Consider the following 51728-nt stretch of genomic DNA (forward strand, 5'->3'; position numbering starts at 1 on the left):
GTTGCCAGGCAAATCATTGTATGGATGCGATGAGTTGATATTGAGACCGTGAGGTCTCTTTTTTTATTTTAAAATATATATCTATATATAACTAATTAAAAGATGACTAAATGAATATACACTACGGATGGTTAGCATAGTGACTTTCATAAAAAACTCTACGTTCAATGACTACCAATCCAAAATGAGTCAGAACTCATTTCCTCTATTTAAACTGTAAGTGCTTTAATAAGAGCATTAACATGCTTTTCTAATTTTTCTTCTGGGATACCTCCAAAGCCAATTAAGAAGGTAGGATGTTGTAGTTTTTTGTTGTTGTAAGGATAAGGTGTTAATTTAAGATTGCATTTTTTCGTTCTTTTTATGCATTCATTTATTGTCAAATTATTTTTAACTACAAGTGTGAAGTGCATTCCTGTTAGTGCGCCTTCAATTTTCAATTGTTCTTTATATGGTGTTAGTTTTTCTAAAATAAAAGTTAATTTATTTTTATATATTCTTCTCATTTTATTAAGATGACGTTCAAAGCTACCAGTTGCCATAAATTGTGCTACCATGTGTTGTAAATGTACAGGCACAGTATTGCTTTCAACATACTGCATCTCTCGGAATAATTTTAGCAGTTTATTTGGTAAGACAATGTAGGCCATACGACAACTTGGATAAAGCGATTTCGAAAATGTACTAATATATATTACTTTTTGTTTTTTATCTAAATTCTGTAATGCTGGAATAGGTTTTCCGAAATATCTAAATTCTGAATCATAATCATCTTCAATAATATATCGTTCCTTCTTTTGTTGTGCCCATTTTATAAGTTGTGTGCGCTTCTTTAAACTCATCACATATCCTGTTGGAAATTGATGAGATGGTGTGATATATAAAATATCATTATTTTTTTGAAAGACTTCATCGATATTAATTCCATCTTTTTCTACTCTAGCTTGTGTATAACTTATTCTATGCTTATCCAGTACATGTTTAATAGGTGGATAACTAGGTTGTTCTATAATAAATGATGAATCTTTTAATAAGTCAGTGACCATATTTAATAATTGTTCAGTTGAAGAGCCAATTATAATTTGATCTGGATGACAAGATACTCCTCTACTATTAAATAAATAATGAGAAATTTGCTGTCTTAAGTTGAATTCTCCTTGAACGCTTCCTTTACTCAAAAGGGCAAGTTGATCTTCTTCAAATACTTCTTTAGCATACTTTTTAAATAAATGACTAGGAAAATGTTTAGCATCAATTTCAGCTAAATTGAATTGATACTGATACGTATTTTCCTGTGTAGCTTTATCAGTTTCTAATATATCACTTATTTCAGGATAACTATTTGTTACTGGTAATGATTGAATTTCTGAAACATAATAACCTGAACGTGGTTTTGAATATATAAATCCTTCATCTAAAAGTAACTGATAGGCATGCTCAATTGTAGTATGACTAAGTGATAAATGTTCGCTCAACTGTCTTTTAGATGGAAATTTATCGTTTGATTCGTATACACCTTCAATAATTTGTTTTTTTAACTTTTCATATAAAGAAATATATAATGATTGTTTCTTCGTCATAAATCTGACCCCTAATTTTTTATTAAAATTGTACCTTTTTAAATATCAGTTTATATTTTAAAATGGATTTAATCAATTGAAAAGGGGTTTTATAAATGTCTAAAATTGTAGGATCTGAAAGAGTTAAACGTGGTATGGCTGAAATGCAAAAAGGCGGCGTCATTATGGATGTTGTTAATGCTGAACAAGCTAGAATCGCAGAGGAAGCTGGAGCAGTAGCAGTTATGGCCTTAGAACGCGTACCATCTGATATTAGAGCAGCTGGTGGTGTAGCACGTAGTGCCAATCCTAAAATTGTTGAAGAAGTAATGAATGCTGTTTCAATTCCAGTAATGGCTAAAGCACGTATCGGTCATATTACAGAAGCACGTGTATTAGAGGCTATGGGCGTAGACTATATTGATGAATCTGAAGTTCTTACTCCTGCAGATGAAGAATTTCATTTAAGAAAAGATCAATTTACTGTACCATTTGTTTGTGGTTGCCGTAATTTAGGCGAAGCAGCACGACGTATTGGCGAAGGTGCAGCGATGTTACGTACTAAAGGAGAACCTGGAACAGGTAATATTGTAGAAGCTGTACGTCACATGAGAAAAGTTAATTCAGAGGTTAGTCGTCTAACTGTAATGAATGACGATGAAATTATGACTTATGCTAAAGAATTAGGTGCACCATATAATGTATTAAAACAAATTAAAGAAGAAGGTCGTTTACCAGTAGTAAACTTTGCAGCGGGTGGTGTAGCAACACCTCAAGATGCTGCCTTAATGATGGAATTAGGGGCTGATGGGGTATTTGTGGGTTCAGGTATTTTTAAATCTGAAGATCCAGAAAAATTTGCAAAAGCTATTGTTCAAGCTACAACTCATTATCAAGATTATGAATTAATTGGAAAATTAGCAGCTGAATTAGGAACTGCAATGAAAGGTTTAGATATAAATAAAATCTCATTAGAAGAACGTATGCAAGAGCGTGGTTGGTAATTTATGAAGATTGGTGTATTAGCGTTACAAGGTGCAGTACGTGAACACATTCGTCACATTGAATTAAGTGGTCACGAAGGTATAGCAGTTAAGAAAGTTGAACAATTAGATGAAATTGATGGTCTTATTCTCCCTGGCGGTGAATCTACAACTTTAAGAAGACTTATGGATTTATATGGCTTTAAAGAAAAATTACAACAATCTGATTTACCAATGTTTGGAACTTGCGCAGGTCTTATTGTGCTTGCAAAAGATGTAGAAGGTGAGACAGGATATCTAAAAAAATTAGATATTACTGTTGCGCGTAATTCCTTTGGTAGACAAGTAGATAGTTTTGAAGCTGAGTTAGATGTTAAAGGTATTGCAAAAGATATAGAAGGTGTCTTTATAAGAGCACCACATATTGTTAATGTAGAAAATAATGTAGAAATATTAAGTTCTATTAGTGATAAAATAGTAGCTGTTAAGCAAGGGAAATACCTAGGGGTGTCTTTCCATCCAGAATTAACAGATGACTATCGTATAACTCAGTATTTTATTGAACATATAGTTAAATAAAAAAAGCTTGAGATCAAAATCTCAAGCTTTTTCTTATTAAATGAAGAATCCAGCGATAGCAGCTGAAATAAATGATACAAGTGTTGCACCGAATAATAACTTAATACCAAAACGTGCTACGACATCACCTTTTTCAGAGTTAAGTGATTTAATCGCACCAGAAATGATCCCAATAGAACTAAAGTTAGCAAATGAAACTAGAAATACAGACGTAATACCTTTTGCATGCTCAGAAATACCCTTCAAGCTTCCAAGTGATTGCATAGCAACAAATTCATTAGATAATAGTTTTGTTGCCATCACAGAACCTGATTTAACGGCATCCTGCCAAGGAACACCTGCTAAGAAAGCAAATGGTGCAAATACAAAACCAATTAACGTTTGGAAATCCCATTTGATTGCTCCGCCAGAAATTAAACTAAAAATACCACTTACAAGGCCATTTAATAAAGCAATGATTGCAATATAGCCAATTAACATTGCACCAACGATAACTGCTACTTTGAAACCATCTAAAATATATTCACCTAACATTTCAAAAAACGCTTGTTTTTTAGTTTCTGATTCATCCACTAGCAATTTGTCATCTTCTTCATTAACTTTATAAGGGTTAATAATAGAAGCAATAATGAAGCCACCAAATAAGTTTAATACAACCGCTGTAACAACATATTTAGGTTCAATCAATGTAAAATATGCACCGATAATTGATGCAGATACAGTAGACATTGCAGAAGCAGTTAAAGTATATAAACGTTGTTTAGGTATATATGGTAATTGTTGTTTTAATGAAATAAATACTTCAGATTGTCCAAGAATCGCAGCTGCTACTGCATTATATGATTCTAAACGCCCCATACCATTAATTTTAGAAATTAAGAACCCTAACACATTAATAATCCATGGAAGAATTCTAGTATATTGTAAAATACCAATTAATGCCGAAATAAATACGATTGGTAATAAAACACTAAAGAAGAATGGTGGATTGTTTGGATCTACAAATTTAAATCCTCCAAAAACAAAATTAACTCCTTCAGCAGCTTTTTGTAACAAATAGTTAAATCCATTTGAAATACCACCGATAATTGTAATACCAGCAGTCGTTTTCAAAAGAATAAATGCGAGTATAAGTTGAATAATTAATAATAATCCAACATAGTGCCAACGAACATTCTTTTTATCTGAACTAAATAAAAATGCTAGCGCTAAAAAGACAATAATCCCAATGATCCCAATAAGAATATGCATAATTCTACTCCTTTAAAATTCTCTTTATCTTATATAATACAATAAAATAATAGAAGTAACATTAATATTTTTAAATAAAAAAAACAAATTGGTTGAAAAAGGTCAAAGTTGGTCATATAATATAGTCAAAGAAGGTCAAAAGGGGTGGTAAATCATGAACAACATGTCTGACATCATAGAACAATACATTAAACAACTATTTGAAGAAAGTAATGAAGATATGGTAGAAATTCAAAGAGCTAATATTGCTCAACGTTTCGATTGTGTGCCTTCTCAACTCAACTATGTTATTAAAACAAGATTTACAAATGAACATGGTTATGAAATAGAAAGTAAACGTGGTGGAGGAGGATATATCCGAATCACGAAAATTGAAAATAAAGATGCAACGGGTTATATTAATCATCTATTGCAATTAATTGGTCCTTCGATATCTCAACAACAAGCATATTATATAATTGATGGTTTGTTAGATAAAGGATTAATTAGTGATAGAGAAGCAAGAATGATTCAAGTGATTATTGATCGTGAAACATTATCAATGGATGTTGTTTCTAGAGATATTATTAGAGCAAATATTCTCAAACGATTATTACCTATCATTAATTACTATTAATAAATAATAAAGAAAAGCGAGGTGTCTATGTGTGCTTTGCGAAAATTGTCATTTAAATGAAGCAGAGGTTAAACTCACAGTAAAAAGTAAAGATGGTACCTCTGAAAAGTGGGTGTGTTCAGAATGTGCGCAAGGAGAGCATCCTTGGAATCAACAAGAACATCCTGCGTCACATTCAGAGTTTCAAGATGATATTGAAGAAGCCTTTGTAGTCAAACAAATCTTACAACATTTAGCAACTAAACACGGATTAAATTTTCATGAAGTAGCATTTCAAGAAGAAAAACGATGTCCTACATGTAACATGACATTGAAAGATATAGCTCATGTAGGTAAATTTGGATGTGCAAATTGCTATGCAGTATTTAAAGAGGATATTGTTGATATTGTAAGACGAGTACAAGGTGGACAATTTGAACATGTAGGCAAGATGCCTCGTTCTTCACATCATAAACTGGCAATAAAAAAACAAATTGAAGAAAAAACGAATTACTTAAATATATTAATTGAAAAGCAAAAATTTGAAGAAGCAGCTGTCATTAGAGATGAAATTAAAGCCTTGAAACATGAAAGCGAGATGGAGCATGATGAATGATATGGGTGCACATATTAGTGAATGGATGAAAGAAACAGATGAATCTCCTATTGTAATGTCTTCGCGTATTCGTTTAGCACGTAATTTAGAAAATCATGTTCATCCTTTAATGTTTCCATCTGAACAAGCAGGTTTTAGAATAATCAATGAAGTGCAAGATGCACTACCTAATTTATCTTTAATGCGTTTAGATACCATGGACCAACAAAGTAAGATGAAGTTAGTGGCTAAACATCTAATTAGTAAAGAATTGATTAAACAACCAGCTTCAGCGGTGTTATTAAATGAAGATGAATCTTTGAGTATTATGATTAATGAAGAAGATCATGTACGAATTCAAGCAATGGGTAATGATTTATCTCTGATAGATTTATATCAAAAGGCTTCAGACATTGATGATATTCTTGATGAACAATTAGAAATTAGTTTCGATGAAGATTTAGGTTATTTAACGACTTGTCCTACAAATATTGGGACTGGAATGCGAGCAAGTGTGATGCTTCATTTACCTGGATTATCTATAATGAAACGTATGAATCGTATTGCACAAACAATTAATCGTTTTGGATTTACGATTCGAGGTATATATGGAGAAGGTTCACAAGTTTATGGTCATATTTATCAAATTTCTAATCAACTTACATTAGGTAAGACGGAAGAAGATATTATTGATCAGTTGACAGAAGTAGTTCAACAAATTATTAATGAAGAAATGCAAATTCGTGAACGTTTAACACAATATAGTGAATTAGAAACGCTTGACCGTATTTATCGTTCGTTAGGAATATTACAAAATAGCCGTATGATATCAATGGAAGAAGCGTCATATAGATTAAGTGAAATTAAGTTAGGCATAGATTTAGGATATTTAAATTTAAGTAACTTTAAGTTTAATGAATTAATGGTAAGTATCCAATCTGCGTTTTTATATAATGATGAAGATGAAAACGTATCTGTAAATGAAAAACGGGCAAATATATTAAGAAAACATACAAATTAGGAGGTTGTAAACGATATGTTATTTGGTAGATTAACTGAACGCGCACAACGTGTATTAGCACATGCACAAGAAGAAGCAATTCGTTTAAATCATTCGAACATTGGTACTGAGCACTTACTACTTGGATTAATGAAAGAACCAGAAGGTATTGCTGCTAAAGTACTTGAAAGTTTTAATATTACTGAAGATAAAGTTATTGAAGAAGTTGAAAATTTAATCGGTCATGGTCAAGAACATTCAGGTACGTTGCACTATACACCAAGAGCTAAAAAAGTCATTGAACTATCAATGGATGAGGCAAGAAAATTGCATCATAACTTTGTAGGTACAGAACATATTTTATTAGGATTAATTCGTGAAAATGAAGGAGTAGCAGCACGTGTATTTGCTAACTTAGATTTGAATATTACTAAAGCACGTGCACAAGTAGTGAAAGCATTAGGTAGTCCTGAAATGAATACTAAAAATGCAACTGCAAATAAATCAAACAACACTCCTACATTGGATGGACTAGCACGAGACTTAACAGTTATTGCTAAAGACGGTACTTTAGATCCAGTTGTGGGTAGAGATAAAGAAATTACACGTGTTATTGAAGTATTAAGTCGTAGAACTAAAAATAACCCTGTACTTATTGGTGAACCAGGTGTAGGTAAAACAGCCATTGCTGAAGGTCTTGCACAAGCTATTGTAAATAATGAAGTACCAGAAACGTTAAAAAATAAACGTGTAATGTCACTAGATATGGGAACAGTCGTGGCAGGTACTAAATATCGTGGTGAATTCGAAGAACGTTTGAAAAAAGTCATGGATGAAATCCATCATGCAGGTAATGTCATTTTATTCATTGATGAATTGCATACACTAGTTGGTGCTGGTGGTGCAGAAGGTGCAATTGATGCATCTAATATTTTAAAACCAGCGTTAGCGCGTGGTGAGTTACAATGCATTGGTGCAACAACATTAGATGAATATCGTAAAAACATTGAAAAAGATGCTGCATTAGAACGTCGTTTCCAACCTATTCAAGTTGATGAACCATCTGTAGAGGATACTGTTGCTATTCTAAAAGGTTTACGTGATCGCTACGAAGCGCATCATCGTATTAATATTTCTGATGAAGCACTGGAAGCGGCTGCTAAATTAAGTAACCGTTATGTATCTGATCGTTTCCTACCAGATAAAGCAATTGATTTGATTGACGAAGCAAGTTCGAAAGTAAGACTAAAAAGTCACACAACTCCAAGTAATTTAAAAGAGATTGAACAAGAAATTGAAAAAGTTAAAAATGAAAAAGATGCTGCCGTCCATGCACAAGAATTTGAAAATGCAGCTAACTTAAGAGATAAACAATCAAAACTTGAAAAACAATATGAAGATGCTAAAAATGAATGGAAGACATCTCAAGGCGGACAATCAACATCATTATCTAAAGAAGATATTGCTGAAGTTATTGCAGGATGGACAGGGATTCCATTAACTAGAATTAATGAAACAGAGTCAGATCGTTTGCTTAATTTAGAAGAAACATTACATGATCGAGTAATTGGACAAAACGATGCTGTAACTTCTATTAGTAAAGCAGTTCGTCGTGCACGTGCAGGTCTAAAAGATCCTAAACGTCCAATCGGTAGTTTCATTTTCTTAGGACCAACTGGTGTAGGTAAAACTGAACTTGCCCGTGCATTAGCTGAATCAATGTTTGGTGAAGAAGACGCAATGATACGTGTTGATATGAGTGAATTTATGGAGAAACATGCTGTGAGTCGTTTAGTTGGAGCGCCTCCAGGTTATGTAGGCCATGATGATGGTGGTCAATTAACTGAAAAAGTTAGACGTAAGCCATATTCTGTTATCCTATTTGATGAAATTGAAAAAGCACATCCAGACGTATTTAATATCTTATTACAAGTACTTGATGATGGACATCTAACTGATACAAAAGGACGTCAAGTTGATTTCCGTAATACTGTCATTATTATGACATCAAATGTAGGAGCACAAGAACTACAAGATCAACGTTTCGCTGGATTCGGTGGCGCATCTGAAGGACAAGATTATGAAACAATTCGTAAAACTATGATGAAAGAACTTAAAAATTCATTCCGTCCTGAGTTCTTAAACCGTGTAGATGATATTATTGTTTTCCATAAATTAACAAAAGATGAACTTAAAGAAATTGTGACTATGATGGTAAATAAATTAACAAAACGTTTATCAGAACAAGATATTAATATTGTAGTTACTGATAAAGCTAAAGAAAAAATTGCTGAAGAAGGATATGATCCAGAATACGGCGCTCGTCCATTAATTAGAGCAATTCAAAAAACGGTCGAAGATAATTTAAGTGAATTGATACTTGATGGTAATCAAATTGAAGGAAAAGAAGTCACAATTGATCATGATGGCAATGAATTCAAATATGATATCCATGATAAACAAGAAAATAATATAGAAGATACAAAAGAACCAGCAACAGAAGAATAAAATGAGTTTAAATTCAGAGTCTAGGAGTCATTAAATCCTAGGCTCTTCTTTTCATTTATATATATTTAAATTTGTCATTATAACTGGATACATATAAAATAGATATGTTCAAAAAAATCGGAGGTGCAGTTTTGGCCAAAAAAAAAGTAATTTTCGAATGTATGGCTTGTGGATATCAGTCTCCTAAATGGATGGGAAAATGTCCAAATTGTGGTGCTTGGAATCAAATGGAGGAAATTATTGAAAAGACTTCCAATCCAAAACATGGTGTAAAGACAAAAGAGACACAAGCAAAAGTACAGAAATTAAATAGTATTAAGCATGAGACAACACCAAGAGTTCAAACGGACTCTAAAGAATTTAATCGTGTACTTGGTGGCGGAATTGTTAGTGGATCGCTCGTACTAATTGGCGGCGACCCAGGTATTGGGAAATCTACATTATTATTACAGATTTGTGCATCGTTATCACAGAAACTTAATGTACTTTATATCACGGGTGAAGAATCACTAAATCAAACGAAATTGCGTGCAGATCGTCTAGAGGAAGACTCTAGTAATTTAAATGTACTAGCTGAAACAGATTTAGAAGTTATTCATCAAACCGTGGAACAAGAGCGCCCAGATATACTTGTTGTCGATTCAATTCAAACGATTTATCATCCTGAGATTAGTTCAGCACCTGGCTCAGTATCACAAGTTCGAGAAAGTACACAAAGTTTAATGAATATTGCAAAACAAATGAATATCGCAACTTTTATAGTAGGTCACGTAACAAAAGAAGGACAAATTGCTGGTCCAAGACTATTAGAACATATGGTAGATACAGTTTTATACTTCGAAGGTGATGAACACCATGCTTATCGAATTCTAAGAGCAGTTAAAAATCGTTTTGGTTCAACGAATGAAATGGGTATTTTTGAAATGAAACAAAGTGGTTTGAAAGGTGTACAAAATCCTTCAGAAATGTTTTTAGAAGAACGCTCTACAAATGTTCCAGGATCAACAATTGTGGCTACTATGGAAGGCACACGACCACTATTGATTGAGGTGCAATCTCTAGTAACACCTACTACATTTAATAATCCAAGACGAATGGCCACAGGCATCGACCACAATCGACTTAGCTTACTTATGGCTGTTTTAGAGAAAAAAGAAAATTATCTTTTACAACAACAAGATGCTTACATTAAAGTAGCGGGTGGAGTGAGACTGACTGAACCGGCTGTAGATTTAAGTATTATTGTAGCGACTGCTTCAAGTTTTAAAGATAAAGCCGTAGATGGTTTGGATTGTTATATTGGTGAAGTGGGATTAACTGGTGAAGTAAGACGAGTATCGCGTATTGAGCAACGTGTACAAGAAGCGGCAAAACTAGGATTTAAGAGAGTGATTATTCCCAAAACGAATATAGGTGGATGGACATTCCCAGAAGGTGTTCAGGTCGTTGGCGTGACAACGGTACATGATGCCTTAAAATATGCGTTTAGTAATCGCTCATCATAGGCATTTAAAGGGGTGATAACGTATGAAGGTATTAAAAGGAATTGTTATTATAATCTACATCATTCTTGGTGCATCATTTGGAATCATGTTAATTCCAGAAATTTTAAATGATTTAGGTATGAACACCCCACCCATTTATACTAATCATTATATTGATGGTTTAGTAGGGATGATTGTATTCTTTCTAATATTTGGTCTATTTATTAATAAAGTAACACGATTACTTAAAGAAGCTGAAATGTGGATTATGAAACGTAGTGCAGTCGAAATTTTGTTTGCTACACTAGGATTAGTCGTTGGTTTATTTATTTCAGTAATGGCTTCATTTATTTTAGAAATGATAGGAAATTCTATATTAAATCACCTTGTGCCTATTATTATTACACTATTATTATGTTATTTAGGATTCCAGTTTGGTTTGAAAAAGCGTGATGAAATGCTTATGTTTTTGCCAGAAAATATAGCACGTTCAATGTCTAAAAATAATATCAGTGCTATACCTAAACTGTTAGATACAAGTGCAATTATTGATGGAAGAATTTTAGATATTATTAAATGCGGGTTTATAGATGGAGAAATACTTATTCCTCAAGGAGTTATAAATGAATTGCAAGTAGTTGCAGATGCTAATGATAGTATCAAACGTGAAAAAGGACAACGTGGATTAGATATTTTAAATCAACTTTATGATTTAGACTATCCAACTCGTGTGATTCATCCTCAAAAATCTCATAGTGATATTGACAAACTGTTAGTTGAATTAGCTCAAGTCTATCATGCCCATGTCATTACAACCGATTTCAATTTGAATAAGGTATGTCATGTTCAAGGGATTACTGCATTAAATGTTAATGATTTATCAGAAGCAATTAAACCCAATGTTCATCAAGGTGACCGACTTAATATTTTATTAACTAAAATGGGTAAAGAACCTGGCCAAGGGGTAGGATATCTAGATGATGGAACAATGGTTGTTGTAGATCATGCCAAATCTCTTATAGGGAAACAGGTTGAATTAGAAGTCATTAGTTTATTACAAACATCATCTGGTCGTATTATATTTGCTAAGACTATAGAGGAGTCCTTAAGTTAATAGGAAAAAGAGTTTCATGTGAAACGTAGTCATTGATGAATTATTGTATAATATTTTTCGTTATGAGATATTGCTGAGTAACGTAACAACAGTAGCAATAGACTTATCAAACCAGCCAATTAATGCTACAATAATAAGGAAATGCGAAGTTGATCTAAGTATAGATTAGAAGTTAAAGTTATTCAAAAACGACTCTTTAAAGATTGTTTGGGATAACTTTTTTCTAATGAAAGAAATCATTCGCTATAAAGAATGAATAACAAAATTAGGAGTGAAACGAATGAGTGAACGCGTAAGAGTAAGATATGCGCCAAGTCCAACTGGATATTTACACATCGGAAATGCAAGAACTGCATTATTTAATTATTTATTTGCTAAACATTATGATGGAGATTTTGTAGTACGTATTGAAGATACAGATAGTAAAAGAAATCTTGAAGATGGAGAATCTTCACAATTTGATAACTTAAAATGGTTAGGATTAGATTGGGATGAATCTATCGATAAAGACAAAGGTCATGGTCCTTATCGTCAATCTGAACGTGCAGACATCTATAATCCACTTATTCAACAATTATTAGATGAAGATAAAGCATACAAATGCTACATGACTGAAGAAGAATTAGAAGAAGAACGTGAAGCTCAAATTGCTCGTGGAGAAATGCCACGATATGGCGGTAAACATGCACATCTCACCGAAGAACAACGTCAACAATTTGAAGCTGAAGGACGCAAACCCGCTATTCGTTTCCGTGTTCCAAAAGATAAAACATATACATTTGATGATATGGTTAAAGGAGAAATTTCTTTTGACTCTAATAATATTGGAGATTGGGTTATCGTGAAAAAAGATGACGTCCCTACGTATAATTTCGCGGTAGCAGTAGATGATCACTACATGGAAATTTCTGATGTTATTCGTGGAGATGATCATGTATCAAATACACCTAAGCAATTAATGATTTATGAAGCATTTGGTTGGGAACCACCACGTTTTGCGCATATGTCATTAATTGTAAATGAACAACGTAAAAAATTAAGTAAACGAGATGGCCAAATTTTACAATTTATCGAGCAATATCGTGATTTAGGTTATTTACCTGAAGCGTTATTCAATTTTATTGCTTTACTCGGTTGGTCTCCTGAAGGTGAAGATGAGATCTTTTCTAAAGAAGAATTTATTAAGATTTTTGATGAACAACGTCTTTCTAAATCTCCAGCAATGTTTGATAGACAAAAATTAGCTTGGGTTAATAACCAATATATGAAAACAAAAGATACAGAAACAGTATTTGAGCTTGCTTTACCACACTTAATCAAAGCAAATTTAATTCCTAAAAATCCAAGTGAAGAAGATAAAGAATGGGGACGCAAATTAATTGGTCTTTATCAAAAAGAAATGAGTTATGCAGGAGAAATTGTTCCGTTATCAGAAATGTTCTTCCATGATATGCCTGAATTAGGTGAAGAAGAACAAGAGGTATTAAATGGCGAACAAGTTCCTGAATTAATGTCTCATTTATATGGTAAATTAGAAGCGCTTGAACCATTTGAAGCTGCTGAAATTAAAAAAACGATTAAAGAAGTACAAAAAGAAACTGGTATTAAAGGTAAACAATTATTTATGCCTATTCGTGTAGCAGTGACTGGTCAAATGCATGGTCCTGAATTACCGAATACAATTGAAGTATTAGGAAAAGAAAAAGTACTATCTCGTTTAAAAAAATATGTTTAAAACAATGTTAATATAATAAGTCAGACACACATGTTTAAACTTGAAATTTTATAAAAAACTTCTTATGATAAGATTAAACATATGTTAGTTAAAGGATTAGTAAATATACGATAATGTTGTTAGAGAGTATGCGGTTGCTGTGAGCATATCATTATCTATATCGAATGCACCTTTGAATGTTCAATTAAATATAGAAATGAGTATGATAAGGTAGACTAGTATATTCATCAACTTACTTTATCTAAAATGAAGAGTGGAACCGTGCAATAGCGCCTCTAGCAGTTAATGTTAGGGACGCTTTTTTTAAATATTTGAATGATACATGGACTGTAAGATATTCATAATATATAGAAAATGGGGAGGCGAGCGTCTTGATAAAAAGAATGAAAGATGATGTAAAAATGGTATTTGAACAAGACCCTGCAGCACGTACAACATTTGAAGTAATCACAACTTATGCAGGCTTGCATGCGGTATGGAGTCACTTAATTGCACATAAATTATATAATAAAAAACACTACGTTTTGGCGAGAATGATTTCACAAGTATCTCGCTTTTTTACAGGAATTGAAATTCATCCTGGAGCGAAAATTGGAAAACGTCTATTTATTGATCATGGTATGGGTGTAGTTATTGGTGAAACATGTACGATTGGAGATAACGTAACGATTTATCAAGGCGTGACACTTGGAGGTACAGGTAAACAAAAAGGAAAGCGTCATCCAGATATTGGAGATAATGTTTTAATTGCAGCAGGATCAAAGGTTTTAGGAAATATCCAAATTGATTCTAATGTTAATATTGGTGCGAATTCAGTAGTCTTACAATCTGTGCCAAGTTATACAACAGTTGTAGGTATTCCAGGTCATATTGTTAAACAAGAAGGAAAACGAATTGGGAAAACATTTGATCATCGTAATTTGCCTGATCCTTTATTTGAACAAATTAAGCAACTAGAACGACAATTGGAAAAAGCTAAGAATGGAGAGATTAAAGATGATTACATTATATAATACTTTAACACGTCAAAAAGAGGCGTTTAAGCCCATTGAACCTGGTAAGGTGAAAATGTATGTATGTGGACCTACAGTGTATAATTACATTCATATCGGTAATGCCCGTCCAGCAATTAATTATGACGTCGTACGTCGATATTTTGAATATAAAGGCTATACGGTTGATTACGTATCTAATTTTACTGATGTAGATGATAAACTCATTAATCGTTCTAAAGAATTAAATGAAAGTGTGCCAGAAATTGCTGATCGATATATCAAGGCATTCTATGAAGATGTAGGGGCACTTAATGTTAAAAGAGCGACATCTAATCCACGAGTAATGAATCATATGGATGAAATCATTGACTTCATTAAACAACTTGTAGATGACGGTTATGCATATGAAAGTAATGGAGATGTGTATTTTAGAACCCGTCAATTTGATGGATATGGTAAATTAAGTCATCAGTCTATTGATGATTTAAAAGTTGGCGCTCGTATAGAAGCAGGTGAACAAAAAGAGGATGCATTGGATTTTACGCTATGGAAAAAAGCAAAACCTGGAGAAATTAGTTGGGAGAGCCCATTTGGACAAGGACGTCCAGGATGGCATATTGAATGCTCTGTAATGGCTTATCATGAATTGGGAAAAACAATTGACATCCATGCAGGAGGATCAGACTTACAATTTCCACATCATGAAAATGAAATAGCGCAATCTGAAGCACACAATCACGCGCCTTTTGCTAATTATTGGATGCATAATGGTTTTATTAATATAGATAATGAAAAAATGAGTAAATCATTAGGTAACTTTATTTTAGTACACGATATTATTAAAGAAATTGATCCAGATGTATTACGTTTCTTCATGATTAGTGTTCACTATAGAAGTCCAATCAACTATAACCTTGAATTAGTGAATGCTGCTAAAAGTGGATTAGAGCGTATACGCAATAGTTATCAATTAATTAAAGAAAGAGAAGCAATCGCAACTGATTTAGAAACACAGACAGACTATATTGATCAAATTAATGATATTTTAAAACAATTTGAAGCTGTAATGGATGATGATTTTAATACAGCAAACGCTGTAACTGCATGGTATGATTTATCAAAATTAGCTAATAAATATGTGTTAGAAAATACAACATCAACTCAAGTGATTCAGCGCTTTAAAGAAGTATATCAAATTTTTAGTGATGTATTAGGTGTGCCATTAGAAGGAAAAGAAAATGATGTATTACTTGATGAAGACATAGAAAAACTTATCGAAGAACGTAATGAAGCACGTAAAAATAAAGATTTTGCTCGAGCTGACGAAATTAGAGATACGCTAAAAGAGCAAAATATTATTCTTGAAGATACGCCTCAAGGTGTAAGATTTAGAAGAGGTTAATATGGATGCAAAGCTATTGAACCCATTAACGTTAGCTTATATGGGAGATGCTGTATTAGACCAGCATGTACGCGAATATATTGTGCTTAAATTACAGAGTAAACCAAATCGCTTACACCAAGTATCGAAACAATATGTGTCTGCAAAAAGCCAAGCACAAACGCTCGAGGTATTAATCACAAAAGAATGGTTTACTGAAGAAGAACGAGATATTGTTAGAAGAGGGCGTAACGCTAAAAGTTATACGAAAGCTAAAAATACAGATATACAAACGTATCGTAAAAGTTCAGGTTTAGAAGCTATTATAGGATTTCTTTATTTAGACCATCGAAATGAACGATTAGATGCGTTACTTGATATGATTGTACAAATTGTTGATGAAAGGTTGTGAACATAGTGGAAGATATCGTTATTGTCGGTAGACACGCTGTTAAAGAAGCAATTGTGTCTGGTCATACAATAAATAAAATTTGGATACAAGAAGGAATAAGAAAGCAGCAAATTAATGATATTTTAAAAAATGCTAAAGCACAGAAATTGATTATACAAACTGTTCCAAAATCCAAATTAGATAATTTAGCAAATGCACCGCATCAAGGTGTAGCTGCACTGATTGCACCATACGAATATGCAGATTTTGATCAGTTTATTCAATCTCAAAAAGAAAAAGAAGGCCTTTCTACAATAATTATTTTAGATGGGTTAGAAGATCCACATAATCTTGGTTCGATCATTAGAACGGCAGATGCAAGCGGAGTAGATGGAGTTGTTATCCCTAAAAGACGTTCTGTTGCGCTCACACAAACTGTTGCAAAAGCGTCAACAGGTGCGATTCAGCATGTCCCAGTGATGCGTGTTACAAATTTATCAAAAATAATTGATGAGTTGAAAGATAATGGATATTGGGTAGCAGGCGCTGAAGCGGATAATGCTACAGATTATCGCAATATGGCTGCTGATATGCCACTGGCTATCGTAATTGGTAGTGAAGGGCAAGGTATGAGTAGATTGGTTAAAGATAAATGTGATTTCTATATTAAAATTCCTATGGTAGGCCATGTTAATAGCTTAAATGCTTCTGTAGCTGCTAGTTTAATGATGTATGAAGTATATCGTAAACGACATCAAATTGGAGACACCCAATGAAAGATAGATATCTAATTATTGATGGGTACAATATGATTGGTCAATCAAGGGAATTGAGTAAAGTAGCAAGAGAAAGTTTAGAGGAAGCACGTGAACAACTCTTAGATGTGATTGCCAATTACAATGCAGTTGTCGCTGATGAGATTGTATGTGTATTTGATGCATATGAACAATCTGGTATAGAAAGAGAATACATTTATCATGGTGTTAAAACAGTTTTTACGAAAGAAAAAGAAACTGCAGATAGCTATATTGAGCGTTATGTATACAATTTATACAATAAACATACGACACATATTACAGTAGTGACCAGCGATATGAGCGAGCAACATGCTATTTTTGGAGCAGGTGCATATCGTGTTTCATCTAGAGAAATGTGGCGAGATTTAAAAGAGAATGCAATGACGGTTAGTAAATCAGTAGATGATTTTAATGAACGTAAACCAAGAACTCGAATTTCGTTATCAAAAGATGTACTTGCAGAATTTGAAAAAATACGACGAGGATATGGTAAAAAACATAAATAATACAGTCTTGCCATTTAAAAGATGCATCTTATACAATGTGCCTAACTTATAAAGAAAGGTTTTGTATATGACTTATCATTTTCGACAACTAGAAGATATATTTAAAGCTTTTCAATATAGCCAAAATACATTGGAGAAAGAACAGTTATTCGCAAATATAATGAATGTGATACGTCCTAAACTTATGATGAAGTTTAGAAGTCTAGGTATAGATCATCAAGAACTAGAAGATTTAATTCAAGATACCTCGTTAAAGATATATTTAGCTTTACACACATTTAATTTTAATACGAATGTTCCATTCGAACATTATTTAAATCGTCTCGTTTATTCTGTAAAAAAAGATTTTTGGAGAAAACGTTATGCGTTTAATCAACGTCAACAATTGTTAATCAATGAATGTGTAGTAGAATATCGTTTGAATCAAATGATAAAAAGGACGGAAGCACTATATTTAACTAGATTAAGTAAAGAAGACTTGATAGATAGTTTTAAGAAGTTAAGTATGTTTGAAAGAGAAGTTGCAAATTTACTTCTACTGGATTATTCCCCATCAGAAATAGCAAAAAGACTAAATGTAAAAGATAAAGTAGTTTACAATAGTATTCAACGTTGTAAAATAAAAATGAAACAATATTTATTGAAATACAAACGTTAAGTATTTTAGTACGAGTTTGACAGTTTATTATAAGTTTATGTATAGTAGACTGGTATTAATATGAGTAAAGGTGAATTGATGTGAGAAAAGTACCTTTAGTTTGTGAAATGTGTGGTAGCAGAAATTATAATGTACCTAAAAAAGAAACATCAGCTAAGAGATTACAACTGAAGAAATATTGTTCCAGATGTAATGAACACACGATGCATAAAGAATCAAAGTAATGAGTTTATAAGTATATACTTTGAAAAGCATGGAGGTAAGGTTATGGCTAAAGATAAAGACGCAAGTAAGAATAAAGAAAGTTTCTTCCAAGGCGTTAAAAGCGAAATGGAAAAAACAAGTTGGCCTACGAAAGAAGAACTTTTTAAATATACTGTCATTGTAGTAGCTACAGTAATTTTCTTTATGGTCTTTTTCTGGGTATTAGACGTAGGTATTGGTAATTTAATTCAATTATTTAGATAAAAGTAAGGAGTGACAACATGTCTGAAGAAGTTGGGGCTAAGCGTTGGTACGCAGTGCATACGTATTCTGGATATGAAAATAAAGTTAAAAAGAATTTAGAAAAAAGAGTAGAATCAATGAATATGACAGAGCAAATTTTTAGAGTTGTCATACCTGAAGAGGAAGAAACACAAGTTAAAGATGGGAAAGCAAAAAAACAGGTTAAAAAGACATTTCCTGGATATGTTTTAGTAGAGCTTATTATGACAGATGAATCATGGTATGTTGTACGTAATACTCCAGGTGTCACAGGATTTGTTGGTTCAGCAGGTGCAGGTTCAAAACCTAATCCATTACTTCCTGAAGAAATGAGATTCATCTTAAAACAAATGGGACTTAAAGAAAAAACAATTGATGTAGAATTAGATGTAGGTGAACAAGTCCGCATCAAATCAGGACCATTTGCAAATCAAGTTGGTGAAGTTCAAGAAATCGAAGCAGATAAATTTAAATTAACTGTATTAGTCGATATGTTTGGTAGAGAAACACCAGTTGAAGTAGAATTCGATCAAATAGAAAAATTATAATCATTTTAAATTATAAAGTATGATTTGCTTAAAAAGATGAAATTTTACTATTGATTTTTAATTAAGTTTAATGTTAAAATAATGTGGTCGCGTTTTTAGAACGCTCATTTCGTCACGAAATGTTTATGAGTGGGAGGGCAAAACTGAGCCCTGTGACCACATCACGATATCAAGGAGGTGCACATCGTGGCTAAAAAAGTAGAAAAAGTAGTTAAATTACAAATTCCTGCAGGTAAAGCGAACCCAGCACCACCAGTTGGTCCAGCATTAGGTCAAGCAGGTGTGAACATCATGGGATTCTGTAAAGAATTCAATGCACGTACACAAGAACAAGCAGGTTTAATCATTCCGGTAGAAATCAGTGTATATGAAGATCGTTCATTTACATTCATTACTAAAACTCCACCGGCTCCAGTACTACTTAAAAAAGCAGCTGGCGTTGAAAAAGGTTCTGGTGAACCAAACAAAACTAAAGTTGCTACAGTAACTAAAGATCAAGTACGTGAAATTGCTCAAACAAAAATGCAAGACTTAAACGCTGCAGACGAAGAAGCAGCTATGCGTATTATCGAAGGTACTGCACGTAGTATGGGTATCACTGTACAATAATTATTAAATGAAAATGAGTTTGAATTTGAAATAAACTGATAGACGATAGCAGGTAACAGAAACGACAACATATATTGTCTATGATTAGTCTTTAGTAAATTAATATTTATTAATGACATCATCTGTTATCTGCTCTTAACTTGTGTAAATCACACAAGTAAGCGTGGGAGGAAATTCCGCTAAAACCACTAAAGGAGGAACAATAAATGGCTAAAAAAGGTAAAAAGTATCAAGAAGCAGCTAATAAAGTTGACCGTACTAAATACTATAGTGTTGAAGAAGCAATTAAATTAGCTAAAGAAACTAGTATCGCTAACTTTGATGCATCAGTTGAAGTAGCATTCCGTTTAGGTATTGATACACGTAAAAATGACCAACAAATCCGTGGTGCAGTAGTGCTACCAAACGGTACTGGTAAATCACAACGTGTATTAGTTTTTGCTAAAGGCGATAAAATTACAGAAGCAGAAGAAGCAGGCGCAGATTACGTGGGTGAATCTGAATATGCTCAAAAAATTCAACAAGGTTGGTTCGACTTTGACGTAGTAGTAGCTACACCTGACATGATGGGTGAAGTTGGTAAATTAGGTCGTGTATTAGGACCTAAAGGTTTAATGCCAAACCCTAAAACTGGTACAGTAACTATGGACGTTAAAAAAGCTGTAGAAGAAATTAAAGCTGGTAAAGTTGAATATCGTGCTGAAAAAGCAGGTATCGTACATGCTACGATTGGTAAAGTATCTTTCGACGAAGAAAAATTAGTTGAAAACTTTAATGCTTTACAAGATGTTTTAGCTAAAGCTAAACCAGCATCTGCTAAAGGTACTTACTTCAAATCTGTTGCTGTAACTACAACAATGGGTCCTGGAGTTAAAGTAGATACTTCATCTTTTAAACTTTAATTTCAAATATATGAATAGATTGTAGACTGGTAGATAATCATTGCTTATTTTGAAAAAGATAAGATCATTTTCTTCCAGTCTTTTTTAAAAAAACAATTGACATATTACAATAAACAAGTTATATTATTTATTGTGATTATTTTACCTAAGACAGTAGGAGTTAATCTTTAACTTAAAACAATATCCTACCGAGGCTAAAATTGACTTGAACGTGATGATTATTATAATGATCTTTCAAGCACTTTTTGCCGTGGGTAGAAAGTGCTTTTTTTATTAAAAAAGCACCAAAAATAAAAATGGAGGTGTCTGAATGTCTGCTATTATTGAAGCTAAAAAACAACAAGTTGACGTTATCGCTGAACAACTTAAAAATTCAGTTTCAACTGTTATCGTGGACTACCGTGGTTTAACTGTTGCGGAAGTAACTGATTTACGTGCTCAATTACGTGAAGCTGGTGTTGAGTATAAAGTATACAAAAACACATTAGTTCGTCGTGCAGCTGAAAAAGCAGGTATCGAAGGCTTAGATGAATTCTTAACTGGTCCTACAGCTATCGCTACAACTACTGATGATGTAGTTGCTCCAGCGAAAGTGATCTCAGGATTTGCTAAAGAACATGAAGCTTTAGAAATTAAAACAGGCGTTATGGAAGGTAACGTTATCTCAGCAGAAGAAGTTAAAACTGTTGGTTCATTACCTTCACACGATGGTCTTGTATCTATGCTTTTATCAGTATTACAAGCTCCAGTACGCAACTTCGCTTATGCGGTTAAAGCTGTTGGAGAACAAAAAGAAGAAAGCGCTGAATAATTGCGCATAAAATTTTAAAATAAATGGAGGAATAATAAAATGGCTAATCAAGAACAAATCATTGAAGCAATTAAAGAAATGTCAGTATTAGAATTAAACGATTTAGTAAAAGCAATTGAAGAAGAATTTGGTGTAACAGCAGCAGCTCCTGTAGCAGCAGCTGGTGCAGCTGGTGGCGGAGACGCTGGCGCAGAAAAAACTGAATTTGACGTTGAATTAACTTCAGCTGGATCTTCAAAAATCAAAGTTGTTAAAGCAGTTAAAGAAGCAACTGGCTTAGGCTTAAAAGACGCTAAAGAATTAGTAGACAACGCTCCTAAAGTAATCAAAGAAGCTGTTGCTAAAGAAGATGCTGAAAAACTTAAAGAACAATTAGAAGAAGTTGGAGCTACTGTAGAATTAAAATAATTCTAGTATCTTAACTTAATATATAAGTAAATCATTTTAACTTAGTCACTTTAGAGTGAAAGTGTTAATGATTACTTGCATTCTTTGAGAAATTAAAACCCCGTTATTGTTGATAACGGGGTTTTAATTCATTTTCTAATCAAATAGATGAACGAATAAAGAGGTGAAATCATGAGTCACTATTATGATGAAAATCCTGAAGTACAAAGTGATGAAAAAACAATTCAATACTTTTATCATAAATCTCAGTTAAAACTAACGACAGATGCGGGCGTTTTTTCAAAAGGAAAAGTAGACTTTGGGTCTGATTTATTAGTACAAACGTTTTTAAATGAACATCCACCAGGTCCAAGTAAACGTATCATTGATGTTGGCTGTGGTTATGGTCCAATTGGTTTAATGATTGCTAAAGTGTCACCACACCATCAAATGACTATGGTGGATGTGAATCATCGAGCTTTACATTTAGCTGAAAAGAACAAAAAGCAAAATCAAATTGATAATGTTATCATTACAGAAAGTGATGGTCTGTCACAAGTTGAGAATGAGTACTTTGACTTTGTATTAACAAATCCACCAATTAGAGCTGGGAAAAATGTTGTTCATCGAATCTTTGAAGAAGCATATCAAAAGCTAAAAAATCAAGGTGAACTCTATGTTGTCATTCAGAAAAAGCAAGGTATGCCTTCTGCTAAAAAGAAAATGGAAGAAATATTTAATAATGTAGAAACTGTGAACAAAAGTAAAGGGTACTATATACTGAAGAGCCAAAAAGGTTGATTTCAAAATGGTATTCTGATATAGTTATAAAATGTAAAAATTTATGTTCAACAAGTGTGTACTTTTACGCAAAATGAGCACGATAAACAAGAATAAGAAAAGAATCGAAAATGGTGTCATCAATTGTGTTGCCGTTTTCTTTTTGTCTTGTTATGTGAAATTTTGTGTATAAGTTCAACACAATATTTGAGGGGTGAATCTGTTTGGCAGGTCAAGTTGTCCAATATGGAAGACATCGTAAACGTAGAAATTATGCGAGAATTTCAGAAGTATTAGAATTACCTAACTTAATAGAAATTCAAACTAAATCTTATGACTGGTTCTTAAAAGAAGGTTTATTAGAAATGTTCCGTGATATTTCACCAATTGAAGATTTCACTGGAAACCTATCTTTAGAATTTGTGGATTATAGATTAGGTGAACCAAAATATGATTTAGAAGAATCAAAAAACCGTGACGCTACTTATGCTGCACCTCTTCGTGTTAAAGTACGTCTCATTATCAAAGAAACTGGTGAAGTTAAAGAACAAGAAGTTTTCATGGGTGACTTCCCATTGATGACAGATACTGGTACGTTTGTAATTAATGGTGCAGAACGTGTTATCGTTTCACAATTAGTACGTTCACCATCAGTGTATTTTAATGAAAAAATAGATAAAAATGGACGTGAAAATTACGACGCAACGATTATTCCAAACCGTGGTGCGTGGTTAGAATATGAAACAGATGCTAAAGACATCGTTTACGTTCGAATTGATAGAACACGTAAATTACCTTTAACAGTATTATTACGTGCTTTAGGATTCTCTAGTGATCAAGAAATTATCGATTTACTAGGAGACAGTGAATACTTACGTAATACGCTTGAAAAAGATAGTACTGAAAATACTGAACAAGCTTTATTAGAAATCTATGAACGTTTACGTCCTGGTGAACCACCAACAGTTGAAAACGCAAAAAGCTTATTATATTCACGTTTCTTCGACCCTAAACGCTATGATTTAGCAAGTGTTGGTCGCTATAAAACAAATAAAAAGTTACACTTAAAACATCGTTTATTTAACCAAAAATTAGCGGAACCAATCGTTGACAGCGAAACAGGTGAAATTGTTGCTGAAGAAGGAACAGTTTTAGATCGTCGTAAATTAGACGAAATTATGAATGTTTTAGAGTCAAATGCAAACAGTGAAGTGTTCGAATTAGAAGGTAGCGTTATTGATGAACCTGTAGAAATTCAATCAATTAAAGTGTATGTTCCAAATGATGAAGAAGAACGCACTACAACAGTGATTGGTAATGCATTACCTGATTCAGAAGTGAAATGTATTACACCAGCAGATATTATTGCCTCAATGAGTTATTTCTTTAACTTATTGAATGGTATTGGTTATACAGATGATATTGACCATTTAGGTAATCGTCGTTTACGTTCAGTAGGTGAACTGTTACAAAACCAATTCCGAATTGGTTTATCTAGAATGGAACGTGTCGTTCGCGAAAGAATGTCTATTCAAGATACTGATTCAATTACACCACAACAATTAATTAATATTAGACCTGTAATTGCTTCAATTAAAGAATTCTTTGGTAGTTCTCAATTGTCTCAATTCATGGACCAAGCTAACCCATTAGCAGAGTTAACACATAAACGTCGTCTTTCTGCTTTAGGACCTGGTGGTTTAACACGTGAACGTGCACAAATGGAAGTTCGTGACGTACACTATTCTCACTATGGTCGTATGTGTCCAATTGAAACACCAGAGGGACCAAACATTGGTTTAATTAACTCATTATCTAGTTATGCACGTGTAAATGAATTTGGTTTTATCGAAACACCATATCGTAAAGTAGATATTGATACCAATTCAATTACTGATCAAATTGATTATTTAACTGCTGATGAAGAAGATAGCTATGTAGTTGCACAAGCCAATTCTCGTTTAGATGAAAATGGTCGTTTCCTAGATGATGAAGTGGTATGTCGTTTCCGTGGTAACAACACTGTTATGGCAAAAGAAAAAATGGACTACATGGATGTATCTCCTAAACAAGTAGTATCAGCAGCGACAGCTTGTATTCCATTCCTTGAAAACGATGACTCTAACCGTGCGTTAATGGGTGCGAACATGCAACGTCAAGCAGTACCATTGATGAATCCTGAAGCTCCATTTGTGGGTACAGGTATGGAACATGTGGCAGCTCGTGACTCTGGTGCAGCAATTACTGCAAAACATAGAGGTCGTGTTGAACACGTTGAATCTAATGAAATCTTAGTTCGTCGTTTAGTTGAGGAAAATGGAACTGAACATGAAGGCGAATTAGATCGTTACCCATTAGCTAAATTTAAACGTTCAAACTCTGGTACTTGTTATAACCAACGTCCAATCGTTTCTGTAGGTGACGTTGTAGAATACAATGAAATTTTAGCTGATGGTCCTTCAATGGAATTAGGAGAAATGGCATTAGGTCGTAACGTCGTTGTAGGTTTCATGACTTGGGACGGATATAACTATGAGGATGCCGTTATCATGAGTGAACGATTAGTTAAAGACGATGTATATACTTCAATTCATATTGAAGAATACGAATCTGAAGCACGTGATACTAAATTAGGGCCTGAAGAAATTACACGTGATATTCCTAACGTTTCTGAAAATGCACTTAAAAACTTAGACGATCGTGGTATTATATACGTCGGTGCAGAAGTTAAAGATGGAGATATCTTAGTTGGTAAAGTAACGCCAAAAGGTGTCACAGAATTAACTGCAGAAGAACGATTATTACACGCCATCTTTGGTGAAAAAGCAAGAGAAGTTCGTGATACTTCATTACGTGTCCCACATGGTGCAGGTGGTATCGTTCTAGACGTTAAAGTATTTAATCGTGAAGAAGGCGATGATACGTTATCACCAGGTGTGAACCAACTTGTTCGTGTATATATCGTTCAAAAACGTAAAATCCATGTTGGGGACAAAATGTGTGGTCGTCATGGTAACAAAGGGGTTATCTCTAAGATTGTTCCTGAAGAAGATATGCCTTACTTACCAGACGGACGTCCAATCGATATCATGTTAAACCCACTAGGTGTACCATCACGTATGAACATTGGACAAGTTTTAGAGTTACATTTAGGTATGGCTGCTAAAAACTTAGGTATTCATGTTGCTTCTCCAGTATTCGATGGTGCAAACGACGATGATGTATGGTCTACAATCGAAGAGGCTGGTATGGCACGTGATGGTAAAACAGTATTATATGATGGACGTACTGGTGAACCATTTGATAATCGTATTTCTGTTGGAGTAATGTATATGCTTAAACTTGCTCACATGGTTGACGATAAATTGCATGCACGTTCAACTGGACCTTACTCACTTGTTACACAACAACCACTTGGTGGTAAAGCACAATTCGGTGGACAACGTTTCGGTGAGATGGAGGTATGGGCACTTGAAGCTTATGGTGCAGCATACACATTACAAGAAATCTTAACTTATAAATCTGACGATACTGTAGGTCGTGTTAAAACATACGAATCTATCGTTAAAGGTGAAAACATTTCAAGACCAAGTGTTCCTGAATCATTCCGAGTATTGATGAAAGAATTACAAAGTTTAGGTTTAGATGTAAAAGTTATGGATGAACATGATAATGAAATCGAAATGGCCGATGTTGATGATGAAGATGCAACTGAGCGCAAAGTAGATTTACAACAAAAAGATGTTCCAGAAACTCAAAAAGAAACTAACGAATAATAAAATTATAGATTTAAGATGAATCAACATGAGTTGCGTAATTTTAATCTCATCAAGATTTAGATTGCGCACTGATGTGCATCTTATGTATGTGATGTCAGTTTCAGTAAATGTAAATCAATCAAATAGCACAGCTAATCTAAATTGAAGGAGGTAGGCTCCTTGATTGATGTAAATAATTTCCATTATATGAAAATCGGTTTAGCCTCACCTGAAAAAATCCGTTCTTGGTCATATGGTGAAGTGAAAAAACCAGAAACAATAAACTATCGTACTTTGAAACCTGAGAAAGATGGTCTTTTCTGTGAAAGAATTTTTGGACCTACAAAAGACTGGGAGTGTAGTTGTGGTAAGTACAAACGTGTACGCTACAAAGGCATGGTTTGTGACCGTTGTGGTGTAGAAGTCACAAAATCTAAAGTTCGTCGTGAAAGAATGGGGCATATTGAATTAGCAGCACCTGTTTCTCACATTTGGTACTTTAAAGGTATTCCAAGTCGCATGGGTCTTTTATTAGATATGTCTCCAAGATCATTAGAAGAAGTTATTTATTTTGCTTCTTATGTGGTTGTAGATCCAGGTCCAACTGGATTAGAGAAAAAATCATTATTATCTGAAGCTGAATTCAGAGAATATTATGATAAATACCCAGGTCAATTTGTAGCAAAAATGGGTGCAGAAGGTATTAAAGACCTATTAGAAGAAATTGACTTAGATGAAGAATTAAAAGCATTACGTGATGAATTAGAATCAGCAACTGGACAAAGATTAACACGTGCAATTAAACGTTTAGAAGTTGTGGAATCATTTAGAAATTCTGGAAATAATCCTTCATGGATGATTTTAGATGTACTACCAATTATTCCACCAGAAATTCGTCCTATGGTTCAATTAGATGGTGGACGTTTTGCAACAAGTGACTTAAATGATTTATATCGTCGTGTTATCAACCGTAATAATCGTTTGAAACGTTTATTAGATCTTGGTGCTCCTGGTATCATCGTGCAAAACGAAAAACGTATGTTACAAGAAGCAGTAGATGCATTAATCGATAATGGTCGTCGTGGTCGTCCAGTAACTGGTCCAGGTAATAGACCATTGAAATCTTTATCACATATGTTAAAAGGTAAACAAGGTCGTTTCCGTCAAAACTTACTTGGTAAACGTGTTGACTACTCAGGCCGTTCAGTTATCGCGGTAGGACCAAACTTAAAAATGTATCAATGTGGTCTTCCAAAAGAAATGGCACTTGAATTATTTAAACCTTTCGTAATGAAAGAATTAGTGCAACGTGAAATTGCAACAAACATTAAAAATGCGAAAAGTAAAATTGAACGCATGGATGATGAAGTATGGGATGTATTAGAAGATGTCATTAAAGAACACCCAGTATTACTTAACCGTGCCCCAACGCTTCACAGATTAGGTATTCAAGCTTTCGAGCCTACTTTAGTAGAAGGACGTGCAATCCGTTTACATCCACTTGTAACAACAGCTTATAACGCTGACTTTGATGGTGACCAAATGGCGGTACACGTACCATTATCTAAAGAAGCACAAGCTGAAGCACGTATGTTAATGTTAGCAGCACAAAATATCTTGAACCCTAAAGATGGTAAACCAGTTGTTACACCATCACAAGATATGGTATTAGGTAACTATTACTTAACTTTAGAACGTAAAGATGCTGTAAATACTGGTATAATCTTTAATGATACAAATGAAGTACTTAAAGCATATGCAAATGGTTATGTGCATCTACACACTCGTATAGGTTTACATGCACGTTCACTTAATAATCCTACATTTACAGAAGAACAAAATAATAAAATTTTAGCTACTTCTGTAGGTAAAGTGATCTTTAATGAAATCATTCCAGATTCATTTGCATATATTAATGAACCTACTCAAGAAAACTTAGAAGATAAAACACCTGATAAATATTTTGTTGATCCAACACAATTAGGTGAAGGTGGTCTTAAAGCTTACTTCGAAGAGCAAGAACTTACTGCACCTTTCAACAAAAAATTCTTAGGTAATATTATTGCTGAAGTATTTAACAGATTTAGCATCACAGATACATCAATGATGCTTGACCGTATGAAAGATTTAGGATTCAAATTCTCATCTAAAGCTGGTATCACAGTTGGTGTATCTGATATCGTAGTACTTCCAGATAAACAACAAATTTTAGATGAACATGAAAAATTAGTAGAACGTGTATCTAAACAATTTAATCGTGGTTTAATCACTGAAGATGAACGTTACAACGCAGTTGTTGAAATTTGGACAGATGCTAAAGATCAAATTCAAGGCGAATTAATGCAATCACTTGAAAAAACAAACCCAATCTTTATGATGAGTGACTCAGGTGCCCGTGGTAACGCATCTAACTTCACACAATTAGCCGGTATGCGTGGGTTAATGGCTGCGCCATCAGGTAAAATTATTGAGTTACCAATTACTTCATCATTCCGTGAAGGTTTAACAGTATTAGAATACTTCATCTCAACGCATGGTGCGCGTAAAGGTCTTGCCGATACAGCACTTAAAACAGCTGATTCAGGTTATCTTACTCGTCGTCTTGTTGACGTTGCACAAGATGTTATCGTTCGTGAAGAAGATTGTGGTACGGACCGTGGTTTATTAGTTTCTGATATTAAAGAAGGTACAGAAATGATTGAACCATTTGTCGAACGTATTGAAGGACGTTATTCTAAAGAAACAATTCGTCATCCTGAAACGAATGAAATCATTATTCGTCCTGATGAATTAATCACACCTGAAATTGCTAAGAAAATTACAGATGCAGGTATTGAAAAAATGTATATCCGTTCAGCATTTACATGTAATACTCGTCATGGTGTATGTGAAAAATGTTACGGTAAAAACCTTGCTACAGGTGAAAAAGTTGAAGTAGGTGAAGCAGTTGGTACTATTGCCGCTCAATCAATTGGTGAGCCTGGTACTCAACTTACAATGCGTACTTTCCATACAGGTGGGGTAGCAGGAAGCGATATCACTCAAGGTCTTCCTCGTATCCAAGAGATCTTTGAAGCACGTAACCCTAAAGGTCAAGCGGTAATTACTGAAATCGAAGGTGTCGTTGAAGATATTAAATTAGCAAAAGATCGCCAACAAGAAATTGTGATTAAAGGCGCTAATGAAACAAGATCTTATCTTGCTTCAGGTACTTCAAGAATTAAAGTAGAAGTTGGCCAATCAGTAGAACGTGGAGAAGTATTAACTGAAGGTTCTATTGAACCTAAGAACTTCTTAGCTGTTGCTGGTTTAAACGCGACTGAAAGCTACTTACTTAAAGAAGTGCAAAAAGTTTATCGTATGCAAGGTGTAGAAATTGACGATAAACACGTTGAAGTAATGGTTAGACAAATGTTACGTAAAGTAAGAATTATTGAAGCTGGTGATACTAAACTTCTACCAGGTTCATTAGTAGATATTCATAACTTTACTGATGCTAATAGAGAAGCGTTTAAAGAACGTAAACGCCCAGCTACTGCAAAACCAGTATTACTTGGTATTACTAAAGCATCTCTTGAAACAGAAAGCTTCTTATCTGCGGCTTCTTTCCAAGAAACTACTCGTGTACTTACTGATGCTGCTATTAAAGGTAAACGCGATGACTTACTTGGACTTAAAGAGAATGTTATTATTGGTAAACTTATCCCAGCTGGTACAGGTATGAGACGTTATAGTGACGTTAAATACGATAAAGTGGGTACTCCAGTTGCTGAAACTGACGAAGCAGAAGTGACTGAGTAATTAATGTGAAAGTAACTTGGAACTTTAATTTGTTCCAAGTTCTTTTCTTTTAATATTTACAGAAAATGATAAAAAATGTTGACTAATTATTATATAAAGTGTTATTATTGTAAAGGTTGATGCAAGCAGAACTTTGGAGGATATTTAATGTCTAATGAAAAAGTTGCACGCTTTAACAAACAACATTTTGTAGTTGGTCTTAAACAAACGTTAAAAGCGTTGAAAAAAGATCAAGTTACATCATTGATTATTGCTAAAGATGTTGAGATATATTTATTAGCTCAAGTATTTAGCCAAATCAATCATAAAAGCATACCGATTACTTATTTCGAAAGCAAATCGGCTTTAGGAAAAGCAGTAGGTATTAATGTTAATGCGACAATTGTTGCGTTATTGAATGAGAATTAGTAAGTTTTTACACTTACTAAATTTTATTTAACCTAAAAATGAACCACCTGGATGTGTGGAATTAAAAAATGAAGAGAGGAGGACATTCAATGCCAACTATTAACCAATTAGTACGTAAACCTAGACAAAGTAAATCTAAAAAATCAGATTCACCAGCGTTAAACAGAGGTTTCAATAGTAAAAAGAAACAATTTACTCACTTAAACTCACCTCAAAAACGTGGTGTTTGTACTCGTGTAGGTACAATGACACCTAAAAAACCTAACTCAGCGTTACGTAAATACGCGCGTGTGCGTTTATCAAACAACATTGAAATCAACGCATACATTCCTGGTATCGGCCATAACTTACAAGAACACAGTGTTGTACTTGTACGTGGTGGACGTGTAAAAGACCTACCTGGTGTGCGTTACCATATTGTACGTGGTGCGCTTGATACTTCAGGTGTAGATGGACGTAGACAAGGACGTTCATTATACGGAACTAAAAAACCTAAAAATTAAGTTTAAGATTGTGTAAATTTTACTATCAATTTTTAAGAATATATTATAATAGGAAGGGAGGACTTTATAATGCCTCGTAAAGGATCAGTACCTAAAAGAGACGTATTACCAGATCCAATTCATAACTCTAAGTTAGTTACAAAATTAATTAACAAAATTATGTTAGACGGTAAACGCGGAACAGCACAAAGAATTCTTTATTCTGCATTTGACCTTGTAGAACAACGCAGTGGTCGTGATGCTTTAGAAGTATTCGAAGAAGCTATTAACAACATTATGCCAGTATTAGAAGTAAAAGCGCGTCGTGTAGGTGGTTCAAACTACCAAGTACCTGTTGAGGTGCGCCCAGAACGTCGTACGACTTTAGGATTACGTTGGTTAGTAAACTACGCTCGTCTTCGTGGTGAAAAAACTATGGAAGATCGTTTAGCTAACGAAATCTTAGATGCTGCTAATAATACAGGTGGTGCAGTCAAAAAACGTGAGGACACTCACAAAATGGCTGAAGCGAACAAAGCATTCGCTCACTATCGTTGGTAAGATTAAAGCTTTAACCCTGAGTGTGTTCCGTCATATTGGTTTACCAAGTAAAATGGTTCATGCTTAGGGCATCGCCATATTCTATAGTACTTATTCAGTAATAACTGGAAGGAGAAAAACAATGGCTAGAGACTTTTCTTTGAAAAACACTCGTAATATCGGTATCATGGCTCACATCGATGCTGGTAAAACTACAACGACTGAACGTATTCTTTATTATACAGGTCGTATCCACAAAATTGGTGAAACACATGAAGGTGCTTCACAAATGGACTGGATGGAACAAGAACAAGATCGTGGTATTACAATCACATCAGCTGCAACAACAGCTTCTTGGCAAGGCCACCGCGTTAACATTATCGATACACCAGGGCACGTAGACTTCACTGTAGAAGTTGAACGTTCATTACGTGTACTTGATGGTGCGGTTACTGTACTTGATGCTCAATCAGGTGTAGAACCTCAAACTGAAACTGTTTGGCGTCAAGCTACTACTTATGGTGTTCCTCGTATTGTATTCGTTAACAAAATGGATAAACTTGGTGCAAACTTTGAGTATTCAGTAAGTACATTACATGATCGCTTACAAGCAAATGCAGCACCTATCCAATTACCAATTGGTGCCGAAGATGAATTTGAAGCAATCATCGACTTAGTTGAAATGAAATGTTTCAAATATACAAATGACTTAGGTACAGAAATTGAAGAAATTGAAATTCCTGAAGATCACAAAGAAAGAGCAGAAGAAGCTCGTTCTAATTTAATCGAAGCAGTTGCAGAAACTAGCGACGAATTAATGGAAAAATATCTTGGTGACGAAGAAATTTCAGTAGCTGAATTAAAAAATGCTATCCGTCAAGCCACTACTGACGTAGAATTCTACCCAGTACTTTGTGGTACAGCATTCAAAAACAAAGGTGTTCAATTAATGCTTAATGCAGTAATTGATTACTTACCATCACCATTAGATGTTAAACCTATCGTAGGTCATCGTGCTGAAAATCCTGATGAAGAAGTCATTGCAAAAGCTGACGATAATGGCGAATTCGCAGCATTAGCTTTCAAAGTTATGACTGACCCTTATGTTGGTAAGTTAACTTTCTTCCGTGTATATTCAGGTACGTTAACATCTGGTTCATACGTTAAAAACTCAACAAAAAACAAACGTGAACGTGTAGGTCGTTTATTACAAATGCATGCGAACTCTCGTCAAGAAATTGATACTGTTTACTCAGGAGATATCGCTGCAGCTGTAGGTCTTAAAGAAACAGGTACTGGTGACACTTTATGTGGTGAGAAAAATGACATTATCTTGGAATCAATGGAATTCCCAGAACCAGTTATTCACTTATCAGTAGAACCTAAGTCTAAAGCTGACCAAGATAAAATGACTCAAGCTTTAGTTAAATTACAAGAAGAAGACCCTACTTTCCATGCACATACTGACGAAGAAACTGGACAAGTTATTATCGGCGGTATGGGTGAGTTACACTTAGATATCTTAGTAGACCGTATGAAAAAAGAATTCAACGTTGAATGTAACGTAGGTGCACCAATGGTTTCATATCGTGAAACATTTAAACAATCTGCTCAAGTTCAAGGTAAATTCTCTCGTCAATCAGGTGGTCGTGGACAATATGGTGATGTTCATATTGAATTCACTCCAAATGAAACTGGCGCAGGGTTCGAATTCGAAAACGCTATCGTTGGTGGTGTAGTTCCTCGTGAATACATTCCATCAGTTGAAGCTGGTCTTAAAGATGCTATGGAAAACGGTGTATTAGCTGGTTATCCATTAATTGATGTTAAAGCTAAATTATTTGATGGTTCATACCATGATGTCGATTCATCAGAAATGGCCTTCAAAATTGCTGCATCATTAGCACTTAAAGAAGCTGCTAAAAAATGTGATCCAGTTATCTTAGAACCAATGATGAAAGTTACAATCGAAATGCCTGAAGAATACATGGGCGATATCATGGGTGACGTAACAGCTCGTCGTGGACGTGTTGATGGTATGGAACCACGTGGTAATGCACAAGTTGTTAACGCTTATGTACCACTTTCAGAAATGTTTGGTTATGCAACTTCATTACGTTCTAACACTCAAGGTCGCGGTACTTACACTATGTACTTTGACCATTATGCAGAAGTTCCAAAATCAATTGCTGAAGAAATCATCAAAAAAAATAAAGGTGAATAATATAACTTGTTTTAACTAGTAAATCTAGGTAAAATACAGCTTGAGCTTATTAATTAAGCATTCATCTTTATGAATTGATTTTTTATCCAAAATGCATTATAAAAGAACTATGAATTCTTTTTAGAACAATCATTATGTCTCATGATAGTGAGTAACTATCATGAGAGATAATATTGAAATAACTTAACTAGAATAGGAGAGATTTAATAATGGCAAAAGAAAAATTTGATCGCTCAAAAGAACATGCCAATATTGGTACTATCGGTCACGTTGACCATGGTAAAACTACTTTAACAGCTGCTATCGCAACTGTATTAGCTAAAAATGGTGACACTGTAGCACAATCATATGACATGATTGACAACGCTCCAGAAGAAAAAGAACGTGGTATTACAATCAATACTGCACACATCGAATATCAAACTGACAAACGTCACTATGCTCACGTTGACTGCCCAGGACACGCTGACTATGTTAAAAACATGATCACTGGTGCTGCTCAAATGGACGGCGCTATCTTAGTAGTATCTGCTGCTGATGGTCCAATGCCACAAACTCGTGAACACATTCTTTTATCACGTAACGTTGGTGTACCAGCATTAGTAGTATTCTTAAACAAAGTTGACATGGTTGACGATGAAGAATTATTAGAATTAGTTGAAATGGAAGTACGTGACTTATTATCTGAATACGACTTCCCAGGTGACGACGTACCTGTAATCGCTGGTTCAGCTTTAAAAGCTTTAGAAGGCGATGCTCAATACGAAGAAAAAATCTTAGAATTAATGCAAGCAGTTGATGATTATATTCCAACTCCAGAACGTGACTCTGATAAACCATTCATGATGCCAGTTGAGGACGTATTCTCAATCACTGGTCGTGGTACTGTTGCTACAGGCCGTGTTGAACGTGGTCAAATCAAAGTTGGTGAAGAAGTTGAAATTATTGGTATCAAAGAAACTTCTAAAACAACTGTTACTGGTGTAGAAATGTTCCGTAAATTATTAGACTACGCTGAAGCTGGTGACAACATCGGTGCTTTATTACGTGGTGTTGCTCGTGAAGATGTACAACGTGGTCAAGTATTAGCTGCTCCAGGTTCAATTACACCTCACACAAAATTCAAAGCAGACGTATACGTTTTATCAAAAGATGAAGGTGGACGTCATACTCCATTCTTCTCTAACTATCGTCCACAATTCTATTTCCGTACTACTGACGTAACTGGTGTTGTTAACTTACCAGAAGGTACTGAAATGGTAATGCCTGGTGACAACGTTGAAATGACAGTAGAATTAATCGCTCCTATCGCGATTGAAGACGGTACTCGTTTCTCAATCCGTGAAGGTGGACGTACTGTAGGATCAGGCGTTGTAACTGAAATCTTCGAATAATTTATTATTTGATATGGAAGACTCCCTTAGTGGGGGTCTTTTTTTATTTGAAAATAAGACGTAAGTTCACTTTGCTTTCATTTAGTAAGAAATATTAATAAATCAGCTCATAGATAAATACTATCTATGAGCTGGTTCAATCGTTTATTTTCTAAGATTTACGATACATATTTAACAATGAATTAAAAAACGCTTTCAAGTTCTAAGATTTTAAGAAATTCACTTGCAGCATATTTAAATGCTGCTTCATCAATATCAAAATGAGGATTGTGATGTGGGGCAGTAATACCTTTATCAGCATTGCCACATCCAGTTAAGAAAAATGCACCAGGTCGGACTTTTAGATAGTGTGAAAAGTCTTCACCAATCATCATCAGTTCTGATTTATTAAAACGTAAATGTAAATCATTTGCCGCTTGTTTAACTATTTCATAAGCTGCTTCATGATTATGAACTGGTAAATACCCTCTAATATACTCCATGTCATAAGTGATATCATTCGCTAATGCAAGACCTTGTAATAACTTATCCATTTTCTCTTGAACATGAGCTTGTAGTTTTGTATCAAAGGTACGTACGGTCCCTTTACAAAATGCTGAATCTGGAATAACACTATCAGAAGAACCTGCTTGTACCATACCAAAGGTTAATACTGCTTCTTTTACAGGATCAATGGTACGAGAAATGATTTTTTGAGCACTTAGTATAAACTCAGCCATAATTACAATTGGATCAATTGTTTCATGAGGTTTAGCGCCATGACCTCCTTTACCTTTAATGGTAATCGAGAATTCATCTGGAGAAGCCATGATTGCACCTGGTCTTGAATAAATTGTACCAGTAGGATAACCACTCCAAAGATGAGTACCATAAATTTTATCAACATCGTTTAAACAGCCATCATCAATCATTTCTTGAGAGCCACCTGGCATAATCTCTTCACCATATTGAAAAATAAATACAACATTTCCTTTTAATAAGTGACGATGTTCGTGAACAATTTCAGCAACACCTAATAAAATAGCAGTATGACCATCGTGTCCACATGCATGCATAAAACCATCGTTTTTAGATTTATATGGAACTTCGTTTAATTCTTGGACTGGTAATGCATCGAAGTCTGCACGAAATGCAATAGTTGGGCCATTTTCTTTTCCTTTAAAAGTTGCTTTGATACCATTTCGTCCTACAGGTGACACAATCTCACAGTCTAAATGACTTAACTGATTGAGAATGTAGTTATGTGTCCACGTTTCTTCAAATGAAGGCTCTGGATATTGATGCATATAACGACGCATTTGAATCATTCTATTTTCTTTTTCACTGGCTAATTGAAACCAATCAAACACATTGACCACTTCTTCCTAATTATTATGAACTTTAGTATAACAAATTCTACTTAAACTCAGTAGTCACTCATTATAATTTTAATAAAAGATACACTACCAGGTATTAAATGAATGAATTATCTTATAATATAAAATGATGATGAATCAATAATAAAAGAGAAATGATGAGACACATGGTTTTGTGATAGATAAAGGTGCAGGAATAGTAAAACATTTAGACTTACAAGACAAAATTGATTTTTAAATCGGTACATTATCTAAAGCTATCGATGTCGTAGGTGATTATGTCGCACGCACTAAAAAATGTTAGATCAAGCACTTAAAGTATTAAAAAGTTGGAAAAGGTTAAATAGTATTAAATAAACATTTAATTAATTTGAGTCATCTATTAGTTTAAATGTATAAATGGATTGTTTTTCATTTTTAGTGGTACACTAATTGTAAAAAAAGAGGTGTATACATGCTTGAATTAAGAAAACTAGAGTATAAAGATAAAGAAAGTTTAATTCGATATTTACAATATTGGTATGACAACAATGAGAAAATTGTTCCATCTAATGTCGATGTCGCACATTATCAATCTTTTCAACAAATGGTCGAACAATTGAATCATCCACCCGTAAATATGAATACCGTTCCTTCTACAACATTATTTTATTTTAAAAATGATTATATTGTTGGTGCAGTAAATATTCGTCATGAACTTAATGATAAATTAAAAAACATTGGAGGACATGTAGGTTATGGCGTCGCCAAACCATACAGAGGAAATGGTTATGCTTCAAGCATGTTAGAAGAAGCACTAAATAGACTAAATAAAATGGGGATACATAAAGTATTGATGACATGTAATCCTTATAATTATGCTTCACAAAAAGTAATAAAAAAACATGGAGGATATGAAATTAATTCGTACATTAAAAAAAACGGCCAGCCAGTAAGTCGATTTGAAATTCCAAATGATGGAAGGTGAAACTGTGAAAGATTTAAAAGTCGTATATGCGCTCATACAAAATCAAGAAAGAAAAGTATTACTTGTTAATAATACAGATGGCGGGGGGTGGTCATTACCAGGAGGAAAGGTAGAAAAGGAAGAAACGCTAATTGAAGCTTTGAAACGTGAAGTAATGGAAGAAACAGGTCTTAATGCTAAGATTGGAGATATCGTAAGTATTAATGAAGGTAAATCAACTCAAATGAATGTACACACATTATTTATTATGTTTAAAGCTACAATTAAAAATGAAGTCATAGATATACAAATGAAAGATGAAATTTCAGAAACAAAATGGATGACCATCGAAGAAGCAGATCAAAATCTTACATACTATAATCACAGTTTAAAAGTATTTTTAAATAATAAAGCTACCTATTATAATGAAGGTGTTATAGATTGAAACAAAGGTATTATAGCAATCATTTATAGGAAGATATAAAAAAATCACTTTTCTCATAAGAAAAGTGATGGGTGTCAAAAGTTTATGAATAGTTTCATATTGTTATGAAATCGCAAGGCACTTTATTATATAAACTGTACCTTTTATTTATAATATAAAGACATCATCAATTTTATATCATCACAATAATAAGTTAATAAAATCTATAAAAAATATTAATATTCAGTGGATTAGAATATATAATGATTAAATTGAATGATTGTTACTTCTAATCTATCATTTAACAATATTCAAATAGTGGAGGTCTATGAAATGATCGTTTTAAATGAACAAGATCAACAAAACTTATTAGATATGAAAGAAGTGATTGAAGAAGTCGGTCATGCGTTACAGGTGTTTTCAGAAGGAAAAACTGAAACGCCATTACGTTATGTGTTACCTTTTAATAAAGAAAATAGATATTTAGTGATGCCAGCTTTATCAGATGAATTAAATATTGTCGGTATTAAAACAGTCACTTTCGCACCTAATAATCCTAAACTAGATAAAAAAACAATTACTGGATCAGTCTTGCTGAGCGATTATGATACAGGAGAAACCCTTGCTGTACTTGATGGTAGTTATTTAACTAAGATTCGTACAGGCGCCATTTCTGGTGTAGCTACAAAATATTTAGCGCGTGAAAATGCAAAAACATTGTGTGTGATTGGCGCTGGAGATCAAGCTGAGGGGCTCATTGCAGCAATATTAGCAGTGAGAGATATTGAAATGCTTCATATCTCGAGTCGTACAAGAGCTAAAGCTGAAACATTGGCTGAATTTGTGAAACAAACGTATCACGTGTCAACAAAAGTCTTCGATGAAGCAGATCAAGCCATGGAAAACGCAGATATTGTTGTGACAGCTACAAATTCAAATAAACCGGTGTATTCTCATTCATTACATCCCGGTGTTCATTTAAATGCAGTAGGTTCATTTAAACCTGAAATGCAAGAACTCCCTTCAGAAACGATGTTGATTGCTAATAAAATAGTTGTTGAATCTACAGAAGCAGCAATGGAAGAAACAGGTGATTTAAAAGTACCATTAGAAGAAGGCATCATTACTGAGCGATCATTACATGGTGAACTAGGAGATATCGTAAGTGGAAAAATATCTGGACGTGATGATGAAGAAGAAGTGACAGTATTTAAATCAGTAGGTTTAGCTATTGTAGATATAGTAGTGGCACAATACTTTTATAAAAAAGCTCAACAAACTAATTAACCCTATACTGTATAAAACATAGATACCGTATCAGTGATAACGTAGATATAGCTGATACGGTATTTTTATTTAAATATTATGCTGATTTTTTACGTTGACGAAGATATATCAATCCAGCACCTGTTGTTACTAATAAAATCGCAATACCGTGCTCTAAATTAGCCTCTTTTTTACCTGTGCTTGGAAGTTGTACATGATGCTTATTTGTATAACATCCAGTTAATTCTGATGTTGCTTCTGAGTCATTTATTGTCACTACGTGTATAGAATCATGATGAGTATTTGAATCCGTACCATGCTTTAGAGGTAATGTATACGCTCTTGATCCTTTATTCGTATGACATGCTTTAGATGATGTAAGTTCTTGATTAGATTGATATTGATAAGGTCCAATCAAATGTGCAATGTTATGATATTGTGATTCTTGAGTTAACTTATTTTCTAAAGATAGCATTGTTTTGATAGGGTGATGAGCAACATCATAGTGATTGATGTGTGCATGCGTACCAGTATAATTTTTGTGTTTATCAATTGCTATAGCATGAGTATGACATTGTTGAGTATGCGTTGAAGTAAGATGTTTATGGTTTGTATTTGCCATATCATTTGAATGATGTTTTGGTGCTATTGATTTATGATGGTTGATACAAGGATGAGGACTTTCATGAATGGCAACTACTTTGTGATCATTATCTTTTTTATTAGGTTGAGAGACTTTACCTGGATGTTTTGGTTGTGCTCCTTCTAGGTGTGTATTTGATTGAGATGATGTCGTTTGATCATGCGGTTGTGTAGTAGTCGCATCATCAGTTTGTTCATCGATTTCAGGTTGACCATTGATGATTCGTACAGCATCCACTGTATCATAACTACTTAGATCAGCTTCTTTTATATATTGGGAAACAACAGCATCTAAAGAGATTCCTTCCTCACGTTTTCCACCGAACATATCATAACCATCACCTTGATGAGCTGTAAAATCATTTGTCGTTACATAATATGTACGATTAGAATCTAAATTTTCATACTTACCAGTTGATTTGTTTAAGATTTTAATGGCACTGACACGTTGGCCAGATTCTTTATCAAGATTAAAGTATACGCGAATTGAATTTGATACTTGTAAAAAGCCACCACTTGGGGCTAAAACTTTTTTCCCATCTTGAATATCGGTAGTAGAACTTAAACTATGTTCAAATGCTTGTTTAACGTCAGAACCTTTAACTTCAATTTGAGAAATTAAATTTCCAAAAGGTAATACTGTTATAACATCATTTTCAGTTACTTGGCCTGTTTGAATAGAAGCTCTAATACCACCACCATTTGTGACTGCAAAGTCAGGTCGATGTGAGAAATTCTTTTCAGCATAAGCCTCCATAGCATCTGTAATAAGGTTCCCTAAATTAGTTTCTTGTGTACGTACGTGTTCACGTTCGCCATTTAACGTCACTGGATTATTTGGAATAATCACAGTTGAGGTTTCTTTTAAAAATTCGTTATTTGCTTGACGTGTTTGAGCTTCAATTTGAGAGTCAGTTGGAACTTCTTTAGTATCTGCCACATTAATCAGTGAGGCATTTACATTATTAATAGTTCCATTATGTACATCGAAATCAATACGTCCAACATTTGCAAGTGCTGTACCTGTTTGAGTAAGTACATTATTTGCGCCGTAGTCTCTACCATGTTCGATTACGGTATGTGAATGTCCATCTACGACGAAAATGGGGTGTGAAAATAGTTTTGATTGTGTTAATTGATCAATTAAATAATCACTACGCCATATATTTCTTGTAGATTTATCGACACCTAAGTGAGATAAAATAACAAAAACGTCTACATTATCTTTAATATCATTCATTGCTTGTGTCACACTGGGAAGTGGATCTTTAAATTCAATATCATTAACTGCTGTTGGAGAGGTTTTTGTTTTAGTTTCAGGTGTTGTCACACCTACAACCCCATAACGTATATTATTTTTAGTTATGATTGTAGATGGTTTAAATATAAGGTGGCCATCTTTATAAATATTAGATGATAACATTGGGAAATTAAGCTGTTGTTGCAATTTCATTAACTGATCATAACCAAAATCAAATTCATGGTTACCGATTGTCATAGCATCGTAACCTACACTATTCATCGCTTTTGCCATTTCTTCACCTTTTGATTTATTTGAAACAGGCAGTCCTTGGAAAGCGTCTCCCGCATCTAATACTAAATCAGGTTGAATTTGATCTTTAAGACCTTTTACTTTAGCCATGCCAATCACTCTTCCGTCTTCTTCTACAAAGCGACCATGAATATCATTTGTATGTAAAATAGCGTGTGTTGTAGATGATGGTGTAGTTGCTTTAGTATTTGAAGTAGTTTGAGTTGTAATGTTCTTATGATTTAATGTTGTCGTATCTTGAGATTTTGATGTTTGTGTTAGTGTAGCCTTTTGGGTTGATACATTAGTTGATGGGCGAGATGTTTGAACAGAAGAGGTTGATGATGTCTTTTGAGACATTGCTTTTGGTGCAGTAATATTTTCTTTTGAAGTTTGAAGTTGTGCCGATGATGTTTGAGTTGTTTGTGATGCTTTTTCTTGAGTAGGTACTTCAGATGACGTTTGAGATGTTACAGTTGTCGATGATGTTGAGTTCGTCTGTGGTGAAGAAATATGTTGCTCAACTATTTGAGTCTTATTTTGTGTTGATACATTATCTTGAGAGGTTTTAATAGTTGAGACATTTTCCGTAGTCGCTTTTTCAGAAGTTGTTTTTTCTGAAAAAGTAGTTTGATGATTTTGAGATGTTTTCTCTTGTGGTGAAGATGTCATTGCTTTAGATTGGGAAGATATCGCATCATTTTGTAAAGTTGAAGCGGTATCGGGAACTTCTGCTGCATATGATGTTAAAGATAATAATCCAAAAGCAATAAAGAAAATCAATAAGAGTGATACAAAATATTTCTTCATGTTAGCCTCCTTTTAAAAATAATTTACAAGTTTATAGTAGCATATAGGCGCTGAAATATAAGAAGGAAAAAATAATTTAAGATAATTTTAAAAATAATTAACAAACAAAACGTAAATTAAATCAAATAAGTAATTTATTAGAAGAATAAAATTATTACTTTAACGTACAATCTAATGATATATGTAAATAGTTTTATAATATAGTGGATCTAAGAATATGGGGAGTTCTAAAAAGTCGCTACTAGGATAGATAAGATAAAGGGAGAAATAATAATGAAGAGAATTGTAATTACAGGAGCACTAGGACAAATAGGAACTGAATTGGTACTAAAATGTAGAAAATTATATGGGAAAAATAATGTATTAGCCACTGATATTAAAGAGCTAGAACCACATTCATTGATTAATGATGGTCCATTTGAATTACTTGATGTAACAGATCGTGACGCAATGATGGCTGTAGTAGAAGACTTTAGAGCAGATACACTTATGCATATGGCTGCGTTACTTTCTGCAACAGCTGAAAAAAATCCTTTGCAGGCTTGGGATTTAAATATGGGTGGGTTAATGAATGCTTTAGAAACTGCAAGAATGTATGACTTACATTTCTTTATGCCAAGTTCAATTGGGGCATTTGGTGCGTCTACACCTAAGAAAAACACACCTCAAAATACGATTCAACAACCGACAACAATGTACGGGATAAATAAAGTTACAGGTGAATTATTATGCCAATATTACTTTAAAAAGTTTGGTGTCGACACACGTAGTGTAAGATTTCCAGGGCTCATTTCACATACCAAAGAGCCAGGCGGAGGTACTACAGATTACGCAGTAGAAATATATTTCGAAGCGGTTAGACATGGTCACTACACGAGTTATATCGCTAAACATACGTATATGGATATGATGTATATGGACGATGCCATTGATGCGATTATTCAACTTATGGAAGCGGATAGTAAGACACTTGTAATACGCAATGGTTATAATTTAAGCGCAATGAGTTTTGAACCTGAGATGATTAAGAAAGAAATTCAAAAACATATTCCTGAATTTACATTAGATTATGATGTCGATCCAGTAAGACAAGCGATTGCAGATACGTGGCCAGATAATATTGATACCAGTTATTCTCGAAAAGAATGGGGCTTTAATCCAAAGTATCATTTGGCTAAAATGACAGAAACAATGATACGAACGATTAAAGAAAATGAAGAAAAGACATAAGTTCATAATTAAAAAGGTGGTTTGGATTTTGACTCTCTTTTAAAGAGTATAAAAAAGAAAAGGGTTTCATTTTTTATTTTATTTGAATTTTTAGAAAATTTATTGAATAGACTATATGAGATTGCTATAATTTATATTAAATCTTATTCATGAAATATATTAGGAGGCTTCAACATGTCAGAAAAAGTTAAATTTGAACAACGTGACACACTTAAAGAAAAACCAGAAGGAAATCTTGGGTTTGGGCAATATTTCACTGACTATATGTTAAGTGTAGATTATGATGAAGAAAAAGGCGGTTGGCAAGAATTAAAAATTGTTCCTTATGCACCGTTTGAAATTTCTCCAGCAGCACAAAGTTTACACTATGGTCAAGCTGTATTTGAAGGTTTAAAAGCATATAAACATAATGGTGAGGTCGTATTATTCCGTCCAGATCAAAACTTCAAACGTATCAATGATTCATTAGCGCGTTTAGAAATGCCTAAAGTAGATGAAGAATTATTATTAGAAGGTTTGAAACAACTTGTTGATATCGAACGTGATTGGGTGCCAGAAGGCGAGGGTCAATCTTTATATATTCGTCCATTCGTATTCGCTACAGAAGGCATCTTAGGTGTTCGTGCTTCTAAAAAATACAAATTATTAATTATCTTATCTCCATCAGGCGCTTACTACGGCGGTGATACATTAAAATCAACAAAAATTTATGTTGAAGATGAATATGTACGTGCAGTTCGTGGGGGTGTAGGTTTTGCTAAAGTAGCAGGTAACTATGCAGCAAGTTTATTAGCACAAACCAATGCGAATAACTTAGGATATGATCAAGTATTGTGGTTGGACGGCGTTGAACAAAAATATGTTGAAGAAGTAGGTAGTATGAACATTTTCTTTGTTGAAAATGGCAAATTAGTAACTCCTGCGTTAAATGGTAGTATTTTACCTGGTATTACACGTAAATCAATTATCGAATTAGCAAAAGAATTAGGCTATGAAGTAGAAGAACGTAAAGTATCTATTGATGAATTATTCGAAGCTTACGATAAAGGCGAATTAACAGAAGTATTTGGTTCTGGTACGGCAGCAGTCATCTCTCCAGTAGGTACATTAAAATATGAAGATAGAGAAATTGTGATTAATAATAATGAACCTGGAGAAATCACTAAAAAATTATATGACACATACACTGGTATCCAAAGTGGTAAATTAGAAGATAAACATGGTTGGAGAGTTATTGTGCCGGAATATAAATAACTTATAACAACAAGCTGGAAACGTTATAACCACGCGGTTTCTATCTTGTTGTTTTTTATTTTAGAACAACTTTTGGGGGTATATCAAAAAGTGAGTTGGCTTCTTTTTTGTATAAAGAAACCACTCTTAACATAGCTTATGTCGAACTAAGTAAGAGTGGTGATGTAAAATAAATAAGGAGTAAAATATTATAACGAAATATTCTGCTAATTAAATTATACCCTTTACAAATAAAGATAAACAATTTTTTATCATTTTAATAATTAATTAGATTTAAATGTAAAAAATTTTATTTTTTATTTCAATAGTATAGATAATTAAATTTTATTATGTAATAATAAGTAATGAGATTACCTAAATGACAATCCTTGACTTAGTGTTTTTCTTCTATTACAAATACCATATACCTAATACCATTATTACTTAGGTAATCTCAGCATATGAAATTCATTTAAATGATATAGATCTTTAGGGGCATAAAGCCCCTTTTTGTATGTGAAAAAAGCCTCGCTAGTACACGACTAGTAAGACTAAGTTTCAATGAAAGTAATACTAATTATGATTTTGATCTGTTTGATTATCTGGCTCCAATTTTTATCAGTGATTTGGATAATCTTAGAGTAATTAATACGATATATATTTAATTCAAGTATCATCAAGATACCAATAATACAACAAAGTAAATTGAAAAAGTGGAAAGACAACTTTAAATGATGTCTTTCCACTTTTTTGAGAATAGAAAATATAAGGAATTAGATATTTAAATAATGTGAAGAAATAAAATTAATGAGATATCCCATTAATGCTAATATACCAAGTGATACAAATAGTGCAGAAAACCCTCTGCTAATTGTTTTATAAGCGAGTCCTTCATTTTGTGCTAAGAAGAAACTAAATATAAATAATCCAATTCCAATTCCGAATAAAATAAAAATAACGATTAACATGAATATATCCTTTCATTTTTAGTAATGATATGATGAATATCATTGTTAAAATTACTCAATAGTATATCATAAAGATATGTTATAGAATTTGATGAATCAGTTCATTCATTTTTTAAGTGAAGGTTATAATCACTGTATTATCTATTAATTAAACCACTTATAGATATAAAAGCAATAAGGCAAATTTTCTATTATTTTTCAATACATCTTTTTCATTTTTTTGGAATTTGATGAATAATTTGGACTTCTAGGCAACATTTAATATGAAATAATAGGGAAATCAAGACACTTTAGCATGAATCATATCAATTTAGGCAGAAATCCCCTATAAATTAAAATATGTACTAAACTATTAGTTGTAAACATATTTAAGGAGATGAAAACCATGTTAGATATCTTTAGTTTCATTAAAAAAGTATATGATTTAGTAAGTGGTATTCTTGTAAATGGTGAACCGAGAAATTAATTAATTGTTCCCCCTAATCGAATTGAATATATATTTTCATTAAATACTAGTAAAGCACGCTTTTTATTTAGATATAGTTACTAAATAAGAAGCGTGTTTCTTAATATATAATTTAAATTATAGCGAATTAACATTTAGGTATTAAAAGTAAACAATTAAGGAATTGTGCACAATTTTTTAATCGTTTATGATAAAGTTGAAACACATTAAATAAGAGGTGATGATAATGACTGAAGCTAAATATTCAAACAAGGAAATTGAAACAATGTCTGATTTTCATAAGAAAAAACATCGTGATACATGTTGTATAGCACCTAAAATTAAATATCATGAAGATAAATTTGTATTTTCTCCAGTTTCTGACGATACTGAAACATCAAATATTAAAACATTTATTACAGAATGCAAAAACTGTGAAAAAGTAGAATTTTTTAATATCGCACCTGTAAGGTTATAAATATATAATGAAATAGAATGTTGATACTTATCAACTTGTTGTGGACAATAAAAATGAAGTGATGTATGATATTCTTAGAGATTATTCCCTTACACATAGTCTCATTCCCGTTGAGGCATAGTAATGCCAAAGTTATTCAAAACTAGTTTTATATATTCTTAGTTGAGTCATACCTAGAGAGGTATGGCTTTTTTTATAAACATATACTAAGCAGTTCTTTTACTATACTTAAAAGAACAATGTATATTACAATGAAATATAAAATAAGGAGTGTATATATAAATGGAATGGATATTATTTGATAAAGATGGTACATTAATCGAATTTGATCATAGTTGGGAAAAAATTGGCGTACGTTTGGTAAATAGTTTCCTGGACACATTTCCTGTAGCAAATAAAGAAGCAACGCTTCGCAAACTAGGCGTTGTTAAAGATACGATTAGTCCGGATTCTGTTATGGGTTCAGGATCGTTAGATGAAATTGTTCATGCATTTAATGATGAATCTGGAAAAGATGTTTCTAAATGGACGCGTGATACAAGTCAAACATTAGTAGATAGCCGTGAACCAGAAAATAACTGGATAGATGGCGTTTATGATATGATTCAATCATTACGACAAGAAGGCTATAAAATTGGTATTGTGACTAGCGACTCTGAAAAAGGAGTGACACAATTTTTAGAAGAAACACATTCTAAAGATGCGTTTGATTTAGTCATTTCTACTGAAGCGCATGCGGCTGAAAAACCCAATCCTGAAGTACTTAAACCACTTTTTGATCATTACGATGTTAAACCGGAAGATGTAGCCATTGTAGGTGACACAAATAATGATATGAAGACTAAAGTGAATGCAAAGTTAGGTCTAGCCATTGGTGTATTAAGTGGTATCGCAAAAAAAGAGGAACTTGTGGATGCTGATTACGTGATTGAAACAGCTGTGAGTGTACCAGAAGTATTAAAAAAATATACACAAAATAATTAAACAAAAAGAGATTAAAGTATAATGGTTATTTTCTACATTTATAACATATTGGCAGCCAAGGACTGAATTAAACATGGGTTTACACCCACGTTTAATTCTAGTCCTTCTTGCCTAGATGAGACAGTAAAGTCTGTCTCTTTTTTTATCGATGATCTACATTTCGATATGTTTGAATAATATGTGCAATTTTGTCGATAATTGGATCTAAAGAGTCGGGGTTTTCATGAATATCATATTCATTAATATTCACTCTTACTACAGGACAAGCATTAAAATTGTTAATCCAATTTTCATAGCGTTTAAATAACTTTTTCCAATATACCGGATCAGTATTCATTTCCATATCGCGGCCACGTTGATGAATACGATCGATCACTTCATCATAGTCACAATCTAAATAAATTAAAACGTCTGGTTTAGGGAAATAGGGTGTCATAACCATTGCTTCAAATAACTCCGAGTAAGTTTTAAAATCTTCTTTACTCATTGTTCCTTGTTCTTCATGCATTTTTGCGAAAATATCAACATCTTCATAAATAGAACGATCTTGTATAAAGCCTCCTCCGTATTCAAACATGCGTTTTTGTTCTTTAAAACGTTCAGCTAAAAAATAAATTTGCAGGTGGAAACTCCAACGTTCAAAATCATTATAGAATTTATCTAAGTAGGGGTTATGGTCTACATTTTCAAAGGAAGTTCTGAAATTGAGTTTATCAGCAAGCGCTTGAGTTAATGTAGATTTTCCTACGCCTACTGTTCCAGCAATTGTAATAATTGCATTTTGAGGGATACCGTAATTATTCATATTTTATATCTCCTATCATGGGTTTAATTTGGTTTAAAATCAATTGATAATCTGATTCATTTTGTACAAAATCTAAATCAGAAGTGTCGATTAAAATCACATTAGCACCTTCGTTTTTTAATGTTTCATAAAATGATAAATAATCCTTTTTTAAATTAAGTAAGTAGCTATCTTCAATTTGATGTTCAAAGCTACGGTTACGTTTAGCAATACGACGTTTCAGTACATCTAAATCAGCATCTAAAAAGATGATCATATTAGGTAATTCAAGATCTTCAGTTAAAATATTGAAAATACGATTGAATTTATCAAATTCTGATTCGTTAAGTGTATTGCGGGCAAATATTCTATTTTTATAAATATGGTAATCACTTACCACACCTTGATTAATTTTTGCAATATCTTGTGCTTGTTTATAACGATTACAAAGGAAGAACATTTCAGTTTGAAAACTCCATTTTGAAATATCATCATAAAAATCAGAAAGAAAGGGGTTTTCATTAATGATTTCATTTTCTTCATAATAATTAAAGGTTTGGCTAATTTTATGAGTAAGAGACGATTTGCCAACGCCAATCGGACCTTCTATTGCAATAAATGGTTTATTCATAATTACATCTCCAAATGTTAAAATAGACATTGAGTATTTTATCATAAGTAAGGGATGACACATATGACAAATGATGAATTTTACATGAAATGTGCAATTGAAGAAGCGAAAAAGGCTCGACAGCTTGGTGAAGTTCCAATCGGAGCAGTGATCGTTAAAGATAACGACATTATTTCACGTGCTCATAATTTAAGAGAAACCCTGCAACAGCCTACTGCTCATGCTGAACACTTAGCAATAGAACGGGCAGCTAAAGTCATAGGAAGTTGGCGTTTAGAAGATTGTACATTATATGTCACATTAGAACCCTGTGTCATGTGTGCTGGAACGGTTGTAATGAGTCGTATACCACGGGTTGTATATGGCGCGATGGATCCTAAAGGAGGATGCAGTGGTAGTTTAATGGATTTACTACAACAACCACAATTTAATCATCGTGCAATTGTTGAACAGGGTGTGTTAGAAGAAGCGTGTAGCAATTTATTGAGACAATTTTTCCGTGATTTAAGAGCTAAAAAAGTTAAAAGAAACACATCATCGTACAAAAGATGATAAATTTGTTAAAATAGGAACGGTAAAACAAATTTAAATTTTGTAATTGTGTTCACTGAATATGTATGTTCTAAAATATAATAGCTGTAAGTTTAGCTAATGAAATGAGGTAACGGCATGATTAAACTGATTGCAACAGATATGGATGGGACACTGTTAAATGCAGCACATGAAATTTCAGAAGAAAATATTAATGCGATTAAATATGCTCAATCAAAAGGGATTACAGTAGTCATTGCAACGGGTCGTGCGTTTTATGAAGCAAGCACGCCCATGGCTGAAACAGATTTAAAAGTGCCTTATATTTGTTTAAATGGTGCAGAAGTACGTGATGAATCATTCAATATTATGAATACCTCTCATTTAAATCATGAATTAGTAGAACGAATTAAAGCGATTCTTGATCGAGAAGACGTGTACTACCAAGTGTATACGAATAGAGGGATTTATACAGAAGATCCAACACGTGATTTAGATATCTATTTAGATATTGCAAGAAATGCAGGCCAACAAGGTGATGTTGAAAAGATTAAAGCAGGGATTCAAAAACGTATAGATAACGGGACACTCAAAATTGTCGATAATTACAAGGATATTGAAGATATTCCGGGAGAACTGATAATGAAAGTACTGGCGTTTAATCCAGATCTTGAAAAAATTGAACGTATTGGAAAAGAATTATCGGCCATATCAAGTCTTGCTGTTTCATCATCATCACGTGGTAATTTAGAAATTACGCATTCAGATGCTCAAAAAGGAATTGCATTAGAAACTATTGCTAATCAACTTCATATTGACTTACAAGATGTCATGGCGTTAGGAGATAATTTAAACGATGTATCCATGCTTGAACGCGTAGGCTATCCAGTTGCGATGGACAATGCGATGCCCGAAGTGAAAGCTATAGCTAAATTGGTTACAGATACCAATGAACATAGTGGTGTAGGTAAAGCAATTATGAAAGTTTTAACTGAAGAGAAATAAATAATGTTTAAGAGGTGTTAGAACGAAATGAAAGGACTTATTGTAGTAGGAAGTGCACAAGTAGGTTCACATACCAATGCACTAGCTAAATATTTAACAGGACAATTCGATAATCATGATGTCGACGTAGATATTTTTGATTTAGCTGAAAGACCATTAAATCAACTTGATTTTTCAGGAACAACACATTCAACAGAGGAAATTAAAGCCAATACAAAAGCGTTCCAAGACAAAGCAATGGAAGCGGATTTCCTAATTTTTGGTACGCCAAATTATCATGGTTCATATTCAGGCATTTTAAAAAATGCGTTAGATCACATTAATATGGAATATGTCAAAATGAAACCAGTGGGCTTAATTGGTAACAGTGGCGGTATCGTAAGTTCAGAACCACTCTCACATTTACGTGTCATTGTTCGTAGTTTATTAGGTATTGCTGTACCTACACAAATTGCGACACACGATTCGGATTATGCAAAATTAGAAGATGGCACACTGTATTTAAATGACGAAGAATTCCAATTACGCGCAAAACTATTTGTCGATCAAATTGTATCATTTGTCAATAACAGTCCGTACGAACATTTAAAATAAATTATAATAATGTTAAAAAACACACTTATAAAGGAAGAAACGAGTTTAAAGAGCGATAGGTATCGCTCTCTTTTTATTTAACGAGAAAGATTGTATATCATTTGGAGATAATTATAACTTGGTCAAGTGAATTGACTTAAAAAGATTAAAGGTACCTATCTATTGTATGACCTAATATTTATTTTTTTATTGCAAAAAATTTTAAAAGTATTGTGTTAAATGGTAAAACACATTATCCTAGAAGTGTATTTACATATAATATTATGTGTATTTTACATTTTAAAGTGTAAATAATTTATTTATTAGGGGGTAAATATGAGTAAAAGAAGACAAGGTCCTATTAACAAGAGATTGGATTTTATTTCTAATAAGTTAAATAAGTACTCTATAAGAAAATTCACTGTAGGAACAGCTTCAATATTAGTTGGTGCTACATTGATTTTTGGTCACGCTGACAATGAGGCAAAAGCAGCTGAAGAAAATCATATGGAAAATACTTCTCTAAATAGTATAGAGAATGATAACGACAAAAATAATCAAAAAATTGACTCATCTAATGAAACTGCTACAACATCAACAGAAGATGTAACAACAAAAGAAGCGCCATCAA

At 33.4% G+C, this 51728-nt stretch carries 48 protein-coding genes, 1 pseudogene and 1 other annotated feature; of the genes and pseudogenes, 42 read left to right on the top strand and 7 right to left on the bottom strand.

Annotated features, from left to right (window positions below; all coding sequences use genetic code 11):
- Positions 1-209: 209 nt before the first annotated feature.
- Positions 210-1580, bottom strand: a complete 1371-nt coding sequence (locus HMPREF2881_RS09840; RefSeq protein WP_002449062.1) for a MocR-like pyridoxine biosynthesis transcription factor PdxR — start codon at positions 1578-1580, stop codon at positions 210-212.
- 95 nt (positions 1581-1675) lie between these two features.
- Here HMPREF2881_RS09840 and pdxS point away from each other — a divergent pair, with 95 nt between their 5' ends.
- The gene (pdxS, locus tag HMPREF2881_RS09845; protein WP_002449019.1) at positions 1676-2563 is read left to right on the top strand and encodes a pyridoxal 5'-phosphate synthase lyase subunit PdxS; all 888 of its coding nucleotides are present in this window, start codon (positions 1676-1678) and stop codon (positions 2561-2563) included.
- Positions 2564-2566: 3 nt separating this feature from the next.
- The gene (gene pdxT, locus HMPREF2881_RS09850; RefSeq protein WP_002488406.1) at positions 2567-3121 is read left to right on the top strand and encodes a pyridoxal 5'-phosphate synthase glutaminase subunit PdxT; all 555 of its coding nucleotides are present in this window, start codon (positions 2567-2569) and stop codon (positions 3119-3121) included.
- A gap of 36 nt (positions 3122-3157) precedes the next feature.
- Here pdxT and HMPREF2881_RS09855 read toward each other — a convergent pair whose 3' ends face one another.
- Complete coding sequence (locus tag HMPREF2881_RS09855) at positions 3158-4372, bottom strand: NupC/NupG family nucleoside CNT transporter (RefSeq protein ID WP_002455762.1); 1215 nt, start codon at positions 4370-4372, stop codon at positions 3158-3160.
- A gap of 154 nt (positions 4373-4526) precedes the next feature.
- Between HMPREF2881_RS09855 and HMPREF2881_RS09860 the strand changes: the two genes are divergently transcribed.
- From HMPREF2881_RS09860 to tuf, 28 genes are all read left to right on the top strand, one after another.
- A complete protein-coding gene (locus tag HMPREF2881_RS09860; RefSeq protein WP_002488395.1) occupies positions 4527-4988 on the top strand; it encodes a CtsR family transcriptional regulator in 462 nt (153 codons plus the stop codon).
- A gap of 31 nt (positions 4989-5019) precedes the next feature.
- Entirely contained in the window at positions 5020-5583 is a 564-nt protein-coding gene (locus HMPREF2881_RS09865; RefSeq protein ID WP_002488404.1) for a UvrB/UvrC motif-containing protein, read from the top strand.
- Positions 5576-6583, top strand: a complete 1008-nt coding sequence (locus HMPREF2881_RS09870) for a protein arginine kinase (protein ID WP_002488391.1) — start codon at positions 5576-5578, stop codon at positions 6581-6583. The genes HMPREF2881_RS09865 and HMPREF2881_RS09870 overlap by 8 nt, the downstream gene beginning before the upstream one ends.
- 15 nt (positions 6584-6598) lie before the next feature.
- A complete protein-coding gene (locus HMPREF2881_RS09875) occupies positions 6599-9070 on the top strand; it encodes an ATP-dependent Clp protease ATP-binding subunit (protein WP_002488407.1) in 2472 nt (823 codons plus the stop codon).
- 131 nt (positions 9071-9201) lie between these two features.
- Entirely contained in the window at positions 9202-10575 is a 1374-nt protein-coding gene (gene radA / locus HMPREF2881_RS09880; protein WP_049418285.1) for a DNA repair protein RadA, read from the top strand.
- A 22-nt stretch (positions 10576-10597) separates the two neighbouring features.
- Positions 10598-11668, top strand: coding sequence for a PIN/TRAM domain-containing protein (locus tag HMPREF2881_RS09885; RefSeq protein WP_002488403.1), 1071 nt, complete (start codon positions 10598-10600; stop codon positions 11666-11668).
- Positions 11669-11948: 280 nt separating this feature from the next.
- Entirely contained in the window at positions 11949-13403 is a 1455-nt protein-coding gene (gene gltX, locus HMPREF2881_RS09890; protein ID WP_002488394.1) for a glutamate--tRNA ligase, read from the top strand.
- 383 nt (positions 13404-13786) lie between these two features.
- Complete coding sequence (gene cysE / locus HMPREF2881_RS09895; protein WP_172457920.1) at positions 13787-14416, top strand: serine O-acetyltransferase; 630 nt, start codon at positions 13787-13789, stop codon at positions 14414-14416.
- Positions 14400-15800, top strand: a complete 1401-nt coding sequence (gene cysS / locus HMPREF2881_RS09900) for a cysteine--tRNA ligase (protein ID WP_002488400.1) — start codon at positions 14400-14402, stop codon at positions 15798-15800. Before cysE ends, cysS begins: the two co-directional genes overlap by 17 nt.
- A gap of 1 nt (position 15801) precedes the next feature.
- Positions 15802-16191 (top strand): Mini-ribonuclease 3, encoded by a 390-nt coding sequence (locus HMPREF2881_RS09905; protein ID WP_002488399.1) that lies wholly within the window; start codon positions 15802-15804, stop codon positions 16189-16191.
- Positions 16192-16196: 5 nt separating this feature from the next.
- Complete coding sequence (gene rlmB / locus HMPREF2881_RS09910; protein WP_002449043.1) at positions 16197-16946, top strand: 23S rRNA (guanosine(2251)-2'-O)-methyltransferase RlmB; 750 nt, start codon at positions 16197-16199, stop codon at positions 16944-16946.
- Positions 16943-17473, top strand: coding sequence for an NYN domain-containing protein (locus HMPREF2881_RS09915; protein WP_002455753.1), 531 nt, complete (start codon positions 16943-16945; stop codon positions 17471-17473). The genes rlmB and HMPREF2881_RS09915 overlap by 4 nt, the downstream gene beginning before the upstream one ends.
- 67 nt (positions 17474-17540) lie before the next feature.
- The gene (locus HMPREF2881_RS09920) at positions 17541-18131 is read left to right on the top strand and encodes a sigma-70 family RNA polymerase sigma factor (RefSeq protein WP_002455752.1); all 591 of its coding nucleotides are present in this window, start codon (positions 17541-17543) and stop codon (positions 18129-18131) included.
- Positions 18132-18211: 80 nt separating this feature from the next.
- Positions 18212-18355, top strand: coding sequence for a 50S ribosomal protein L33 (gene rpmG, locus HMPREF2881_RS11545; protein ID WP_049336738.1), 144 nt, complete (start codon positions 18212-18214; stop codon positions 18353-18355).
- 43 nt (positions 18356-18398) lie between these two features.
- Positions 18399-18599, top strand: a complete 201-nt coding sequence (secE, locus tag HMPREF2881_RS09925; RefSeq protein WP_002449032.1) for a preprotein translocase subunit SecE — start codon at positions 18399-18401, stop codon at positions 18597-18599.
- A 17-nt stretch (positions 18600-18616) separates the two neighbouring features.
- Complete coding sequence (gene nusG / locus HMPREF2881_RS09930) at positions 18617-19165, top strand: transcription termination/antitermination protein NusG (RefSeq protein WP_002449028.1); 549 nt, start codon at positions 18617-18619, stop codon at positions 19163-19165.
- A 186-nt stretch (positions 19166-19351) separates the two neighbouring features.
- The gene (gene rplK, locus HMPREF2881_RS09935; protein WP_001832298.1) at positions 19352-19774 is read left to right on the top strand and encodes a 50S ribosomal protein L11; all 423 of its coding nucleotides are present in this window, start codon (positions 19352-19354) and stop codon (positions 19772-19774) included.
- A gap of 206 nt (positions 19775-19980) precedes the next feature.
- Positions 19981-20676 carry a 50S ribosomal protein L1 gene (gene rplA, locus HMPREF2881_RS09940; RefSeq protein ID WP_002449030.1) on the top strand — a complete coding sequence of 232 codons (696 nt, stop codon included), beginning with the start codon at positions 19981-19983 and terminating at the stop codon, positions 20674-20676.
- A 126-nt stretch (positions 20677-20802) separates the two neighbouring features.
- Positions 20803-20956, top strand: a sequence feature (ribosomal protein L10 leader region).
- Positions 20957-20986: 30 nt separating this feature from the next.
- Positions 20987-21487, top strand: a complete 501-nt coding sequence (gene rplJ, locus HMPREF2881_RS09945) for a 50S ribosomal protein L10 (RefSeq protein ID WP_002449049.1) — start codon at positions 20987-20989, stop codon at positions 21485-21487.
- A 39-nt stretch (positions 21488-21526) separates the two neighbouring features.
- Positions 21527-21895 carry a 50S ribosomal protein L7/L12 gene (gene rplL / locus HMPREF2881_RS09950; protein WP_002488409.1) on the top strand — a complete coding sequence of 123 codons (369 nt, stop codon included), beginning with the start codon at positions 21527-21529 and terminating at the stop codon, positions 21893-21895.
- A 171-nt stretch (positions 21896-22066) separates the two neighbouring features.
- Complete coding sequence (locus HMPREF2881_RS09955) at positions 22067-22675, top strand: class I SAM-dependent methyltransferase (RefSeq protein WP_002449036.1); 609 nt, start codon at positions 22067-22069, stop codon at positions 22673-22675.
- 203 nt (positions 22676-22878) lie between these two features.
- Complete coding sequence (gene rpoB / locus HMPREF2881_RS09960; protein ID WP_002449020.1) at positions 22879-26430, top strand: DNA-directed RNA polymerase subunit beta; 3552 nt, start codon at positions 22879-22881, stop codon at positions 26428-26430.
- 189 nt (positions 26431-26619) lie between these two features.
- Complete coding sequence (gene rpoC / locus HMPREF2881_RS09965) at positions 26620-30213, top strand: DNA-directed RNA polymerase subunit beta' (RefSeq protein ID WP_176662094.1); 3594 nt, start codon at positions 26620-26622, stop codon at positions 30211-30213.
- A gap of 147 nt (positions 30214-30360) precedes the next feature.
- Positions 30361-30621, top strand: coding sequence for a ribosomal L7Ae/L30e/S12e/Gadd45 family protein (locus HMPREF2881_RS09970; protein ID WP_002449063.1), 261 nt, complete (start codon positions 30361-30363; stop codon positions 30619-30621).
- A gap of 89 nt (positions 30622-30710) precedes the next feature.
- The gene (gene rpsL, locus HMPREF2881_RS09975; RefSeq protein ID WP_002449050.1) at positions 30711-31124 is read left to right on the top strand and encodes a 30S ribosomal protein S12; all 414 of its coding nucleotides are present in this window, start codon (positions 30711-30713) and stop codon (positions 31122-31124) included.
- A 69-nt stretch (positions 31125-31193) separates the two neighbouring features.
- A complete protein-coding gene (gene rpsG / locus HMPREF2881_RS09980) occupies positions 31194-31664 on the top strand; it encodes a 30S ribosomal protein S7 (RefSeq protein WP_001137495.1) in 471 nt (156 codons plus the stop codon).
- A gap of 121 nt (positions 31665-31785) precedes the next feature.
- Positions 31786-33867, top strand: a complete 2082-nt coding sequence (gene fusA, locus HMPREF2881_RS09985; RefSeq protein ID WP_002455750.1) for an elongation factor G — start codon at positions 31786-31788, stop codon at positions 33865-33867.
- Positions 33868-34076: 209 nt separating this feature from the next.
- Complete coding sequence (gene tuf, locus HMPREF2881_RS09990) at positions 34077-35261, top strand: elongation factor Tu (RefSeq protein WP_002449023.1); 1185 nt, start codon at positions 34077-34079, stop codon at positions 35259-35261.
- Between the two features lie 182 nt (positions 35262-35443).
- Here tuf and HMPREF2881_RS09995 read toward each other — a convergent pair whose 3' ends face one another.
- Positions 35444-36610 (bottom strand): M20 family metallopeptidase, encoded by a 1167-nt coding sequence (locus HMPREF2881_RS09995; protein ID WP_002488397.1) that lies wholly within the window; start codon positions 36608-36610, stop codon positions 35444-35446.
- A 163-nt stretch (positions 36611-36773) separates the two neighbouring features.
- Here HMPREF2881_RS09995 and HMPREF2881_RS12090 point away from each other — a divergent pair.
- From HMPREF2881_RS12090 to HMPREF2881_RS10010, 4 genes and pseudogenes are all read left to right on the top strand, one after another.
- Positions 36774-36914: pseudogene (locus HMPREF2881_RS12090) on the top strand (8-amino-7-oxononanoate synthase); the annotation flags it as partial.
- 156 nt (positions 36915-37070) lie between these two features.
- Positions 37071-37583 (top strand): GNAT family N-acetyltransferase, encoded by a 513-nt coding sequence (locus HMPREF2881_RS10000; protein WP_002488410.1) that lies wholly within the window; start codon positions 37071-37073, stop codon positions 37581-37583.
- A 4-nt stretch (positions 37584-37587) separates the two neighbouring features.
- Positions 37588-38007 (top strand): NUDIX hydrolase, encoded by a 420-nt coding sequence (locus tag HMPREF2881_RS10005; protein WP_002455746.1) that lies wholly within the window; start codon positions 37588-37590, stop codon positions 38005-38007.
- Positions 38008-38319: 312 nt separating this feature from the next.
- A complete protein-coding gene (locus tag HMPREF2881_RS10010) occupies positions 38320-39273 on the top strand; it encodes an ornithine cyclodeaminase family protein (protein ID WP_002488405.1) in 954 nt (317 codons plus the stop codon).
- A 76-nt stretch (positions 39274-39349) separates the two neighbouring features.
- Here the strand turns inward: HMPREF2881_RS10010 and HMPREF2881_RS10015 are convergent, their stop codons facing one another.
- On the bottom strand, positions 39350-42235 hold the full coding sequence (locus HMPREF2881_RS10015) for a 5'-nucleotidase C-terminal domain-containing protein (protein ID WP_070653742.1): 2886 nt from the start codon (positions 42233-42235) through the stop codon (positions 39350-39352).
- A gap of 273 nt (positions 42236-42508) precedes the next feature.
- On the opposite strand from HMPREF2881_RS10015, the gene HMPREF2881_RS10020 reads away from it, so the two are divergent.
- Positions 42509-43465, top strand: coding sequence for an NAD-dependent epimerase/dehydratase family protein (locus HMPREF2881_RS10020; protein WP_002449055.1), 957 nt, complete (start codon positions 42509-42511; stop codon positions 43463-43465).
- A gap of 174 nt (positions 43466-43639) precedes the next feature.
- Positions 43640-44719 carry a branched-chain amino acid aminotransferase gene (locus HMPREF2881_RS10025; protein WP_002488398.1) on the top strand — a complete coding sequence of 360 codons (1080 nt, stop codon included), beginning with the start codon at positions 43640-43642 and terminating at the stop codon, positions 44717-44719.
- Positions 44720-45471: 752 nt separating this feature from the next.
- On the opposite strand, the gene HMPREF2881_RS10030 is transcribed toward HMPREF2881_RS10025, so the two are convergent.
- The gene (locus HMPREF2881_RS10030) at positions 45472-45666 is read right to left on the bottom strand and encodes a hypothetical protein (RefSeq protein ID WP_002449037.1); all 195 of its coding nucleotides are present in this window, start codon (positions 45664-45666) and stop codon (positions 45472-45474) included.
- A gap of 692 nt (positions 45667-46358) precedes the next feature.
- Between HMPREF2881_RS10030 and HMPREF2881_RS10035 the strand changes: the two genes are divergently transcribed.
- Together HMPREF2881_RS10035 and HMPREF2881_RS10040 are read left to right on the top strand one after the other, a co-directional pair.
- Positions 46359-46589 (top strand): hypothetical protein, encoded by a 231-nt coding sequence (locus HMPREF2881_RS10035; RefSeq protein WP_002488402.1) that lies wholly within the window; start codon positions 46359-46361, stop codon positions 46587-46589.
- Between the two features lie 282 nt (positions 46590-46871).
- Positions 46872-47573 carry an HAD family hydrolase gene (locus HMPREF2881_RS10040; RefSeq protein ID WP_002488392.1) on the top strand — a complete coding sequence of 234 codons (702 nt, stop codon included), beginning with the start codon at positions 46872-46874 and terminating at the stop codon, positions 47571-47573.
- A 142-nt stretch (positions 47574-47715) separates the two neighbouring features.
- Here HMPREF2881_RS10040 and HMPREF2881_RS10045 read toward each other — a convergent pair whose 3' ends face one another.
- Positions 47716-48378 (bottom strand): deoxynucleoside kinase, encoded by a 663-nt coding sequence (locus tag HMPREF2881_RS10045; RefSeq protein ID WP_002449060.1) that lies wholly within the window; start codon positions 48376-48378, stop codon positions 47716-47718.
- A complete protein-coding gene (locus HMPREF2881_RS10050) occupies positions 48371-48988 on the bottom strand; it encodes a deoxynucleoside kinase (RefSeq protein ID WP_002455719.1) in 618 nt (205 codons plus the stop codon). Before HMPREF2881_RS10050 ends, HMPREF2881_RS10045 begins: the two co-directional genes overlap by 8 nt.
- 63 nt (positions 48989-49051) lie before the next feature.
- Between HMPREF2881_RS10050 and tadA the strand changes: the two genes are divergently transcribed.
- The 4 genes from tadA to HMPREF2881_RS11555 form a co-directional block, all read left to right on the top strand.
- Positions 49052-49540 carry a tRNA adenosine(34) deaminase TadA gene (gene tadA, locus HMPREF2881_RS10055; protein ID WP_002488412.1) on the top strand — a complete coding sequence of 163 codons (489 nt, stop codon included), beginning with the start codon at positions 49052-49054 and terminating at the stop codon, positions 49538-49540.
- Positions 49541-49657: 117 nt separating this feature from the next.
- Positions 49658-50524 (top strand): HAD family hydrolase, encoded by an 867-nt coding sequence (locus tag HMPREF2881_RS10060; protein WP_002488393.1) that lies wholly within the window; start codon positions 49658-49660, stop codon positions 50522-50524.
- 27 nt (positions 50525-50551) lie between these two features.
- Positions 50552-51118 carry an NADPH-dependent FMN reductase gene (locus HMPREF2881_RS10065; RefSeq protein WP_002488411.1) on the top strand — a complete coding sequence of 189 codons (567 nt, stop codon included), beginning with the start codon at positions 50552-50554 and terminating at the stop codon, positions 51116-51118.
- 315 nt (positions 51119-51433) lie between these two features.
- Positions 51434-51728: YSIRK-type signal peptide-containing protein (locus HMPREF2881_RS11555; protein ID WP_083310080.1), on the top strand; the 295-nt coding region annotated here is incomplete at its 3' end.

It is taken from the genome of Staphylococcus sp. HMSC057A08, from assembly GCF_001812925.1.
Classification (GTDB): domain Bacteria; phylum Bacillota; class Bacilli; order Staphylococcales; family Staphylococcaceae; genus Staphylococcus; species Staphylococcus hominis.

Coding starts and splice junctions, on each gene's coding strand:
- HMPREF2881_RS09840 (WP_002449062.1), bottom strand. CDS start 1,580: ATGACGAAGAAACAATCATTATATATTTCTTTATATGAAAAGTTAAAA.
- pdxS (WP_002449019.1), top strand. CDS start 1,676: ATGTCTAAAATTGTAGGATCTGAAAGAGTTAAACGTGGTATGGCTGAA.
- pdxT (WP_002488406.1), top strand. CDS start 2,567: ATGAAGATTGGTGTATTAGCGTTACAAGGTGCAGTACGTGAACACATT.
- HMPREF2881_RS09855 (WP_002455762.1), bottom strand. CDS start 4,372: ATGCATATTCTTATTGGGATCATTGGGATTATTGTCTTTTTAGCGCTA.
- HMPREF2881_RS09860 (WP_002488395.1), top strand. CDS start 4,527: ATGAACAACATGTCTGACATCATAGAACAATACATTAAACAACTATTT.
- HMPREF2881_RS09870 (WP_002488391.1), top strand. CDS start 5,576: ATGAATGATATGGGTGCACATATTAGTGAATGGATGAAAGAAACAGAT.
- HMPREF2881_RS09875 (WP_002488407.1), top strand. CDS start 6,599: ATGTTATTTGGTAGATTAACTGAACGCGCACAACGTGTATTAGCACAT.
- HMPREF2881_RS09885 (WP_002488403.1), top strand. CDS start 10,598: ATGAAGGTATTAAAAGGAATTGTTATTATAATCTACATCATTCTTGGT.
- gltX (WP_002488394.1), top strand. CDS start 11,949: ATGAGTGAACGCGTAAGAGTAAGATATGCGCCAAGTCCAACTGGATAT.
- cysE (WP_172457920.1), top strand. CDS start 13,787: ATGAAAGATGATGTAAAAATGGTATTTGAACAAGACCCTGCAGCACGT.
- cysS (WP_002488400.1), top strand. CDS start 14,400: ATGATTACATTATATAATACTTTAACACGTCAAAAAGAGGCGTTTAAG.
- HMPREF2881_RS09905 (WP_002488399.1), top strand. CDS start 15,802: ATGGATGCAAAGCTATTGAACCCATTAACGTTAGCTTATATGGGAGAT.
- HMPREF2881_RS09915 (WP_002455753.1), top strand. CDS start 16,943: ATGAAAGATAGATATCTAATTATTGATGGGTACAATATGATTGGTCAA.
- HMPREF2881_RS09920 (WP_002455752.1), top strand. CDS start 17,541: ATGACTTATCATTTTCGACAACTAGAAGATATATTTAAAGCTTTTCAA.
- secE (WP_002449032.1), top strand. CDS start 18,399: ATGGCTAAAGATAAAGACGCAAGTAAGAATAAAGAAAGTTTCTTCCAA.
- nusG (WP_002449028.1), top strand. CDS start 18,617: ATGTCTGAAGAAGTTGGGGCTAAGCGTTGGTACGCAGTGCATACGTAT.
- rplA (WP_002449030.1), top strand. CDS start 19,981: ATGGCTAAAAAAGGTAAAAAGTATCAAGAAGCAGCTAATAAAGTTGAC.
- rplJ (WP_002449049.1), top strand. CDS start 20,987: ATGTCTGCTATTATTGAAGCTAAAAAACAACAAGTTGACGTTATCGCT.
- rplL (WP_002488409.1), top strand. CDS start 21,527: ATGGCTAATCAAGAACAAATCATTGAAGCAATTAAAGAAATGTCAGTA.
- HMPREF2881_RS09955 (WP_002449036.1), top strand. CDS start 22,067: ATGAGTCACTATTATGATGAAAATCCTGAAGTACAAAGTGATGAAAAA.
- rpoC (WP_176662094.1), top strand. CDS start 26,620: ATGAAAATCGGTTTAGCCTCACCTGAAAAAATCCGTTCTTGGTCATAT.
- HMPREF2881_RS09970 (WP_002449063.1), top strand. CDS start 30,361: ATGTCTAATGAAAAAGTTGCACGCTTTAACAAACAACATTTTGTAGTT.
- rpsL (WP_002449050.1), top strand. CDS start 30,711: ATGCCAACTATTAACCAATTAGTACGTAAACCTAGACAAAGTAAATCT.
- rpsG (WP_001137495.1), top strand. CDS start 31,194: ATGCCTCGTAAAGGATCAGTACCTAAAAGAGACGTATTACCAGATCCA.
- fusA (WP_002455750.1), top strand. CDS start 31,786: ATGGCTAGAGACTTTTCTTTGAAAAACACTCGTAATATCGGTATCATG.
- tuf (WP_002449023.1), top strand. CDS start 34,077: ATGGCAAAAGAAAAATTTGATCGCTCAAAAGAACATGCCAATATTGGT.
- HMPREF2881_RS10000 (WP_002488410.1), top strand. CDS start 37,071: ATGCTTGAATTAAGAAAACTAGAGTATAAAGATAAAGAAAGTTTAATT.
- HMPREF2881_RS10010 (WP_002488405.1), top strand. CDS start 38,320: ATGATCGTTTTAAATGAACAAGATCAACAAAACTTATTAGATATGAAA.
- HMPREF2881_RS10015 (WP_070653742.1), bottom strand. CDS start 42,235: ATGAAGAAATATTTTGTATCACTCTTATTGATTTTCTTTATTGCTTTT.
- HMPREF2881_RS10020 (WP_002449055.1), top strand. CDS start 42,509: ATGAAGAGAATTGTAATTACAGGAGCACTAGGACAAATAGGAACTGAA.
- HMPREF2881_RS10025 (WP_002488398.1), top strand. CDS start 43,640: ATGTCAGAAAAAGTTAAATTTGAACAACGTGACACACTTAAAGAAAAA.
- HMPREF2881_RS10030 (WP_002449037.1), bottom strand. CDS start 45,666: ATGTTAATCGTTATTTTTATTTTATTCGGAATTGGAATTGGATTATTT.
- HMPREF2881_RS10035 (WP_002488402.1), top strand. CDS start 46,359: ATGACTGAAGCTAAATATTCAAACAAGGAAATTGAAACAATGTCTGAT.
- HMPREF2881_RS10040 (WP_002488392.1), top strand. CDS start 46,872: ATGGAATGGATATTATTTGATAAAGATGGTACATTAATCGAATTTGAT.
- HMPREF2881_RS10045 (WP_002449060.1), bottom strand. CDS start 48,378: ATGAATAATTACGGTATCCCTCAAAATGCAATTATTACAATTGCTGGA.
- HMPREF2881_RS10050 (WP_002455719.1), bottom strand. CDS start 48,988: ATGAATAAACCATTTATTGCAATAGAAGGTCCGATTGGCGTTGGCAAA.
- tadA (WP_002488412.1), top strand. CDS start 49,052: ATGACAAATGATGAATTTTACATGAAATGTGCAATTGAAGAAGCGAAA.
- HMPREF2881_RS10060 (WP_002488393.1), top strand. CDS start 49,658: ATGATTAAACTGATTGCAACAGATATGGATGGGACACTGTTAAATGCA.
- HMPREF2881_RS10065 (WP_002488411.1), top strand. CDS start 50,552: ATGAAAGGACTTATTGTAGTAGGAAGTGCACAAGTAGGTTCACATACC.